This is a genomic window from Paenibacillus phytohabitans (genome assembly GCF_013141775.1).
In the GTDB taxonomy this organism is placed as follows: Bacteria; Bacillota; Bacilli; order Paenibacillales; family Paenibacillaceae; genus Paenibacillus_AQ; species Paenibacillus_AQ phytohabitans.
Genome location: NZ_WHOB01000017.1, coordinates 57,672 through 110,744 on the forward strand (window position 1 = coordinate 57,672; position 53,073 = coordinate 110,744).

General features: G+C 49.4%; 39 protein-coding genes and 1 tRNA gene (1 of these 40 cut by a window edge). 12 read left to right on the plus strand and 28 right to left on the minus strand.

Annotated elements, in window-relative coordinates; all coding sequences use genetic code 11:
• The 3 genes in view from GC101_RS04810 to GC101_RS04820 are tightly spaced (at most 29 nt apart) and all read left to right on the plus strand, a layout consistent with a single transcriptional unit that may run on beyond the window.
• Window positions 1–514, plus strand: partial view of an ABC transporter substrate-binding protein gene (locus GC101_RS04810; protein ID WP_171716340.1) — the 3' portion only. The gene continues 827 nt to the left of window position 1, outside the view; only the last 514 of its 1,341 coding nucleotides appear in the window; the start codon falls outside the window, past its left edge; it ends in the stop codon at window positions 512–514.
• A gap of 29 nt (window positions 515–543) precedes the next feature.
• Window positions 544–1,485 carry a carbohydrate ABC transporter permease gene (locus GC101_RS04815; protein WP_343049593.1) on the plus strand — a complete coding sequence of 314 codons (942 nt, stop codon included), beginning with the start codon at window positions 544–546 and terminating at the stop codon, window positions 1,483–1,485.
• Between the two features lie 2 nt (window positions 1,486–1,487).
• On the plus strand, window positions 1,488–2,336 hold the full coding sequence (locus tag GC101_RS04820) for a carbohydrate ABC transporter permease (RefSeq protein WP_171716341.1): 849 nt from the start codon (window positions 1,488–1,490) through the stop codon (window positions 2,334–2,336).
• Window positions 2,337–2,462: 126 nt separating this feature from the next.
• Here the strand turns inward: GC101_RS04820 and GC101_RS04825 are convergent, their stop codons facing one another.
• Together GC101_RS04825 and GC101_RS04830 are read right to left on the minus strand one after the other, a co-directional pair.
• Window positions 2,463–3,833: an MATE family efflux transporter gene (locus GC101_RS04825; RefSeq protein ID WP_042140638.1), complete on the minus strand. Its 1,371-nt coding sequence runs from the start codon at window positions 3,831–3,833 to the stop codon at window positions 2,463–2,465.
• Between the two features lie 127 nt (window positions 3,834–3,960).
• Window positions 3,961–4,044, minus strand: a tRNA-Leu gene (locus GC101_RS04830).
• Window positions 4,045–4,342: 298 nt separating this feature from the next.
• Between GC101_RS04830 and GC101_RS04835 the strand changes: the two genes are divergently transcribed.
• Entirely contained in the window at window positions 4,343–6,139 is a 1,797-nt protein-coding gene (locus tag GC101_RS04835; RefSeq protein WP_171716342.1) for a helix-turn-helix domain-containing protein, read from the plus strand.
• Between the two features lie 61 nt (window positions 6,140–6,200).
• Here GC101_RS04835 and GC101_RS04840 read toward each other — a convergent pair whose 3' ends face one another.
• Both GC101_RS04840 and GC101_RS04845 read right to left on the minus strand, forming a co-directional pair.
• Complete coding sequence (locus tag GC101_RS04840) at window positions 6,201–7,106, minus strand: AraC family transcriptional regulator (RefSeq protein WP_171716343.1); 906 nt, start codon at window positions 7,104–7,106, stop codon at window positions 6,201–6,203.
• Window positions 7,107–7,179: 73 nt separating this feature from the next.
• Window positions 7,180–8,076 (minus strand): GNAT family N-acetyltransferase, encoded by an 897-nt coding sequence (locus GC101_RS04845; protein ID WP_171716344.1) that lies wholly within the window; start codon window positions 8,074–8,076, stop codon window positions 7,180–7,182.
• Window positions 8,077–8,263: 187 nt separating this feature from the next.
• Here GC101_RS04845 and GC101_RS04850 point away from each other — a divergent pair, with 187 nt between their 5' ends.
• Window positions 8,264–8,647, plus strand: a complete 384-nt coding sequence (locus GC101_RS04850) for a hypothetical protein (protein WP_171716345.1) — start codon at window positions 8,264–8,266, stop codon at window positions 8,645–8,647.
• Between the two features lie 125 nt (window positions 8,648–8,772).
• Here the strand turns inward: GC101_RS04850 and GC101_RS04855 are convergent, their stop codons facing one another.
• The 3 genes from GC101_RS04855 to GC101_RS04865 form a co-directional block, all read right to left on the minus strand.
• A complete protein-coding gene (locus GC101_RS04855; protein WP_171716346.1) occupies window positions 8,773–10,059 on the minus strand; it encodes a glycoside hydrolase family 18 protein in 1,287 nt (428 codons plus the stop codon).
• Window positions 10,060–10,172: 113 nt separating this feature from the next.
• Window positions 10,173–12,959, minus strand: a complete 2,787-nt coding sequence (locus GC101_RS04860; RefSeq protein ID WP_171716347.1) for a glycoside hydrolase family 3 C-terminal domain-containing protein — start codon at window positions 12,957–12,959, stop codon at window positions 10,173–10,175.
• Between the two features lie 662 nt (window positions 12,960–13,621).
• Window positions 13,622–13,813 (minus strand): hypothetical protein, encoded by a 192-nt coding sequence (locus tag GC101_RS04865; RefSeq protein WP_039296893.1) that lies wholly within the window; start codon window positions 13,811–13,813, stop codon window positions 13,622–13,624.
• Window positions 13,814–14,008: 195 nt separating this feature from the next.
• Here GC101_RS04865 and GC101_RS04870 point away from each other — a divergent pair, with 195 nt between their 5' ends.
• Together GC101_RS04870 and GC101_RS04875 are read left to right on the plus strand one after the other, a co-directional pair.
• Window positions 14,009–15,322, plus strand: a complete 1,314-nt coding sequence (locus GC101_RS04870) for a putative DNA modification/repair radical SAM protein (protein WP_246354177.1) — start codon at window positions 14,009–14,011, stop codon at window positions 15,320–15,322.
• Window positions 15,322–16,185, plus strand: coding sequence for a TIGR03915 family putative DNA repair protein (locus GC101_RS04875; protein ID WP_171716349.1), 864 nt, complete (start codon window positions 15,322–15,324; stop codon window positions 16,183–16,185). The genes GC101_RS04870 and GC101_RS04875 overlap by 1 nt, the downstream gene beginning before the upstream one ends.
• Window positions 16,186–16,229: 44 nt before the next feature.
• Here GC101_RS04875 and GC101_RS04880 read toward each other — a convergent pair whose 3' ends face one another.
• From GC101_RS04880 to GC101_RS04890, 3 genes are all read right to left on the minus strand, one after another.
• Complete coding sequence (locus tag GC101_RS04880; RefSeq protein ID WP_171716350.1) at window positions 16,230–16,640, minus strand: hypothetical protein; 411 nt, start codon at window positions 16,638–16,640, stop codon at window positions 16,230–16,232.
• A 269-nt stretch (window positions 16,641–16,909) separates the two neighbouring features.
• Complete coding sequence (locus GC101_RS04885; RefSeq protein WP_171716351.1) at window positions 16,910–19,294, minus strand: phosphoketolase family protein; 2,385 nt, start codon at window positions 19,292–19,294, stop codon at window positions 16,910–16,912.
• 314 nt (window positions 19,295–19,608) lie between these two features.
• A complete protein-coding gene (locus tag GC101_RS04890) occupies window positions 19,609–20,331 on the minus strand; it encodes a GntR family transcriptional regulator (protein ID WP_042132808.1) in 723 nt (240 codons plus the stop codon).
• 160 nt (window positions 20,332–20,491) lie between these two features.
• Between GC101_RS04890 and GC101_RS04895 the strand changes: the two genes are divergently transcribed.
• On the plus strand, window positions 20,492–21,457 hold the full coding sequence (locus tag GC101_RS04895; protein ID WP_171716352.1) for a hypothetical protein: 966 nt from the start codon (window positions 20,492–20,494) through the stop codon (window positions 21,455–21,457).
• 237 nt (window positions 21,458–21,694) lie between these two features.
• On the plus strand, window positions 21,695–24,076 hold the full coding sequence (locus GC101_RS04900) for a glycoside hydrolase family 94 protein (RefSeq protein WP_171716353.1): 2,382 nt from the start codon (window positions 21,695–21,697) through the stop codon (window positions 24,074–24,076).
• Window positions 24,077–24,198: 122 nt separating this feature from the next.
• Here GC101_RS04900 and GC101_RS04905 read toward each other — a convergent pair whose 3' ends face one another.
• The 3 genes from GC101_RS04905 to GC101_RS04915 all read right to left on the minus strand — a co-directional run bounded on the left by GC101_RS04905 (window position 24,199) and on the right by GC101_RS04915 (window position 29,080).
• Window positions 24,199–26,802, minus strand: coding sequence for a metallophosphoesterase (locus tag GC101_RS04905; protein ID WP_171716354.1), 2,604 nt, complete (start codon window positions 26,800–26,802; stop codon window positions 24,199–24,201).
• Between the two features lie 3 nt (window positions 26,803–26,805).
• On the minus strand, window positions 26,806–28,071 hold the full coding sequence (locus tag GC101_RS04910; protein WP_171716355.1) for a methyltransferase domain-containing protein: 1,266 nt from the start codon (window positions 28,069–28,071) through the stop codon (window positions 26,806–26,808).
• Window positions 28,072–28,285: 214 nt separating this feature from the next.
• Window positions 28,286–29,080 carry a nucleotidyltransferase domain-containing protein gene (locus GC101_RS04915; RefSeq protein ID WP_171716356.1) on the minus strand — a complete coding sequence of 265 codons (795 nt, stop codon included), beginning with the start codon at window positions 29,078–29,080 and terminating at the stop codon, window positions 28,286–28,288.
• A 177-nt stretch (window positions 29,081–29,257) separates the two neighbouring features.
• Here GC101_RS04915 and GC101_RS04920 point away from each other — a divergent pair, with 177 nt between their 5' ends.
• Both GC101_RS04920 and GC101_RS04925 read left to right on the plus strand, forming a co-directional pair.
• Window positions 29,258–30,571: a helix-turn-helix transcriptional regulator gene (locus tag GC101_RS04920; RefSeq protein ID WP_171716357.1), complete on the plus strand. Its 1,314-nt coding sequence runs from the start codon at window positions 29,258–29,260 to the stop codon at window positions 30,569–30,571.
• A complete protein-coding gene (locus GC101_RS04925; RefSeq protein ID WP_171716358.1) occupies window positions 30,558–31,364 on the plus strand; it encodes a WYL domain-containing protein in 807 nt (268 codons plus the stop codon). The genes GC101_RS04920 and GC101_RS04925 overlap by 14 nt, the downstream gene beginning before the upstream one ends.
• A gap of 77 nt (window positions 31,365–31,441) precedes the next feature.
• Here GC101_RS04925 and GC101_RS04930 read toward each other — a convergent pair whose 3' ends face one another.
• From GC101_RS04930 to GC101_RS04965, 9 genes are all read right to left on the minus strand, one after another.
• A complete protein-coding gene (locus GC101_RS04930; protein WP_171716359.1) occupies window positions 31,442–32,578 on the minus strand; it encodes an outer membrane protein assembly factor BamB family protein in 1,137 nt (378 codons plus the stop codon).
• A 211-nt stretch (window positions 32,579–32,789) separates the two neighbouring features.
• Window positions 32,790–32,912, minus strand: a complete 123-nt coding sequence (locus GC101_RS36705; protein WP_343049596.1) for a DUF6809 family protein — start codon at window positions 32,910–32,912, stop codon at window positions 32,790–32,792.
• A gap of 184 nt (window positions 32,913–33,096) precedes the next feature.
• Entirely contained in the window at window positions 33,097–35,307 is a 2,211-nt protein-coding gene (locus GC101_RS04935; RefSeq protein ID WP_171716360.1) for a pectate lyase family protein, read from the minus strand.
• Between the two features lie 336 nt (window positions 35,308–35,643).
• Complete coding sequence (locus GC101_RS04940) at window positions 35,644–36,033, minus strand: DUF948 domain-containing protein (protein WP_171716361.1); 390 nt, start codon at window positions 36,031–36,033, stop codon at window positions 35,644–35,646.
• Between the two features lie 97 nt (window positions 36,034–36,130).
• Window positions 36,131–40,837, minus strand: a complete 4,707-nt coding sequence (locus GC101_RS04945; protein WP_171716362.1) for a polysaccharide lyase family 8 super-sandwich domain-containing protein — start codon at window positions 40,835–40,837, stop codon at window positions 36,131–36,133.
• A 246-nt stretch (window positions 40,838–41,083) separates the two neighbouring features.
• Complete coding sequence (locus GC101_RS04950; RefSeq protein WP_171716363.1) at window positions 41,084–42,130, minus strand: glycoside hydrolase family 130 protein; 1,047 nt, start codon at window positions 42,128–42,130, stop codon at window positions 41,084–41,086.
• Between the two features lie 32 nt (window positions 42,131–42,162).
• The gene (locus GC101_RS04955) at window positions 42,163–43,695 is read right to left on the minus strand and encodes an ABC transporter substrate-binding protein (RefSeq protein ID WP_171716364.1); all 1,533 of its coding nucleotides are present in this window, start codon (window positions 43,693–43,695) and stop codon (window positions 42,163–42,165) included.
• A gap of 76 nt (window positions 43,696–43,771) precedes the next feature.
• Window positions 43,772–44,656 (minus strand): carbohydrate ABC transporter permease, encoded by an 885-nt coding sequence (locus GC101_RS04960; protein ID WP_039296857.1) that lies wholly within the window; start codon window positions 44,654–44,656, stop codon window positions 43,772–43,774.
• A 10-nt stretch (window positions 44,657–44,666) separates the two neighbouring features.
• Complete coding sequence (locus tag GC101_RS04965) at window positions 44,667–45,605, minus strand: ABC transporter permease (protein WP_171716365.1); 939 nt, start codon at window positions 45,603–45,605, stop codon at window positions 44,667–44,669.
• Between the two features lie 253 nt (window positions 45,606–45,858).
• Between GC101_RS04965 and GC101_RS04970 the strand changes: the two genes are divergently transcribed.
• Entirely contained in the window at window positions 45,859–48,186 is a 2,328-nt protein-coding gene (locus GC101_RS04970) for a helix-turn-helix transcriptional regulator (RefSeq protein ID WP_171716366.1), read from the plus strand.
• 112 nt (window positions 48,187–48,298) lie between these two features.
• Here the strand turns inward: GC101_RS04970 and GC101_RS04975 are convergent, their stop codons facing one another.
• The 6 genes from GC101_RS04975 to GC101_RS05000 all read right to left on the minus strand — a co-directional run bounded on the left by GC101_RS04975 (window position 48,299) and on the right by GC101_RS05000 (window position 52,987).
• Window positions 48,299–49,216, minus strand: coding sequence for a VOC family protein (locus GC101_RS04975; protein WP_171716367.1), 918 nt, complete (start codon window positions 49,214–49,216; stop codon window positions 48,299–48,301).
• A 3-nt stretch (window positions 49,217–49,219) separates the two neighbouring features.
• The gene (locus GC101_RS04980) at window positions 49,220–49,648 is read right to left on the minus strand and encodes a VOC family protein (protein ID WP_171716375.1); all 429 of its coding nucleotides are present in this window, start codon (window positions 49,646–49,648) and stop codon (window positions 49,220–49,222) included.
• Between the two features lie 209 nt (window positions 49,649–49,857).
• Window positions 49,858–50,421, minus strand: a complete 564-nt coding sequence (locus tag GC101_RS04985; RefSeq protein ID WP_171716368.1) for an RBBP9/YdeN family alpha/beta hydrolase — start codon at window positions 50,419–50,421, stop codon at window positions 49,858–49,860.
• Between the two features lie 462 nt (window positions 50,422–50,883).
• A complete protein-coding gene (locus GC101_RS04990) occupies window positions 50,884–51,855 on the minus strand; it encodes a stalk domain-containing protein (protein WP_171716369.1) in 972 nt (323 codons plus the stop codon).
• Window positions 51,856–52,278: 423 nt separating this feature from the next.
• Window positions 52,279–52,533, minus strand: coding sequence for a hypothetical protein (locus GC101_RS04995; protein ID WP_171716370.1), 255 nt, complete (start codon window positions 52,531–52,533; stop codon window positions 52,279–52,281).
• Window positions 52,534–52,588: 55 nt separating this feature from the next.
• A complete protein-coding gene (locus tag GC101_RS05000; protein ID WP_171716371.1) occupies window positions 52,589–52,987 on the minus strand; it encodes a hypothetical protein in 399 nt (132 codons plus the stop codon).
• Window positions 52,988–53,073: the final 86 nt, after the last annotated feature.

The window sequence follows — 53,073 nt, forward strand, 5'->3', positions numbered from 1 at the left end:
CAATCAGGAGATTCCCATTGCTCCATCGATGAGCAGCATCCTGCCTTCCCTCAAGACTGTACTGCCGGAAGGCACCGAGGTCATTACCGCTCTTCCCGTAATTGCCAAGGATGCCAAGGACTCCGGCGTGCTGGTCAGACCTTCGCAGCTGTTCGCTGTCAGCAATGACAGCGCGCATAAGACCGAAGCTGTGAAGTTCCTGAGCTGGTTCATGAATGATCCCGGGGCAGCAGCCCTTCTCGGGGATGTCCGCTCTGTACCACCGGTTAAGGCTTCACAGGAAGCAGCCGTTACGGCCGGCAAGATTGACGCCGCCATCACCAATGCCGTTGAGCTGGGCCTTAGCCATGCAGGACTAGTCGATAATGCCGTTGCCAATAACTCTGAAGTACAGAAAATCATGGACGATATCGTCCAGAAGGTTAGCTACGGCAAATCGAATGCAGAGCAGGCGGCGGATGAGCTGATTGCCAGCCTGACCTCCAAGCTGAAAGACCTACAAGACAGAGAATAACCGCCCCATAGGAAGGGAGAGAACCTGCTGTGTCTGTAACGCAATCCATTCTAAACAAGATACCGAAGTCCGGCCGGCGTAAAATCAAAGTTAGAAGAAACTATCAGTATGCTGGTTACCTGTACATCCTGCCCTGGCTGATCGGCCTGCTGATCTTTCAGTTGTATCCGTTTATTTCGTCCCTGTATTACTCCTTCACCGATTACAACATGGTCAGCGCCCCCAAGTGGGTCGGACTGGACAATTATCATAAAATCTTTACAGAAGATCCCGATTTCTATCAATCCCTGAAGGTAACCGGCATTTATGTGCTGCTGGCTGTTCCGGTCAAGCTGGCCTTCGCCCTGTTCGTCGCCATGCTGCTCAGCGCCAAGCTGAAAGCGATCAACTTCTTCAGAACGGTCTATTACCTGCCCTCCATACTGGGAGGAAGTGTGGCAATCTCAGTCCTGTGGCGTTTCCTCTTCATGAAAGAGGGCGTCGTCAACAGCCTGTTGGCCCGGCTTCATCTTGGACCAGTCGACTGGCTCGGCAGTCCGGACATTGCCCTATACACACTGGGGCTGCTCACTGTATGGCAGTTCGGCTCGTCCATGGTACTGTTTCTGGCCGGTATCCAGCAGATTCCTAATGATCTGTATGAAGCCGGTTCGATCGACGGCGCTTCCCGGTTCAGCATGTTCTTCCGCATTACCGTACCTATGCTGACTCCGATTGTGCTGTTTAACCTGGTGATGCAGATGGTCAATGCCTTCCAGGAATTCACAGGCGCTTTCGTCATTACCCATGGCGGACCGATGAAATCCACCTATCTATATGCGCTGAAGCTCTATGAGGAGGCCTTCACTTTCTTCAAGATGGGTTACGCCTCAGCGCTTTCATGGATATTGTTCTTAATCATCATGGCCGTCACCGCAGTAATCTTCAAATCATCCGGCGGCTGGGTACACTACGAGGACGGAGGGAAATAACAATGAGAGAACTGCAGCATGATTCAAAGAACTCCTGGCTTAACTATATTTTTCTGATTGTCCTCGGCCTCGTTATGGTGTACCCGCTGATCTGGCTGTTCACTTCTTCCTTCAAGACCAATGCCGATATCTTCGGCTCTAGCCGGCTGCTGCCGACGACTTATGTCTGGGATGCCTATAAGCTGGGCTGGCAGGGGACCGGGCAATATGGGTTTGAGGATTTCTTCATCAATACGCTGAAGCTTGTCATTCCAACCGTCATCTTCACCATCGTGTCCAGCGTGCTGGTAGCCTACGGGTTCGCCCGGTTCAACTTCCCGCTGAAGACCCTGCTCTTCTCCGTCATGATCGCTACCCTGATGCTGCCGAACGCCTCCGTGATGATTCCGCGGTACATCCTGTTCAACAAGCTGGGCTGGCTGGATACGTATCTGCCGTTCATCATTCCCGCCGCATTCGCCACCAGCGCATTCTTCATCTATCTGATGATCCAGTTCATCCGCGGGCTGCCGCGCGACCTTGATGAGGCGGCGACAATTGACGGCTGCAATTCCTTCACCGTGCTCACCCGGGTGCTGCTTCCGCTCTGCAAGCCGGCTATTTTCTCCGTCGGGATCTTTCAGTTCATGTGGACCTGGAATGACTTCTTCAACTCGATTATCTATATCAGCAGCGTGAGCAAATTCACCATATCCCTGGGACTGCGTCTCTCGCTGGATGCCTCCTCTGCCGTGTCGTGGAATCAAGTTCTGGCAATGTCGGTTGTCAGCATCGTTCCTTGCGTACTGCTCTTCTTCTTCTGCCAAAAGTATTTCGTCGAGGGCATCTCGACTACCGGACTTAAGGGATAGGCTGCAGCCGCACATTATATTACCGGTAACGCAAGGCCTGTACTTATGCATAAGAACCCATCCTCCGCCTGAACGCGGAGAATGGGTTCTTGTTTATTTTCAGCGGATGCTCGGGACAGGTTTGGCTTAAATGACCTTGTGCTGCAGCCACTTCTCGCCGAGGAAACGCCGTATGAAGATGAAGCCGCGTATCCCCCATTCACAGTTCATTGCCAGCCATACCCCGATAATGCCCATGTTCAGCACAATCCCCAGAATATATCCGAGCACTACGCGGAACAGCCACATCGAGAGCATGGACACAATCGAGGTGAACTTGGAATCACCCGCCGCTCTAAGCGCCGAAGGGGTAATGAAGCTGATCGACCATAATGGAATCTGGGCCAGCGAGTTGATCAGGAAGACGATGAAGATATCCCGGACAATCTCCTGCGGCGGATGGAACATCGATACCAGCGGATTGAATAGCGGGAAGATCAGCAGTCCCATCAGTATAAAAGAGGCCGAAGACAGCCACAGGAAGGACTTCACGAATTTGCGTGCATCTTTGACATTGCGGCTTCCTATGCATTGACCGACCACCGTAATCAGCGTCAGGGACAGTGCATTCGCCGGAATCTGCATCACTCCCGCCAGCGTAGAACTGATCGCATTGGTAGCAATCGCATAGGTGCCCAGGCTGACGATGAAGATCTGCGTGAGAATCTTCCCGCCGTTGAAGAACATCTGCTCCGCCGCAAACGGCAGGCCGATCGACATAATTCTCCGAAGCATCGTCCAGTTCAGCACCAGCAGGTCACGGATCTTCACATGCAGGCTGCTGTCCAGCCGGAAGAGATAGATCAGCGAGCAGGCGGCCGCAAGATACCGCGATATATTAATGGCAATAGTCATTCCGAACACACCCATATGCAGCCCGTTAATGAAGACAAAGTTCAGCAGCACATAGGAGAAATTCATAATCAGTGACAGTACGAGCGATGCCCTCGTCCGCCCGATGCCGCGCAGCGCGCCGCATACCGCCTCCATCACAGCAATCCCCAGATAGGATAAGCTGCTGCCGATCAGATACGTCCGGGCGTTGGCCATTACCTCAGGCGAAGCCGCACCGAACAATAAATGCAGCAGCGGGCCATGGAACACAATTCCGAATAAGCCGATGCAAAAAGCCATCAAAGAAACGGAAGACACCGCTCCGGCGGTTGCCTTGGAGACCATTAGCTCATTGCCGCTCCCTTTGTACTGGGCTACAACGACCGTGCCCCCTGTGGATACGGCGATGAACACACTGATCAGAAAAATATTCAGCGAATCTATCATATTCACCGCACTGATTGCTGCTACTCCTGAGGAGCTGATCATCGCTGTATTGACGAGGTTCAGCCCGACCACGAAGGCCTGGTCCACCAGTACAGGGAGGAATAACGCTATGATCTGGCGATAGTCAATGGATTCTCCGGAGAAATGCTTCTCAAGGAATCGCTGGCTGGGCTTCATACTGCTGCTGGGCTCCATTACAAATTCACTTCTCTTATGTTTAGACTTGTTGCGGCAAACTTCCGCAGAAAATAAAAAAGGCTCTTCAGGAAGAAGAGCTTTCGCTTGCACTACGTATAAAGCTGTATGCGGTCAAGAGGACTCGAACCTCCACGATATTGCTATCACTGGCACCTGAAGCCAGCGCGTCTGCCAATTCCGCCATGACCGCAAAGAAAAGATTCAATGCAATGCAAGAATTAATATATCATGATTTTGTCGGAAGAACAAGAGTTTTTTTATTTTTTTCGTTTAAGATATTTATCATAGGAGGATATTCTGAATAAAGCGGAAATCAGGAACGGAGGACTATAACAGCGGCATCCGGTAGGCATCCGAAAAAACCGTGTGCATCAACCTGCAGTTGATTTTTCCATCTTCGGGCCTATACTCCAATAAATGGTCATATCAGGAGTTCAGATTATAATAGAGTTACGACGTCGAAATCCATTATAGGAGTTGTACTTTGTATGGTTAGTAGCGAAAAGGTTGGACAAAGGATTGCCACGCTCCGGAGAACAAAAGGCTTGTCACAGGAACAATTAGCGCAGCAGCTGCATGTTAGCACCCAGGCGGTGTCCAAATGGGAAACCGGTAAATCCCTGCCGGAGACGGCGACCCTCCCCCTGCTATCCGCTGCATTAAGTCACTCGATCGACAGCATTCTGCTGCCTCAAGAGCTTGTGGTGCTCTCAGCCATCTACACGGATGGCCGGCAGGAGCTGGATGTTACTCATTTCGTGAATCAATTTGTTACCTCGAACCGCCTAAGCTTAATTGCCGGGGATCAGGTCTTTCCCCAATCTTTAGCGGGTGACCGTCTAAAGCTGCTGCTCGTTACCTATGAGACCCCAGCGGGAATCTATTCAACTTATGTGCTGAAGGACCAGCTTTTGGTGATAGATGTTCATTCTACCGGCTATGTCTCCGGCGGCAATGAGCTGCAGATTCTTGAAGCCAATTACGGTAATGAACAGGCGAACCGCAGCGTCTTACAGAAAATGAAGCATTATGAGCACTTCCGGTGGAATTCTTTCACCGCCTCGCATGAGCTGTTTCCGAGTCTGATTGACAATGAAGACAATGACTACCTGCTGCTGGTGTACCTGAATGGTCATGGCATTCATGCTATTAGCTGTGCAGAAGGCGAACAGATTCATTACAGTCCGGACCGGGCCTCTCTCTGCCAAAGTGATCCTGCCGATCGGCAGTGCATTGTAGAGGGAATCAGCCGGCTGGGATTCGGCCGGGGGATGGACTGCTCCTGGGCAGGAGCAATGACGCTCTCACTTGCCGCCAGAGGGATAGAGACAACCTATGAGCGGGTTATGGGCTATTCAGGAGCATGCTGGAGGGCCGCCTTTGAACCGGTGTGGGATTACAGCTCTGCGGATGCGCTAGTCGTCTATGACTACTCCGTGCCAGCCTGCACAGCTTATGGAATACACGCCATCCAGGCCAACCGGCTTGAGCCGCAGCAGCGCGCAGCCGAGAAGCTGGCGATTCTCGAGGATATTCGTGCAGGCAGGCTGCCAATAGCCATTAATCTCAGGGTGGCACCTGAATGGGGAGTGATTACTGGATATTTGGAGGATGGACTGACCCTGCTGTGCCGGAGTTATTTTGACGATGAGACCTTTGAAGCGCTTGAAGCAGACTCCGAATTCCAGATGTATATGGAGGTAAGCAAGGGTTTCCTTCATGTCGATCATTGGCCCTATAAGATTATCCGTCTTGGCGAACAGACCATGCTCCCTTCTGCATTGGATAATCTGTATGCTTCCCTTCGGATTAAGCTGGATTCTATGCATATGGAGTCCGAAGGCAATAGCTGTTATACAGCCGGCTACAAGGCTCTGGAAGTATGGAGCGAGGGACTACTGGACCATCAGTGGTATGCTGCAGCGGAGGATGAAGCGTACAGCCGCAGGCTCTCAGTCAACCACTTCTGCATGATGGCGCTGGCCGATGCCAGAAGAAGTGCCGCCGCCTATTTGCAGGAATCTCTGCCTCTGGTGCAGGATCCGCGTGAGCTGACAGCCTTGTCGGAAATGGCCGGGGTATATGCTGAAATGGCTGCTCTGCTCGAAGACTTTTATAAGAATCTTGCCGATCCTGCTGTAGTCCGGAAGACAGGAGCCTCACCCCGACTTAGCTGGACGGCCCGGCAACGGGAAAAGCAGGCAGAGCTACTGACGCTGGTAGCGTCATTGGAGCGCCGGGGAGATACACTTGCAGAGACAGTGCTTGGCATAACAGAGGATTGAACTGAAATGGCTCAAGGAGAAGCGCTGGGCGCTTCTCCTTGTTTGGGCGGCAGCCCGCGGATTAAGCCAATTTACGGACCGGCCGCAGCACTGCATACCCGTACCCTTCGGGGAAATGGCGCTGATAGTCCTGCTTGACCTCTTCGTCCCATGCATAGCCCATGGCCGCCGGATCATAATTCCAGGCCACTTCCTCTACGATGCGCATCACCTGCCCATTGTCCTGCAAATAATCAAACGGCGGGTGAAAAAAGACCAGATACTCCGATTCCGGCACATCACGGCACTCCATGCCCTCCGGTATTTCACCATCATAGTCTGCTGCAACAGGAATGCCGTACAGGTAACCCTTGCGCCCATCCTGATAGAACCAGCCTGCAGTCTGGCCCAGCTGCCCTGGAAGTGTATGATGAGACATGCTCTCCAGCGTTCCGGAGACCTCATCGCAGTCATGTCCGTTCTCCCAGAACCCTCCGTAATTCTTCGAGTCGATATCCCGGATGCCGATGAATTTATGCGCCGGTATGAACTCAAGCTTGATCTCTGCTTCCTGCAAATGCACTTGTCTCATTCTATCCCGCTCCCTGATCAGATAATGATAAGGGGAGAACACCTCGGCCCGAATGGCGAGCGGAATCGGCCGCGGGGCTTTGCGGTAGGCATGGGGAGTGATCTTGAAGGCTCTAAGAAACGCCCGCGAGAATGCCTCCTGTGAAGAAAAGCCGAACTTCACGGCAATATCGAGTATCCGCGTATCCGTATCCCTCAGCTCCAGGGCCGCCCGGCCGATTCTGCGCTGCCAGATGTAATCCCGCAGCGTCATCCCGGTCAGAGCATGAAACTGCTTGGTGCAATAATACGGCGAATATCCCAGCTGTTCAGACATCTTCAGCAGCGTGGGCGAAGCCGCAAGGTCTTCTTCGATCCAGTCAATCATGAGCTGAACCATCTCGTTCCATTCGTACAATGATGTTCCCCTCCTTTCATTAAGAATCATAACAAAGAGCATTTCCCCATATTTGATCTGAATTGCACTGTCCTTACGCCAGCACCGCCGGCTCCATCTTCCCGCCGATAATGATATGCTTCATTACACTATCCCTGCTGAACCCGTTCTTGTCATAGAAGCGGACCGCTGCTTCATTCTCCTCGTTGACATCCAGCCCGATGCGCGTATAACCCAGACCTCTATAGGTCTCCGCCAGATAGGCAATCAACTTCCTGCCCGTTCCCCGGCTTCTCTCATCAGGGCGGATACAGATGTACTCCAGATGGAGGATACCGGTCAGAGCATTTCTTCTAACAATTATGTATCCTATGACAGAACCCTCGTTAAGAACGGCGTAGATATCATAATCACTGTTGCCGCTATCCTCTATTTCCGCTGTGATATCCTCTTGTGTCAAAGTCGCTCCCTGGAAGCCTTGATTATGCAGTTCAATAATCTGATCCAGCCACTCCGACTCAGGCTCTGTGACGGGCACAATGGACAGGTCCCCGTAACTGCTGCTATTAAGCGGTAAATCAGTATCCATCGAATAATGATAATGGGTTCTTACCTTTTCGGTACGATAGCGGGCGGCATATTTAATCAGGGGAACATTATCCTCACGGGTGAACAAGTGGATATACCGGATCGCCGCTGAGTCGGCGGCTTCGCTCAGATACCTGAATAACAGCTGGAGTTCATCCTCAGGGCGGGCGGAATAATAGGGTCCCCACACTTCTATATCCTCTTGTCCACCGCCTACGTCATAGGTGTCCAATATAATTGCGCCCGTGATTTCTTCTCCCTCATACAACACGAGGCTTGATTCTGCCATACCGTCACTCAGGTCATGAAGAATATCATCAAGTGTGCTGCCCACGTACCCGCATTGCTGGCTTTCCGAATTACGGGCACAGATAAATGCCGCCAGATTCCGGATGTTTGTCAAACGGCTCTCCTCCTTGGATTAGAATAAGAAATGGCAGATTATACCACTACATATTGATACTACGATATTTTCATGGAAAATACAGCACATGGTTGTTCAATTTATTCCGGAAAACTCCATACCCGCACAAGCCGCCTTCCAGGTTCTGAGTAAAATATAGTAAATAGAACAATGAGGTGAGTGACGAATGGCAAATTCAACAAAAATCCGCAAGCGGGCGCAGCAGTTGAAGGGCCGGCCGGTCTGCATTACTTTGCATGATGGACGTTCATATGTAGGATGGATAACAGACCTTAATAAAGAAGCAGTGATCCTTTCCAGAACAATCACACATCATAAGTCTAAACGGAAATCGTCTTCAGGTGCCCGGAAAGCAGATGTCTCCGGCTTCATGCCTTTACTCGGATCGTTCATGGGCGGGGCAGGCGGAGCTGCCGGTATCGGAGGTCTGGGGAAATTCATGGGGATGTTCGGAATGGTGCAGAAGGCGATGCCTGTCATGAAGATGGGCTACAATATGATTAAGTCGATCCGGCCCTTCCTGGGCGGTCTCAAGGGCTTGATGGGCTAACACTGTAACGGTATAAGCAGCGGCATAAGCAGCGGCATAAGCAGAAACGGCTGTGCACTCCTATTGAGGGCGCCAGCCGTTTCTTTTTCAGCTGCTTTTCTGCCAAAAAGGGGGACGTTGCCGGTTTATTTTTTGACCACATTGAAGTTATCTTCTATTAACAGCCAATTCTGCGGAAAAGGCAGCCCAAGCTTCCAATAGCTGATGCCCCGGAGATCCAGCTCCTTGATCAGATCGAACTTGGCCTGAATTGAGCGGGCATCTTCGAACCATACCTTATGCTGCCGGCCTGCGTCATCGGTGTAATCGAAATGCGGAGCCTGGGCTTTATAGTCGTACTGAATGGCGGCATTCCTGTTCCTCGCCAGATCAATTGCCGCCTGCGGGCTAAGCGCTTTGGCATACTCTCCGCCAGCCACATAAGGCAAAGTCCAATCGTAGCCGTACAGATTCTGGCCCATCATAATTTTGCCGGGGGGAATTTCACTGGACGCATACGTCAGCACTTGACGCACCGGTCCTATAGGCGAAACGGCCATCGGTGGACCTCCGCTGTATCCCCATTCGTAGGTCATAATAATGACAAAATCAGCAACCTGGCCATGCACTTTATAGTCATGCGCCGTATACCAGGCCCCGGTTTGGGAGGCACTGGTTTTGGGTGCAAGTGCGGTAGACATCAGGAAGCCCTCCTTGTGAATGATGTCCGCTGCCTTGCGCAAAAAGGCATTATACGCTTCGCGGTCCTCCGGCCGGAGGAATTCCAGATCAAAGTGGATATCTCTGAAATTCAGCCGCTTCGCCTCTGTCACAATGTTCTCCAGCAGCCGGTCCTGCACCGCAACATCATTCAGTATAATCCGTCCCAGCTCCGAGCTGAACTGGGCATCCTCCAGATTCGTGACGACCAGCATCAGCGTGACCCGGTTCTGCGCCGCGATTGAAGCCAGATTATCCAGCGGCGGCGCCTGCAGCGAGCCGTCCCGCTTAATCCGGAAACTAAACGGAGCCAGATACGTAAGCTCAGGGGCAGCTTCTGCGGCAGCATTCTGCAGCGCCTGGGAGACCGCTTCCCCTCTCGGCTCAATATAGGCATTCACTTCTGCCTGCCGCCTTGGCACAGGAGGTATGTACAGGCGGAACCCGGCCTGCAGCGGCTGGTTCAGCGTCAGCCCGTTCACTTCCGCCAGCTCGCTGGCCTTCAGGCCGAATCTCTTCGCGATACTATAGAAGCTATCCCCCTGTTGAACCCAATAATACTGGCCTACCATAGGAATCACCAGCGTTTGTCCAATGACCAGTCTCCCTGGCGCAGACAACTGATTCGCCTCAGTTATCGTATCCATGTTCACGCCATAAGCATCAGCGATCCCGTACAGCGTCTGTCCAGTCTGCACAACATGTATTTGCATCTTTCCATACTCACCCCTTAATAGTAGCAGTTATACCCCTATTTTATTCGGGAGTGCTGCAGGTATGCGGACGCAAAAAGACACCCCGGAGGGTGTCCTGAAATTAAAAGCTGTTACACCTGTTTGAATTCAATCCACTCAATTTCCAGACCCGGTTTGACGAAGTCCAGCTTCATTTCATACAGACCGGCTTCAAGTCCGATCTTGACCAGCTTCTGTCTGATCCATTTGCCTTCTGTCCCGTTCGTCTGAATGGTGGTCACTGGCTGTCCGTTCAGGGTCACGTTGCAGGCGCTTTGGGCAAGCTCAGGTTCCGGGGACATGATGCTGACGAAGATCCGGTACTCACCGGCTTCATCCGCCTGGATATAGGTTGGTCCAGACACACTAGGTGCAACCTGTGCGTTCTGGCCGAGCACCTGAACCTGCTCAACCGCCAGGGAAGAGTCTGCCTTAAAGGTCTCGACAGCTTCTACAATCTCATGCTTTCTGGAGAAGACCGGTGCCTGCATGATGAATTCGCAAATGTTGATGGCCGAGCGCTGAAGCTCGCCGCGGGTGAGCGTTCCATTCTCCAATGATTCGAGCGTATTGTCATCATAGGCGTTGACTTCCGCACCATAATTGGATACTACCATGTACAGATCGTTCTGTGCCCGGACCATCCAGTTCGTGTTCTTGCGGTCCGCAGTCCCTCCATTCACGACATCATTCATGATTGCCCACCAGTCGGTCATTACAATCCCCCGGAAGCCCCATTCACCGCGCAGCAGCGTGGTATTCAGGTCATAGTTAGAAGCTGCCCAGTGTCCGTTGACCGGATTATAGGAGGTCATGATCGAATTCGCACCGCCCTGCTTCACAGCGATTTCGAAGCCCTTCAGGTAAATCTCGCGCAGCGCGCGTTCGGATACGACAGCATCCACTTTGCTGCGGTGCTTCTCCTGATTGTTGCAGGCGAAATGCTTCAGCGTGGCATTGGAGCCGCCCTTCATAATACCGCGTGTGCACGCGGCAGCGAAGATCCCGGAGATCAGCGGGTCTTCAGAGAAATATTCGAAGTTACGCCCGTTCAGCGGACTGCGGCGGATATTAAGACCCGGTCCCAGCAAAGCATCCACCTGGTTGCGTAACAATTCCTGGCCTTCCATAACATACAGCTCTTCAACCAGCTCTGCATTCCATGTAGCGGCAAGCAGGGTTCCAATCGATACCTGGGTTGCCTTCTGTCCGCTGTCCATGCGGATACCGGACGGGCCGTCTGCTGTAGCGGCAACCGGAATACCGTAACTGAACAGGCTGTCGCTGACTCCGCCGAAAGCCGAAGCCGTACCCGGCGTAACCAGCGGGCTGCTCATTCCTTCGCCTCTGACAATCGCCGCCAGATCATGGTCACTGAGCTGGGCAATGAACGTATTCATGCTGACTTTGCCTTCATGAACATCTCTCAAGGTGTGGCCCTGATTGCCGGTCTGTACCAGTGTCTCCGGAAGATTGCTTTCAATCCGCGCTGCCATATCTACCTTGCGTACCGGCACCTCAGCAGAGATCAGTTCATAAGAGCCGTCTTCCTTCCGGGCCCCCGGCTTCATTCTCTTGAAGCTCTCAGTCGGTGCCATCGCCTCTTGCAGCTGCTCTACAACCTTAAGCTCATCCAGAACATAACCTGCTTGTCCATCTACGTTAACTTCCGTCACGGCTTTAACACTGGTTCCCACGTAGAAGCGGTAGGTTCCAGCTTCCAGTACATAAGCGGAAGGATGCCCGGTCACTCCGGCGTCATCATACGAAGCCAGGGAATGGAGCGGGAAGCTTACTGTAAGATGCTGGGATTCTCCCGGCTCAAGCAGCTTAGTCTTCCCGAATGCCGCCAGCGCTTTGGCTGGTTTACCCAGCTGTCCCTGCGGCGCTTCATAATATACCTGTACCACTTCTTTACCGGAGTAGGTATCTCCTGTGTTGGTTACAGTTACACCGATCTGAATCTGTGGTTCACCCGCCTGGTCCACCAGCTTCGCTTCCTCCGGCGCAAGCTCAAAGGTGGTGTAGGAGATGCCATAGCCGAATTCATACTGAACCTTATCCGGACAGAAGGTCTCGAAATAACGGTATCCTACATAGATATCTTCCTCATACAGGTTCTTGAACTCATTGCCGTAGTTGCTTGTGGACGGGTAATCCTCAATGGAATACGCGATCGTATCCGTCAGCTTGCCGCTTGGCGTCACCTCTCCGGCCAGTACATCGGCAATCGCATTGCCGCCTTCCATACCGCCATGCCAGGAATAGATTACAGCAGAGATGGGATGTACATATCCGGCATCGTTAACCCAGCTCATATCCATAATATTCGAGACATTAAGCACAACAACAGTCTGTTCAAAATGAGCCGTAACCTGCGTAAGCATAGCCTTCTCATCTTCCGTCAACCGGTAGCTTCCCGGTGCATCGGCATTGTCCTGATCCTCACCGGCGGTACGTCCAATCACTACGACAGCCTTGGCCGACTGGCTTCTTGCTTTCTTCACCAGCTCATCCGTAAGCGGCATTTCCTTCTGGTTCCACGGCTCAGCCGCCCATACTTTTCCGCCGTCGTCAAACGGGTTAAGTCCGATCCATTCCTCGTAAGCTGCTGCCAGTTCTTCATTAACACTGATGTTCTTCTTGCTGCGCAGACCGTCGAGCAGGTTAGTCGTATATGCAACATGAACACTTCCGCCTGATCCTGTACCGCTGCGGTAGTAATTCACTTGTATTCTGCCAAAAATGGCAACGCTCTCGCCGTTTCCAAGCGGAAGCACCTGCCCCTCATTCTTAAGCAACACCGTGCCCTCTGCGGCTACTACCCGGCTAAATTCTGCAAAACCCTCTAACGGCACTCCGATATTCTGTGTACTCAATTGGTTTCCTCCTGTTTGTTCGTTTCCCAACGTGTATTGATTCTATAGATAACACCCTCCCTTACGGGATTCACGATATCTTGAACCTTTGTTGTTATTTATATAGCATATCCTTCTAAGAATAAAAGCTACAGCCCTAATATACAAGCTCTGCAGCTTAAAAAGCAAAACCGGGCAGCCGCATTCTCTTCGCCCAGAGGGAGAATCAACACCTTACTACATTAGATTAGTTCATGATCACCGTTGCCGGCTAAATTCCCATTGAAATTAGTAGTGACATACAGTGGTGGTCATAGGGGTATCATGCATTCCGCATAATTAATTGGAAAAACGTATCCTAATTTAGATTTTTTCGAGAGTTAGACGTAATTAAATGGATAAACGTCATTTATTCTACTGCATTATCTCGACACTGATCTATTTGCAGCCTATTAAGTGCTGTTTTTCCAACTGTTGCTTGGCAAAGGCTCTTACGTTCATTAGCAAGTGGAGAAAATCCATCTATTTCTGGCCGCCGCAGCAGCCCACCTCCAATGCTGTTTCCATCTAAGGTTTGGAGAATGGTGTAATTCCCCAATCCATGAAAAAAGACACCTGTGCGGGTGTCTTCAAATGTTCTCGCATACGATTTGTTTCACCCGGGGAACTTACGGACCTTCTATTTATTTGCGGCGGCGGCTCTTCATCATACGGTTATACATTACAAGAGCGGCAACAACCATACCAAGCATGGCGACGCTGCTTGCCGATTCCTGCGACATCCCAAACATCAGACAAATACTTGAGACCAAGGTTCTCGTAAGCAACGCAACCGCAATCAGCATGATTGGCCGCCAAATGTTGTATCCTCTCATTCCCAGCAACACTCCTAACCCAATTTTCAGAAACAGTACAGTTCTAAATGCTATGAACCATTAAAAACTATTATAGCATAATAAGGAATGCGCATACATTCTGCACGGGTAACCGGAACATAGCGAAGTCCTTTGACAAGAACACATGTTCGGGTTATACTTTCGTCTATGAGGGGGCTTGTGACCGTGGATGTTATGGAGAAACTTGAGATTCTGACCGCTTCAGCGAAATATGATGTAGCCTGCACTTCAAGCGGTTCAGACCGCAAAGGCCAGGCCGGAAGTTTGGGCAGTACTACTGCAATGGGCATCTGCCACAGCTTCGCGGCGGACGGCCGCTGTATTTCACTGCTGAAGGTGCTTATGAGCAACGCCTGTGTCTATGATTGTGCCTACTGCGTCAACCGCAAATCCAATCCCGTCCGCCGGGCGGCTTTTACTCCCGAAGAGATCGCGGATCTTACCATGCAGTTCTACCGCCGCAATTACATAGAAGGGCTGTTCCTCAGCTCAGGGATTATGCGCAATCCGGATTATACAACCGAGCAACTGATAGCGGCACTGGAGCTGCTGCGGAATGTGTACCACTTCAACGGCTATATTCATGTAAAAGCGATTCCCGGAGCTGACGACGCCCTGCTGTCCAGACTCGGACTGCTCGCTGACCGTATGAGCGTCAATATCGAGCTGCCCTCGCAGGAGAGTCTCGGGATACTCGCTCCTGATAAGAGCAAGATTTCCATCCTGAAGCCGATGGGGCTGATCAAAGACCGAATTACGGAGAACAGCTCCGATATTGTTAAATATAATCACGCTCCCCGCTTCGCTCCCGCCGGCCAGAGCACGCAGATGATTGTGGGCGCTTCGCCCGATACGGATTATCAAATTCTGAATCTAACGGAGGGCTTGTACCGGAAGTACGCATTGAAGCGCGTGTTCTTCTCTGCCTATACCCCGGTGATCGAGGATTCGCTGCTGCCCTCTTTGGACACCAAACCGCCGCTGCTGCGGGAGCACCGGCTCTATCAGGCTGATTGGCTGCTGCGCTTCTACGGCTTTCAGGCAAGCGAATTATTGGACGAAGCCGTACCCAACTTCAATCCGCTGCTTGATCCGAAATGCAGCTGGGCCGTTAACCACCGGGAGCAGTTCCCGGTTGAGATCAACCGCGCTCCGTATGAAATGCTGCTGCGTGTACCCGGTATCGGCGTAAGGAGCGCACAGCGGATAGTCAAGGCAAGACGGGCAGGAACCCTGGATTTCCAGGCACTCAAAAAGCTGGGTGTCGTGCTCAAGCGTGCCCAATTCTTCATCACCTGCAAGGGCAAACCGCTGGAAGGGCTGAAGGTCAGTGAACACACGCTGCTTCGTTCACTAATGTCCGGACAGCAGCTGGCTCCCTATCAGCCGCACCAAGTTGAGCAGCTGACCTTGTTCGACGACCACTACGCAGCGGCCTTGCCGGCTGCAGGAGGATGGGCAGAGTTCAAGAAAGGAGCGGAAGCCTGATGTTCAAGCCGTCCGCTCTAGCTTATACCTACGATGGCAGCTTTGAAGGTTTACTGTGCTGTGTATTTGAGAGCTATACCTGGAAGGAGATTCCGCTTGCCGTTCATTCAGAGGGTGAGGAGCAAGGCCTTCTACTGGAATCGAAGTGGATAGAAACTGACAAGGAGAAGGCCGAGAGGGTCCTTAAATCCATTCCGCTCCGCATCTCTCCGGAAGCGGAAGAACTGGTCCGTCTGGGGTTCTGGTCAAACACACCGGGGAAGGAACTGCTGCTGCTGAACTTCCTGTATCTCGGCTTCAAGCATGGCCGCAAGGTAATGAACATGCTTGCCGATGATACGGTACACGCCTTACAGAAGGCGGTCCAGCAGCTTCGGCGGGAAGGTCATCTGTATCTGGGTTTTGTCCGTTTCTCCGTATACGGTCCGGTCATGGCTGCTGTCATTGAGCCTCAGGGATACATCCTTCCTGTGATTCAGGAGCATTTCTGCGACCGGTTTCAGAATGAGAGCTTCATGATCTACGACCAGACCCACGAGGCGGCGCTGATTCACGAACCCGGACGGGAGGCCATCATACCGCTTAGCGGTTGGATAGCACCCGAGCCGGATGAAGCAGAAGAAGCCTATCGCCGCTTATGGACAGGCTTCTATCATGCGATCGGGATCAAAGAACGCCGCAACGAACGCCTGCGCTCCTCGCTGATGCCCAAGCGGTACTGGAAGCATATGGTTGAGATGAACGGCAGCAATGGCGTCCCTGCACTCGCCGATACGCAGCGCAAGAAGGCGTTACAGCCGGAGCCGCCGAAGACAATCGGCCCGCTCCCGGCTTCACTCAGACAAACAAATACTCATACTTAAAGGATAATCCCATTTTCCACTTCATTTGATCGCCTTTACTGCTGCTAACGAAGGTTTGCCGGAACTCCTTGTTCACTTGCATAACGGGGATGGACATCCGTACATTTCAGCTCCTCACCAGAGAATCTAATCCATACATAATCATCATACAGAACGCCATGCGTCTTTTTCACAATATCGGTAGGAACATATTCTTGCAGTCCGAGGGATTGCAGTATTTTATCGATGTGATGCCGGGTACGCGGTACACAGCGGGACTCGAAATAGTCCAGCACATCGCCCACAAGGACCTTTGTTTTACCTGGAAAAGGCAAGAAAACAGGTTCAACCTTATCATCTTGCCAGACATCAACCGTTTGATTTATATAATCCAGTTTCACTTTGGCAATTACGCGGTCATGCTCTAACACCTCAAACTGAAGAGGAGGAGCTATGAACCTATTCATTTTCTTCATCTGCAGCCTCCTGATTATCCAAAATACTAGTAGTCTAACTTTACACTAGTATAGACTAAAAACCGCCGTAAATCCTTCATTCGTCAAAGGTTCCAATCGTTCGAGAGCCCAGCAGTTTTTTTGACAAAACGCTCATAAATAAGCTTACCCGTCAGCTTCATATTATCCAGCACAAAAAGAGTGCCCCGCAGTCATTATCATGACCACCCGGAGCACTCCCCTCTTGAGAGCTTACTATAATGAATTCAAATTACACGTGTGAACGTTAATTAGTTCAAAGCCTTCCATACCCAGTTCTCAACCTCTGGAAGATCGATGCCTTCTTCACGAATGTACTGGTTATGTTTCTTCACCATGGCATCCATTTCGTCAGCGATATTCTGATATTTGCCGGCATCCGGCAAGCTCAGCACAGCTTCCTTCGTGAGGTCGAAGCGGTCCATCTGGTTGAGTACGCGCATATCGAACGGTGTAGTGATGTCGCCATTCTCGCGGTAGCCATGTACATGCAGGTTATGGTTGTGGCGGTCGAAGAACAGGTCTTTGATCAGGCCTTCATAGCCGTGGAAGGCGAAGATGACCGGTTTATCCTTTGTGAAAAATTGATCAAACTCCTCGTCAGATAAGCCGCGCGGATCGAGCTTTTGGCTTCTCAGCTTCAGCAGATCTACCACGTTGATATAGCGGATTTTCAGCTCAGGCAGCTTCTCATGGAGAATCGAAATTGCAGCCAAGCTCTCCATAGTAGGTTCTGTACCCGACGAAGCAATAACCACATCCGGCTCTCCGCCCTTGTCGGTGCTTGCCCAGTCAATGATTTTGAGGCCTTTGTCCACCAGTTCCTGAGCTTCATCTGCCGAGAACCACTGCGGACGCGGGTGCTTAGACGATACAATTAGGTTGATCTTCTGACGGTCATTCAGGATGGTGTCGAAGACAGCCAGCAGGGAATTGGCATCCGCCGGCAGATACTCACGGATAAATTCCGGCTTCTTATCAGCCAGGTGACCCAGCAGACCCGGATCCTGGTGAGTGTAACCGTTATGATCCTGCTGGAACACGGTTGATGTGGCAATAACGTTCAAGGATGGAATATCTGCGCGCCAAGTTTGATCTGTAGCCTTGCGCAGCCATTTGAAGTGCTGGGTAATCATCGAATCAACAACGCGCAGGAACGCTTCATAGCTGGCAAAGAAGCCGTGGCGTCCGGTCAATACATATCCTTCCAGGAAGCCTTCCGCCTGATGCTCGGATAATTGGGAGTCAATGACACGGCCATAAGGAGCCAGGAATTCATCCTGCGGTTCCTTGATGGAATCCATCCACTGGCGTTTGGTTACTTCAAACACAGGTCCCAGACGGTTCGACATCGTTTCATCCGGTCCGAAGATCCGGAAGTTGCGGTTCTCTTCGTTGAGCGTTACAACCTCTTTCAGATACTTGCCCAGTACCGCCATATCCTGCGCGATCACTTGACCCGGTATGGAATTATCCAGTGCATAGTTGCGGAAATTCGGCTTGTGCAGATCTTTGATCAGGTTACCGGCGTTCGTTACAGGGTTCATCCCCATACGTCTGTTGCCTACAGGCAGAATCTCAGCCAGATCAGCGTTCAAACGGCCATTCTCATCAAATAATTCTTCAGGTCTGTAGCTGTTCAGCCATTCGAGCAATGCTGGTGCATGCTTCATGTTCTTCTGATCTACCGGAATCGGCACCTGATGGGCCCGGAAGGAGCCTTCATTCGGCACGCCGTCCCACGCTTTCGGACCGGTCCAGCCTTTAGGCGTACGGAAGACGAGCATCGGCCAAGCAGGGCGTGTGGTATCGTTATTTTCACGGGCATTCTTCTGAATCGCTTCGATCTTCTCAATAATGGTGTCCATAACCTTAGCCATTTCCAGGTGCATCAGATCAGGGTTCTCGCCTTCCACGAAGAACGGTTCCCAGCCGCTTCCTGCAAAATAAGCCGTTAACTCTTCTCTGGACATCCGGGACAGAATGGTCGGGTTGCTGATCTTGAAGCCGTTCAAATGCAGAATCGGCAGCACCGCACCATCTGTAATCGGGTTAATGAACCGGTTGGAGAACCAGGAAGCCGCCAGAGGTCCGGTCTCTGCTTCGCCGTCACCTACAACAACTGCCGAGATCAGGTTCGGATTATCCAGAACTGCGCCCACACTGTGAGACAAGGAGTAACCCAGCTCACCACCTTCATGAATCGATCCTGGTGTTTCTGGGGCAGCATGGGAAGCCACTCCGCCCGGGAAGGAGAACTGTTTGAACAATTTCTTCAGTCCAGGGATATCCTGAGTGATCTGCGGGTAGATTTCAGTGTAGCTTCCGTCCAGATAGGAGTTCGATACCATAACCTGACCGCCATGGCCCGGACCTTCAATATAGAACATATCCAAATCATATTTAGTAATTACGCGGTTCAGATGCGCATAGATAAAGTTCTGCCCAGGGATGGTGCCCCAGTGTCCGATCGGCTTCACTTTTACGTCTGCGTCCTTCAAAGGTTCTCTTAACAACGGGTTATCCTTCAAATAGAGCTGACCGACGGAGATGTAGTTAGTTGCGCGCCAGTAGGCGTCAAGCTTTGCCAAATAAGTTTTAGAAGAATAATCCACCTGTGCGATTGATAATCCCATTTCTTCCACTCCCTAATTTTTATCTTTGTATTTTGAATGTATCACTTCTACAGTTACATCATACTCCTGGCTTTAATAAATTCAATCTTTTTAGCAATTGATACGGTCCAATATTGTGAAATTTTGAACATAGTATGAAGTTCGCAGCAAATTAGTTATAAAATAAGGATAATTTTTATAACTATGTATGAGATTGTAATTTATTTCACAAGCCTTTTTTCAACCTCCATCCCCTTCTGGAACTTCCTGGGGCAAACCAAAAAGACCGGAACTATCTTCCCGGTCTTTCGTGATTACATTATTCTTATCTTTCCTTAATGAACAGACACGAATGTGTTGAATTTCAGGTACTGGTAATGGAAGCGCATATGCGAGAATTCAAACGGCGTCCCGTTATCCAGGAAGAAGATCCCTTCCATGATTCCAACAGGCTCATTCTCCTTCAAGTGGAGCAATTCCTGATCACTAGGCAGGGAAGGCTCGGCAAAAATAGATAAAAAGGATTTGGTAACCGCCAGATTGCGCGACTCCTCCAGATAATGAAAGATCGATCCTTCGATAATCGCCATATCGAGATCCTGTACGATTTTAATCGGAATATATCCGGTCTCAATCATAAAGGGCTCCTCATCAAACAGGCGCAGGCGGACAATTTTATATACAAAATCATGGGGCTGCAAGAACAAATCACGCTGAAGCTCTTCTGTTGGCCGGATAACCTCGAAGTTCAGTACTTTGATCTCCGGCTTCTTGCCATGCATCTGGAAGTTGTCAGAAACCCCGAGATTAGAGCCCTCGTAATTAAAAATCGAATCGTTTTTTATGTACAGCGGGTTAATAAAGGTTCCCGATCCGCGTTTCTTGAAAATAATGCCGTAGCTCTCCATCTTGGTCAGCGCACGCTTAATTGTACTGCGGCTAACCTGATACGTTTCACTGAGACTACGCTCATCCGGCAATCTCATATCAGCAAACCGTCCCGCAAAAATCTTCATTTTGAGGTCATCAATAATTTGCTTGTAGACAAATTGTGTCATGTGGTACTCCTTCGTCGGGTCGAGCCTAAACTTCAATATTAAATATATCATATTAGGATGAATGATAACGCTCCAATTTCAAATTTCAAACCTGAAACCCCGCCTGTCAAAGCGCGTACATAGAACTGGAAATAAATATATGACCAGGGGGAATTACAAAATGGAGAGAAAATTTGTTATCGGTTTGATCATTGCTTTTATGGTGCTATCGGGCTGCAGCTCGGATAAGAACAAGGCAGAGTCTCCGGCGTCTACAGCTGCTGCTTCGGCAGAAACACAGGCTTCTTCAGTGAGTCCTTCAGAGACACCCGCTCCTGAGCTTACTATCGCACCAACACCTGCACCAAAAAAATTGTCTGATACAGAAGCTGTGGCGCTTGACTACGTTAACATTTTCTTAAACGGATCGGATAGTGAAGCAAAAAAAACCTTCATTACAGACAACGTCTATCCGGATGCCCAGCCGCTGTTTCAAATGATTCAATCCGTAGAAACACCTGATGACCAGAAACTTAAGAGTCCCCAGGTTCTCGAATCTACACATTATTCTGATGAAGGCGGAATGAAAGTTGAGGCCGTGCTAATTCAAGGCCAAAAGGCCTCTAACCCCAAAAGCGAATTGATCGTTCTTATCAGTGACCTGAAAATTATCTGGGCAACAGATTCATCAGACCAGGAAACATTCGGCGAAGCAAGAAAGGTCTTCAAAGAGCCAGTCCCGGAAGCTTCGATATCAACCGTACCTGCTCCTAGCGAAATGTTAAGAGAGATCCGGAATTTCGTAATCTCCGACGTGTGGAACGAGGGATTTGTTGACATCCATTCGTATATTAATAGCGGGACCAGCAGTACAGGACAGAGTCTGGATATCAATTTCACCGTTGAGCAGCTGGCCAAGACCATGGATAAGAAAAAGGAATACGACAGCTATATCACCGGTCTTGATTCCAAGTATGATTCTCTTAAACAGGTCTGGACGAAGCTTTCCTCCGAAACTGATCGTCTATACAGCCTGGTTCAACAGAATCCGCCCAAAGCCAACGATACCACCGCGAATTTTGATACCGGAATCTTCAATCAGTATTTGGAGGCCTTTGAGAAGGAAGTAGACGCCGCAATCAAATAATTGCTAATTAAAAAAGCAGTCCATCTCCTTAGGGGGAAGGACTGCTTTTATCTATAGATGCTTATTCAATATAACAAACATCTATAAAAATATTATATTGTTTGCTTTTTACACTAAAAATTAGGGTTTCTTAGTAGGCTGGAACTGTCTTATAATGAGATTGGGCGGGAAATTCCAACCGTTTGTGAACGCGTGTTTACACTCCTGCCTGTCATCCACTTTGTAGGAGGAATGGTTATGCAATACGGTCATTTTGACGAAAAGAACAAAGAGTATCTCATCACGAAGCCTAATACACCTGCCCCTTGGGCCAACTATCTTGGCTCGCCGGAATACGGCGCGATTATCTCAGGAAATGCCGGCGGCTACAGCTTCGTGAAGTCCGGGGCCAATGGACGGCATCTCCGCTACCACTTCAACTCTAAGGACGAGCCGGGACGCTACATTTATGTAAGAGACCTGGAGAACGGGGATTATTGGTCCGGCTCCTGGCAGCCAGTGGGTAAAGATCTGGAACAATACCAATCGGTATGCCATCATGGAACCGGATACACGAACATCGTCTCGGATTACGATAACATCCATACGGAATCGTTATACTATGTGCCGCTGAACAAAACCTATGAGGTATGGCGGATGAAGGTGCGTAATGACGGCACCAAACCCCGGAAGCTGGCTCTCTTCGGATTTGCCGAACTAACCAACAATAACAACTACGAGCAGGATACCGTCAACCTGCAGTACACCCTGTTTATCTCACGCACCTACTATAAGAATAATATGATCCTTCAGGTCATCAACGAAAATATCCCCGAAGAGCAGAGCTGGAGATTCTTCGGCGCAGCCGGCGCGGAAGTTACCGGTTACGACGGCGACCGTGATACCTTCCTGGGCGATTACCGCAGCTACGGGAACCCGGCTTCCGTTGCGAACGGCGAATGTTCAAATTCACTCAACTACAATACCAATGCCTGCGGCGCCCTGCAGATCAATGTGGAGCTGCAGCCGGGAGAAGAGAAAGAAGTCGCCTTCCTGCTGGGACAGTATGATGAGCAGGGGGCGTCTGAGATTCTGAGTCACTACAAGGATTTGTCTGTGGTAGAGAAGGAGCTCGAAGAACTGAAGGCGTTCTGGCACAGCAAGCTTAACCGCTTCCAGGTTCAGACCCCGAGCGACAATCTGAACAATATGATCAACACCTGGAATGCTTACCAGTGCTTCATTACCTTCATCTGGTCGCGTGCTGCCTCCTTCCAGTACTCCGGTCTGCGTAACGGGCTCGGCTACCGGGATACCGTGCAGGATATTCAAGGCATTATCCATCTGGATCATGAGATGGCCCTTGAGCGCCTACGACTGATGATTTCGGCCCAGGTCTCCAATGGCGGCGGACTGCCACTCGTCAAATTTGATCATAATCCAGGCCATGAAGGCACACCGGACGACCCGGAATACGTGCGGGAAACCGGACATCCCCATTATCGTGCGGATGACGCCCTGTGGCTGTTCCCGACGGTTATCAAATACTTAAATGAAAGCGGTAACTGGGGCTTTACGGATGAAGTAGTTCCTTATTCGGATAAAGGCGAGGATACCGTATATGGACATCTGCGCCAGGCCCTGCAGTTCAGCCTGGACCGCATGGGTGCACACGGGATGCCGGTTGGGCTGCATGCCGACTGGAACGACTGTCTGCGGCTTGGAGCTAAAGGGGAGTCTTTGTTCGTTGCCTTCCAGCTCTACATGGGCTTCAAAGTATTCATGGAAATTGCCCAGAATAAAAACAAGCCGGAAGATGTAGAGTGGGCACAGGCGCTGCTCGAAGAGCTGGACGGTAATATTCAAAAACATGCCTGGGAGAATGACCAGTTCGTCCGCGGGTTCACCGAAGACAACTATACCATCGGCTCCTGGGAGAACGATGAGGGCAAAATCTGGCTGAATCCGCAAAGCTGGGCGGTACTCAGCGGCGCTGCCCGTCCGGAACAGGCCAAGCTCTCTATGGATAAAGTGTACGAGAATCTGCGGACCGATTACGGCTCTATGATTTTCTATCCGCCGTTCCGTAAATACGGTCTGCCTGTAGCGCTAATGGCCCTCTTCAACGCCTCCACCAAGGAGAACGGCGGGATCTTCAGCCAGCCGCAGGGTTGGCTGATTCTGGCCGAGACGATGATCGGCAACGGCGACCGCGCGTTCGAGTATTTCCTGAACTGCAGTCCGGCCAGCATGAACGATCAAGCCGAAGTCCGCAAGCTGGAGCCTTACGTACATGGCCAGTTCGTAGAGTCCAAAGACAGCCCGTACCAGGGCCGGGCACATGTCCACTGGCTCACCGGCACCGCCTCGACCGTTATGGTCTCTCTGGTAGAGGGCATTATGGGGGTTCAGCCGCAGAAGGATGGCCTCCGCCTGAATCCGTGCGTACCTTCCGACTGGACAGAATTCTCTATGGTACGGGAATTCCGCGGCAAGAAGCTGAACATCCGGGTTGAGAACAAGAACGGCGTGCAAAAGGGAGTATCGCATATCGTCATTAACGGCGAAGAAATTCAGGGCGACTTGATTCCGGTTACCCAATTGGCAGCAGAGAACGATGTGCTGGTTGTTATGGGATAAGAAGGTAAATATACGGAATAGAGAAGAGGGCGGACCGTTATGGTCTGCCCTCCTATTTTTTCTGCATAGTGTACTTCAATGCATTCTGCCGGGATCTTCCCGGCAGTCTGTGTAACCTCCCGCTACAACCGCGGATCCATCTCCTTCTCCTTCGTTACCTCAAACAAGAGGTTGGCCGCAATCTGCTTGTAGACCTCGTTATCGGCCGAAATTTCATCCAGCTTCACTTCCAGCAGTTGTCTGCCCAGCCGGTGCTCGGCTAAGGACGTGCGCAGCTTGGGAGTGATATTCTTCTGCTTCATTAGCTTGGCATATTTATGCGGGAACTTGTAGTCATACCCGTAGATGATCGACAGGTAGCCGGGATTACGGACCTTCAGGTAAGGGACTACCCCTTGCTGCTCCTGCTCAGGCTTAATCACAATACCCTCCATACCCTTTTCCACCGTTACTTTTGCAAAATACGCCTCTGCCTTACTGTAGGCATCCGACTCATTCAAGTCGAGCACCAGAATTTCGTCGTCATTTAGGAAACGGTATTGTTCCGAAGTCAGGCCGTCAGGTATCCGTTCATCTCCACTTTCCAGCACTTCCTTCAGGATGGCAAAAGGTTTATACTCCAGCTCCGCGTCACCCGCATACAGCTCCAGCTGCTGTTGATATACACGGTAAGCTTCATCCCGCTGGTCCAGGTCCACGTAGGAATCCCTTATGTCACGGATATGCTTATACGTCTGGTACACATGAGCTCCATAGCTGCTGTTAAGCGCCTCTTTGGTCAGATGATGCTGATCCTGCTCAAATCCGCTCGCCTCATAATCCTGAATCAGCTTACCCAGCGACTCTTCGAACCCGTGTTGTCTTAAGAATTCCAGCTCTGTCTCCAGCGCCTTCCCGATCGGCTTGAACTGGCGTTCAATCAGCCCGTCGCCAAGCGCCTTCCACGGCAGCAGCTCCCCGTCCAGCAGAAGCACACGAATGCCTTGCTCAGCCATATACGGTTCGAATTTCTGCAGCAGACCTTCGTAGATTGGAGCCAAATCAACCGCCTTGACCTTATAGCCGTTACGGCTGACCGCATAACACTGCTCTATCTCCCGGTAGAGATACACACTACAGCGTGATCCCATATATTTGGGCTGCAGGACAACTTCAGAAGCGCGACGGTCAGCGAAATAATTCAGACCCTTGCGCAGCGACTCCAGCTCACCGGCAGCCACATCCTTATCGGCAGGCGACATCGTCCCGGAGATAAAGTTGACCCGGTTCCGCGAGGAATATTGCAGTCTGCGCACAGCTTCGTAATCCAGCTCCTGCAGCGATACGGGCTGCTCTTCATGGAACAACGTCGGCAGCTCTTCCTGCAGCACAATCTGATGGGATTTATGGCTTTTGTAGAAAGGCTTGAACGACATGCGGACAGATGTCAGCCCGTTCCCCTGCACAGCCCCTGTGTCGAGGTGGAGCTTGTTCTTGATGCGGAACGTCTGCTTGGCGGCAATGTGACCAAAGAGATGGAACGGATGATTACTCACCGCCTCCTGCTTCAGGAAGTCAAGCTGCTGCTCATACGCAGCCTCACGGTCCAGCCGGAAGTTACGCTGATGGCGCAGCGAATTCGTATCCAGCTTCCCGATGTATTTATTGCGGCAAGGCGCGTGCGTAACATAGAAGGAAGGACCCTGCATGCCGATATAGCGGTAAAAGGGCTTGGAATCCTCCACCAGTACCGAGAATTTACTGAAGAGCTCAGCGTCCTCTTTTAAAACTTGGGTCGAATCGAAATACGTTCTTAGCAGCTCCGGATCGGTCCCTTGAATCTCACCCCGCAGGTATTTGTAGACAAAGTTCTCGTGGTTGCCCATTACCAATAGGAAATGCTCTCGATTCCCGTACAGGAACTCTATCGTCTCCCGGGTCTGCTTGCCTTTATCTATCCAGTCCCCTACAAGAATGATCTTTGTGTTACTCAGCTTATCTGTAGCGCTTAACTTACCTTCTTCTAGCTTATATCCATAGCTGCGCAGGAGCCCCTGAAGCTCTTGAACACACTCATGGACATCGCCGACCACAATATACTCTTGATCCTGCGGAAGTACCGAGGCTGCGTAAGTCTCCCAATCCTCAATATTCACCCGGTAATCCGGGTTTGGCAGACCTTGGCCTTGGCCTTCAGCCTCCCCTTCCAGAAGGAAATCCTTCGCGCGCACCTTATGGATCTTGTTGTAGCCTTCGCGGGACAATACGGGCAGCACTTCTTTTCTCAGCCGGTTCAGATGGCCCGAAATCAGCTTCTTCGAGCGCTCCGAGGCATAATAATCCTCCCGCTTACGGTAATCGAACAGAATAACCTCGAGATTGTAATTGTTCTCCTGGGCAATGGCGCGGACTTTACTGCGGTAATCTTCAGCCAGTCCAATGGTATCCATAATCACAAACTCCGCGTTAATCGGCCAGGAGGTCACCAGCTTCAGCCGCTCAAACAGCAATTGAAACGTATGCGAGCTCGCCTCCAGCATCACCTGATCATATTTGTCGTAATCGTAACCTAAGATATCCTGCCGGATGCTATCCGAGGACAGGTACTGCACATTCGTGCGCAGCCCTGTGGAGTTATCCGCAAGCTTCAGCTGCGGGATCAGGACTTCCTTGGCAAATGTCGTTTTTCCGCATTCCGTTGCTCCAACGAGCATGAATATCGTGTCTACCCGTGTTTGAATGTCCACTGTCTATTCCTCCTTTCTGCGCACAATCGCGCTTTGCGTTGTCCGGATCTCATCTACCCGGTCACCGACCATCCCGTACTCCGCCTCAACGGCCAGGCCTTGAATTGTATCTGTAAACCAATCACGGAACGCATCAATACCCATTTCCCACTTATGATCCTCATGCCGGAATCCGTCCAGCTCATAATAGCGGTTGAAGTCGGCATTCGGTGTCGTTACTATCAGCTGTCCGAAATCCACACTTCCGATAATTTGCCGGATCAGCGCAGCCGCTTCATCCTCGCTCATATGCTCTACCACTTCGGTCAGAATCACATCGACCTGCTCCCCGTTATACGACTCCAGAAAATGATCCAGCGAGCCGAAGGTGGCGATGTTATCGATTTGCTTGGCTTTTGCCTTCCGGTTCACAATCTCCAGCAGCTCTGCATTGATATCCACGGCGTAATAGGTACTCTCGATCTTCCCGGCAAACGGAATGGCATAGAAGCCCTCCCCGCAACCGATATCCAGAACCGGCTTATTAAATGGAAGCACACCTGAGATAAATGTTCGCCGCTGCATCGCCGTACCGCCATACTCCAGCCCGATGGAAACCTGCTCCGTTTGCTCAATAGAGGCTTTGTAGCGCTTGAACAGCTCCCGGGTAGTAAGAAAGCTCCGTGCAAACAGACTGCGGATATAAAAAGGAGCATCAATCACATTCAGGCTGCGGATATATTTATCCAGAATACGGTCTGAAATATCGATATACTCATCTCCAAATATGGATAAGAACAGGGACAGCACCTGAGTCACATGCAGGAGGTGATACAGGCTTTTATGCGTGGTAATGGTCAGTGAGTAGCTCTTATGCGCCTGATGCTGCAGGGAGAAGGTATAATCCTTCAGATGCTTGTTGAAAAATTCAATATAATGCAGCCGCTCCACCTGAACCATATTGATGAAAAAGGTATGCTCATAGCCTTCAATGTCCCGCTCATCCTGCGCCTTAACAGGCGTGGAGAAGAACTCATTAACCGCATTCAGCGGAAACAGCGGGGTGTTATACCGGGAGACATTGAGATACTCAAAGCTGTCACTGTCGTTCTGCTTATAGGAGAGTTCATTATCTGCATCCTTGAAAAAAACGTTATAGGTAGCATCATCCGAATACCAGCCGTAGGCTATTCCTTTGCGGACCGGGCGAAGCTGCATGCCGCTCTGCGGATTTTTTTTGATCAAAAAGGTGAACTGCGGATTTGTTGATTTCAGTTGTACAATAGCCACTACGATCTTCCTCCTGTCAGTCGTTCTATATAAGCTAAACTAAAAACCTAACTTAAAGCTTAGTCGTCACTACGGTGAATATTTGGACTTCCGGCCGCTGTTATGGTTGGATTTCCTTATTTAGACCGCTAATTGCGGTAGAAATCCAACCATAAAGGCGATCGCTAACGCTCCTACAGTTCCAAAATTCCCCTTCGATCCTTTTCACTTTTGGTTATAAATTTAAGCGCCATACTTCCTGCAGCGCCTCCCGGAAAAGGGCATCCAGCTGCTGGTCCCGGTTATCCTCTTTGATACTCAAGGCCGCCGCTGCGACCTTCTCCAGCACTTGAAGCTGCTCTTCCAAATAATCATTAATCGCGCTTAACCGCGGCTCAACATCCAGTTCCTCACCGGACTTCTTCCGTGCCAGCAATTGCTGCACTACCTGCCACAGCTCTCCATCCTGCGGGATCAGCCGCTCTACCAGCACATCGAACTCCATCGGCGGCATCTCTTCATAGCGGTTAATCCATTCACAGGCCAGAACCGGGCGCAGCACATAAAAGTACTTCTTGATCTTGACCTGCTCACCCTGCAGGTAATCGCGGTAATTGCCTTTAGCCATGTTCAAGTAATGGTACATACACGATTTCGGTGAAAAGGTATACGGCGATATCCCTCTAAGCTGTCCGGCTACACTGAATTTCTCTGCATACTGAATCGGCGATTGCAGCCACTCCAGCAGCGGCGGATTGGACTTGCGGAATAAATTAAGCGCCTTACGTAAATCCCATCCATTGATATCCAGCATATTGTTAATCGGACGCTCTATGACATCCCGTTTATCGTAGATAGATAAATACCATTCCGGCTTATGCAGATAAATGAACCGCACATCATAATCACTATCCTGCGAGGGGAAACCCCACGCCCGGCTGCCTGATTCACAGGCATAGAGGATGCTAACCTGCTCTTCCTCTTCAATCTGTTCCAACTGCTCCAGGATAAGCTTATTTATAGGGATCATTGTTATCACTCCAGTTCAACTCAGCTTCATGAACCTATCTTCCCTCATTTTCCCATTCACGAACAGGGCGGAAGTATGGCGGCAGGCAAAAAACCTTCCATTTTATTCAACTCTGGTGCTTAATATAAATAAGTACTATCACTTCTAATGGATGCGCTACAGGCTGGAGGAATACAAATGGCCAAGGAAAGTTTCGATAAAGAAATTCAGTTTCTTCGCATGCTGTCTTTAGCCGGGGGAGCCTACAGCAGACAACAATTCGCCGACCGGCTCGGCATTTCCGTACATACCTATGACAAAACGCTGCGCAACCTGAAGGAAATGGTTACTGTCCTGCAGCAGGATCTGCCTGCTGAGCAAGGAACCGAGCTCTCCGAGTGGCTCCGCTACAACTATTATGAGTCTGCCGACCCGCTGCTGCTGTTCCTGTTCCGGGCCAAGTCGCTTAAGGAAACGGAGAGCATCCGGCTTACTCTACTCTTAACAGCACTCCAGACTCAGGAGCGGACTGCCAAGGATCTGCAGGATCTGTGCAGTGAGCAAATGCCCGCCGATTCGCCGCTGCCTGATGAGAAGACCATCCGGGGCGATCTGAAATATCTGGAGGAAGTCGGCGTCATTCTCCGTGTCAATGAGCGGCGTCCTTACCGGTACAAGGCTGCCAACGACCTGATTGACCAGCTAACAGATGACCAGCTTTTGGACCTCTATGACTACGTGGATGTCATCGCTAATACACAGATTCCGTCTGTACAGGGCTACCTGCTGCGCGACACCCTGAAGAAGGTTCTGCGGAAGCGGGGATTTAACCCCGAAGCTACAGAAACCCATAGATATAAATACAATTACCATTCACGTATTCTTGATGAGGCTCATCTCTACACGATATTCGGTGCTATTCAGCAGCGCCGGAGAATCCGGTTTCTCTATCTGTCCCCGAAAAAAGGAATGAACTACACCTCCCAGAATACGAACCCTCTCTTTGAGCGGGAGTCTGCGGGTATTACAGATAGTATCCTTCCGCTACGCGTCGTCTACGACCATCAGTATGGGCGGTGGTATTTAATCGGGCATCATGCGCGGATGGGGATCAAGAAATTCCGGATGGAGGGCCTTACGCAGATTGAAGAGGGCGAACCCGTGGAAGAAGAAGAATATGCGGAGAAGCTTAAAGCTCTGGAAGCACAGCTGAAGAACAGCTGGGTTACAGATACTAACCGTGCGGTTAAGGTAGCTGTCAGATTCTATAACCCCAGCCGGTCTGGCGCTAATTTCATCCGGGAGCGGGTTGAGGCGCAGGGACAATGGGGCGTGATTACAGAGGAGTCCGATTCAACGTTCCTGTACGAGATTGAAGTGAACGAGATTTATGAAATCAAGCCCTGGTTACGGAGCTTCGGTTCGAGCTGTGAGATCTTAGAACCCCGCTGGCTTCGTAAGCAATTTATTGCAGAATGGAAGGAGCTCCGGAGCTACTATGAATCCATTTGAGAAAATATTCAATTTCCAGATCATCTCACGTCTTGATGAAGCAGGTTCCCTCGCGCTGACCTCCCAGGAACGTTCCTGGCTGAAAACAATGCTTAGGCATCCGGCTTCGGAGGCGGCTTTTACACCAGAAACTTTAAGTAAATTGAATACGCTGTTGGAACCCGAGGCTTCTATTGAAGTAGGGGAGATTATTATGGAGAAGGCCCGCAGTAAAGAGCGCCAGGTCTACCATCCGCTGCTCCGCACGCTCCGCCGCATGATTATGCAGAATCAAGGCATCCTGATTGCATATCAGATTAAGCATGGAGGCGAACGAACGGATCAGGCCGGGTTCCCGCACAAGCTGGAATACAACATGTATAAGCGGGAGTGGTATCTGCAATGGTACAGCACCCGGCAGCGTTCGCTCATGTCCACCAAACTGCGCAACATTGTGTCGGTCGAAGTATTCCCCATCCCTGCCAAACGGATTGACGACCTGAAGGCACGGATAGCGCGCTTATTAGACGGCCTGAAGGAATCCGCCTGCGTTCAAGTCATTCCCACCTTTAATGCGGAGCTATCGCGTATCCTGTCTGCCTTCTCCTGTTTCGATAAGTCCGTGTCTTTTGATGAAGCCTCCGGCATCTACCAGATCCATGTTAACTACATGAGAGACGACAGCGAGTTCCTGTTATCCCGAATCCGGTTCCTTGGGTTACGTGTGAAAATTACTCAGGGCGAGCAGCTTAAGCGGCGTATGCTGAAGACGGCTGATATGGCGATTGAGCGGTATGGGGGAATGTGTAATTAAAAATAGACGAGAGGACGGCCCGCAAGGGTCCGTCCTCCTTTTTTTCGGAACAGAAATTGCAATTCAATCTCAGACAATTATTTACTCTTTTTTTGCAGGCAGATGATGTTGTTATTCACACTAATAACCGTGAGATTATCATTTACGCTAAGGATGTCTGGATAAGAGAGTGAACGGCTGCCAACCGACAGCGTAAAGCGCGGCTTCCCGGTATAATCTAATGAATACACATTGCCGTTATTGGCGCCGAAGTATACATTGCCCTTAATGTCTGTCGCAAAGCTTCTTGAGAAGAAACCTATTCCGGCAGCCTTTTCATATTGATTCAATGAATAACTCCACTTCGGCTTACGTGTCTTGAAATCCAGATCCTGAAGAGTATTCGTTCTATCATTAAGTATGTAATAGCCGCCATGCCCGTCCTTATCGCCCACGTCTGAATAATTTACGGGCTTAGCTTTTATCTCGCTATAATCCTCAACCCGTATAATGTTCCCGCTCGTATCCAGAATAGCCTGGGCATCTGTGAAATCAACAATAACATGACCATTAGAATCCGCATTAAGCGCTCCTATGTCGTTGAAGTCCAATGTTCTATCCTTTAAGGAAATAGTAGTCAACAGCCAATTCGTTGATCCATCCTTACCGATGGACTGCAGGCCTTTATCCGTCAGAACAATATAATTCCCCTTGCTATCTCCTGCATGATAAAAATCGAATAAAGCGCCATCCTCAAAAAAGGTTTTTATCTGCAGCTTAATATTTTTCATGGTGGTTGCTTCTCCTGAACTTGAAAAACGCATGACATCTGCTTGATATACCGTAGAGGATAAATGCTTCACATCATCATAATTAAGGTTATAATAGGTTCCGTCCGCCCCTAACATGGATCCAAGATTGCCCTGCCAATCGCTCGGAAGTCTCCAGCTGAATTTACCAGAATTGGCATTAATTGCGATGATTTCTTCAAAACTCTGAGCATAGATCAACCCATCCGGTCCCCTATACAAATTGTATTGTTGAAAAGGACTCTTATCGGTTATGAACCATTTCATCTCATACTCCGTTGCATTTTTTAAGATGATATTGTTTCCCTGATCGTTCTTGACGTACAGCTTTTGGGTAACCTCCAGCGGATTCTTAACTACGGTAGCACCCATTGTACAAAGCAATATCAAACTTATTAATCCTAACCTAATAATCCCTTTTCTCATCCTGCACCCCTTATGGTTAAAAATTGAATTTCCTATGATTATAAAGGATTAATTTAACAATCGCGCTCATATTTATACTTGCAAAGCTTATGTAGAAAAATAAATATAGTTAATCCCACACAAATGCAGCTGTCATCTCCAGCCCCTGTACTTGCGAATACAGTTCTAATAAAGACTCCAGCTCCTCATACTCGCCTGCGGACAGCTTCTGCTACCAAGTCTCTAGAGATTCGGTAATTTGCCTGTTGAGCGGGCGGTAATTGGCGTCCTTGGAGATACTATCCTCGTTAGGAAATAAACTGCCATGATATAGAGATTCGAGAATGTTTGGCATAAGAGCCTCCTTTATCGGCTACATAATTATATTCGATAAAATCAGCGTAGCATATTTGCAGAGTGTACGTGGTACGCTTAGACGTAATATCACAAAAATAAACAAGGATCAATCTCCGTGATTCTTAGGATCAATTTAAAAAGACACCTCTAAGGGTGTCTTTTATTTATGATTTTAAAACTATCTACTCCACCTTCATATAATACAAATTCGCAGTACTATCCTTCGTAATCGTATGCGCACCCGCTGCAACAGAGACCGTAGCAATACCATTCGTGATAGTATAGCTGGTTCCATCTACTTTAACTTTGGTTCCTTCGGAGTTGAACACTAATGTTAAAGTCGAGGCTTTGGCTGCTGTGAATCCAATGCTGGTAGCGCTCTCGATTTTCAGACATTGCGTTAAGGTCAGACCGCCATATACTACAGTTCCTTTACTCGTGGAGAGATTCCCGGAAATAGAGAAGAAGCTGCTCGTTGTTCCGGATGTAGTGAAGTTATGAACAATTGCCCCAGCAGTGGGCGTTGGCGTTGCAGTCGGCACCGGAGTTGCCGTTGGTACAGGTGTTGCTGTTGGTACAGGCGTTGCAGTCGGTACTGGAGTCGCTGTCGGCACCGGAGTTGCCGTTGGCGCAGGTGTTGCTGTTGGCGCTGGTGTTGCTGTTGGCGCTGGTGTTGCTGTTGGAGTCGGAGTAGGCCCAACCGGACTGGAATTGCCTCCTACCGATACAAGCCCAGACGTGTAACCTCTGATTGCAGACATCAGCGCGGCATTCAGTGCATACGATGCATCATCCACAGAGTCATTGAAAGCCCATGTGAAGTCTCCACCGCCCTGGCGTCCAGCTTCTGCCGTAACGACCTGTTCCACAGTGCTCACGCTATCAACATCTGAGGCACTAACTCCCGTATCAACGCTCGTATCGAAGTTGTTATACGCCGTTCCGCCGACTAGAGCTTTGTATGAGCTTGGGACGGTCTCATTTCTCGAAGAAGCTAAGTAGGCATCAAACGAGGTAGCATTCGCCGGAGCGGTTCCGGTACTGGAGTTGGCATAGATCAGACTTGCCGCACCAACAACACTGTTGTTGTAGGCTTTAATCACACCCCCGTTTTCGCCGGAGAACGTTCCTTCTTCCCCTATAGCATCTGTGCCTTGCAGGGAACTAAGCATTGGATCTTTAGTATTTCTGAACACATTCGATTCTACAAAAGCCGAGGCTCCGGTTGTAACGCCGACACCATATTTGGAGACCCCATCATAGAAGTTATTATAGACATGAACAGAAGCCACTCTAATCCGCGGATGACGGGAATCCGAATGATCGAACCAGTTATGGTGGAAGGTAACAAAGAATTCTGCAGATTCACTAAGTCCGACCAGAGCCGCTTTTCCGGAATCAAAATAGTGGTTGTACGAGATAGTGATATACGTTGAGCCTTTCTTGAGGTCCGTTGAACCGTCACCCTTAGCCTGGTCCGCGTCACCTCCTGCAGAGCCGTAGAAAATATCGTTATTATGCACCCATACATTCGCATTGCCTGTATCCATGGAGATACCGTCGTCAGGGAATAACATCACGCCCAGATTTCTGACTTCGACATTCCCGGTATATCTAAGCAGCATTCCCCAGCCGTAGGCATACGCATCTTTCCCGATACCCTCGATGGTAATATTCATTTCCGTATAATTGTTTTTACCTTTGACTTCAAGATAACCGCTGCTGTTGAGCTGTCCGCTTAGGTCAGCCGCTGTAACTTTTCCGATAATCCGGATGGCCAGCGGTGTTGTGTCGTAGCCTTTTTGTCTCAGTGTCAGAATTCCGCCCAGACCAACACCGGTTTGTACTGTACCCGAGCTGCTGGTTTTCACACCGAGCGTTACGGTTTGTGCATTCTGGGAGGTGATATACAGCACCTGTGCCCCGCTTTTGAGCGTCCCATTATCATTGTAAGCACCTGAGCCTGTACCAAATTGCGAATTGGCTGAAAAAGCAAATCCGGACCGGTCATACGGCGCTACCGCCAGCGTTCCTGAGACAGTATTTGCCGTCACTGCGCCTGATGATACGGCCTCAACCTTCATCACATAACTTCCGGCTGCAAGCCCTACGGCATCAGCTCTCCAATAGGAAGAATACTTACGGATCAACTCGTTATTAATCTGCTGATACTGGGAGTCCGCTGCGCCCGCTGCTTTAACATATACATTATATCCCGATGCATTGCTTACTGGTGACCACTCCACATAAGCAGCTTCATTTCCGCCTCCACTGCCCGTTATCGTAAGACCCGCAGCGTGTGCTACCGTAGTTCCCCATCCGCCGGCGATCAGAGATAGTGCAAGAGAAAATAACAAAACTATACTGGTTACCTTTGCAACTGTCCTTTTCATTTCATTGCCTCCTAATTTTAATTTGTTGCAGATCCTTCTGTAACCGCTTGCAATAATCTGTGATGCTCCTCTTGCACCTCCTCTTGTACCGGCTAATCCGAACCGTTGAAGCAGGATGAGATGAACCCTCTCGGACAACCCGAGCATATCAAATGTGAAAAGGGTGCTTAAACAATCATTTGCTCATATTGGCAGTAATTCTGCGGTATTATGAGTTAATGATTATTTCGCAGTGAGATGATACCCGGCATAAGCTTTGTTGAGCTTACAAGGGGCCGTTAGAGCCAGATTCGCATAAACAAAAAAGACACCCCTTAAGGTGTCTTTTTCTGAAATTTATTGAAATTTTGTATTGACGCGAATGGGGATGCTTTGTTGCTTGACTGGAGGTTTTTCGGATTCTTGATTTAAATTTTGCCCTATTTCCGAAGCGTTTTTTTTGAATGTCTCTGTCACGGTCTGAATCACTTCACCCACATTGTGCGCAGATTCAAAAATCGGATCTATCGTTTTGATTTTACCTTTCACATCCCTGGTAACCTGATTAGCCGTATGAATGAGTTGGGTAGCCTCTCCTGTTAAGCCATGAATCGCATTTCTTACGTCAACCAGCGTCTTATTGGTCTCTGAGAGTGTAGTCATTCCTTTGCGCAGCGTAAGAATCAAGAAACCAACCAGACAGATAAAAGCAACTGCAGCCAAAGCAATACTAAGTTGGATAACCATGCAACACCTCCTGTAGTTCCACTGTATGTCCAACTTGTTGGGTTCATTCCTTCAATTGCCCTCAAGCAGGTTTTCCCGGCCGAATTTGTTCTACTTCCTATTCCTGATCCTTCACTGCAAGCGTTCTGAGCAGAACCGTGACCGTTTCCGCCCTCGTCGCGGCATCTTTCGGGAAGAAGCAGTTATTACCCTTACCCTGCATAATCCCCAGATTCTTCATCTCGGCTGCCGCTCCAACCGCCCAGACCGGGATGTCGCGGTCATCCGCGAATCCAGCGGAATGAGCTTTGGGTACAAGGTCTAATGCCCTCGCCAGCATTACGGCCATTTCCGATCTCGTCATAGGCGCATCGGGACGGAAGTTACTATTGTTATCTCCCTGGATAAGCCCCAAGCCTACAGCCCGTGCAACAGCTGCCTTGGCCCATTGCCCGATCCGGTCAGTGTCCTTGAAGGACAGGATTGCTTCTTCGTTCTGAAGCTTCAGCGAATTCGCCAGCATCACCGCGAATTCAGCGCGCGTTACCGTGCGATCGGGCCGGAACGAGCCGTCCCGATAACCTGTGATCATTCCCCTCTTCTCTGCTTCCAGGATATTGGCTTCGGCCCAATGACCGCCAATATCCGCGAAGGCATGACCGGGTACCGGAACGTCCGGCGTGTCCGAACCGCCGTTTGGATCATCGCTTGGATTAACGTTCGGATTATTGGGAGTTACCGGCGGACTCACGGGAGCTCCTCCTCCCGAATGTCCTCCGCTTCCGCCGTTTGAACGCTCGTTTACGGAAACGTTTATTTTCCCCGTAACGGACGGATTTGCGGTCAAGACGGCTGTAATCGTCACTTCTCCGGCTGCGGAAGGCGCTGTAAAGACCATGCTGAACCGGCCGTTCGCATCCGTGACTGTCTTTGAGCTTTGGAAGCTGCCCGACGAAGCTGCGACTTCGGCCTCCACGCCGGAGACCGGAAGATTGTCACTGTCGTAGACGATTCCCGCAACGGATACATCGTCTCCCACCGTCACGGCAGACGGCGTCGCCTGGAGTTCGATTAGAACGGGTACTTGTGCAGCCTTAATTACGGAGACGGTAATCTTATCCGTCACGGCCGGACTCGCCGTCAAGACGGCTGTAATCGTCACTTCTCCGGCTGCGGAAGGCGCCGTAAAGACCGTGCTGAACCGGCCGTTCGCGTCTGTTACTGCTTTGGCACTCTCAATGCTCCCTGACGAGGCCGCAATTTCGACCTCTACGCCCGGGACCGGAAGATCGCCGCCGTCGTAGACGACTCCCGTAACGGACACCTTGCCTCCAACCATCACGGAAGACGGTGCCTCCTGGAGTTCGATCCGGGAGGGCACTTGTACGACCCCTTCTACGTAAACGGTAGTCGTCCCGCTCACAGACGGATTCGCGGTCAAGGCTGCTGTAATCGTCACTTCTCCGGCAGCAGACGACGCTGTAAAGACTGTGCTGAACCGGCCGTTAACGTCCGTTACCACACTGGCATCATTGACACTGCCCGATGCAGCCGCGATCTCGACCTCTACGCCGGATACCGGAAGATCATCACTGTCGTAGACGGCTCCCGTAACGGATACGATGCCTCCGGATGTCACGGAAGACGGCGCTGCCTGAAGTTCGATTCGGGCGGGCACTTGTACGTCCTGGTTCACGGATACGGTAACCGTATCCGTCACGGTCGGACTTGCAGGCAGGACAACCGCGATCGTCACTTCTCCGGCTGCGGAAGGCGCGGTATAGACCGTGTTGAACCGGCCGTTAACGTCCGTTACTGCTTTAGCCGTTTCGATGCTGCCCGATGCAGACGCGATTTCGACCTCCACGCCGGGGACCGGAAGATCGGCGCCATCGTAGACTACACCTGTAACGGACACTTTGCCTCCAGCCGCCACGGAAGATGGCGTTGCTTCTAGTTCAACCCGGGCTGGAACCTTTTGTACGTTCTCTGGACCATACACTTTAAATTCCCAGAGCGAGTAGCCGTACGTGGTCGCTCTTTTCGTACCATACATCCGGACGTACCTTGCATTCACCGGTTCGAAGGAGATCTCATCGATTTCTCCGTCTCCGGTGGCGGTACTGTATACTGTCGTCCAGTCCGCCGTGTTGTCAGAAATCTGGATTTGGTACTCCTTCCCATACGCACTTTCCCAATGCAGCATGACCTTCGTGATGGGTTGGCTGGAGCCAAGATCGGCGTAAATCCACTGCGGATCAGCATAGTTAGATCCCCAGCGGGTCGTCAATGACCCGTCAACCGCATTTCCGGGAGACACATCGGCGGCTCTGGCCGAGCTTGCCGTTACTTTCATGCCTTCGGCGAGATTGGGTGCCACTGCCTCAAACACATTAAATTCAGCAAGCGAATAGCCGTCCCCGGTGCCCTGCTGAACGCCCAGCATCCGGACGAATCTGGCATTGACCTTACCAAAGGAAAGTTCGTCGATTCCGCCATCCCCCATCGAAGTTGTATAAACGTCCTTCCAGGTGACAGCATCCTCCGACACTTGAATTTTATAGCCTTTCCCGTACGCCTTTTCCCAATTTAGCCTAACTTTATGGATCATATATTGATCTTGCAGATCGACATAAATCCACTCGTTGTCCGAAGCACTTGAACTCCAATAGGAACTTCTGTATAGATCGGTTGCATTCGAGGCAAATTGCTTGCCTTGGCTGGAGGAAGCGGTCGCTCCTTTACTGTAAGCGAGATCGAACCCTCTGTCGTCGAGAGAGGTTCCCTCGTTTAGCGTCATGCTCCGGCCGGTAAACGTATCCTTGCCGAGTCTGAAGGTAGTCGTGGTTTTTTCTCCGTTACGGTTCAGCGTTACGTTCACTGTAATCCCCGGCGTTTCTGGATTAGCGACCGAGATGCGTACAGGTGAAGCGGATTCGTCAATGATTACCGTGGACGGATTATCCACGGTGACCGTCAAGCCGTCTCTTAGCGTCACCGTCCCGGGTTGATAGAACAGCAATTCCGCAATGCCAAGGGAATTGTGCCGGACTGCCTGAACCGACGGTGTATTCGCAAGAATACTGACCGGGCTCGGGCTCACGCTTGCGTAGCTGCTGACCTCTTCAGGGGTTTTATTCGGCAATACGATATATTCATAGGAAGCGTTAGTCGGTTTCACGCCATGATCGAGCCATATTGAAAAAACCGGCTTGGTGATCGGCTCCGTTGAGCTTCCCGTGATGACATCGCCCCATTTTCCCGTCTTCGTCTCCCGCTTCACTTGAAAGCCGGTAGGATTCGGGAAAACATAGCCGATCTTATCGTTATATGCCCAGCGCCCGTTAGCCTGCACCGTTCCGTCCGCTATTACTTTTCCGTCTACGAGCACATCCCCTGCCGCCAGACTTTGGTTCAATGTTGTATGGACCGGTGCAGCGTTAGTTGAAGCGATACCTGTGCCTAGCGCCACCATTTCATCATCGAAAAAGAAGTAGCCTTTTTTGCCGCTTGTACTCAGCTTGTTGAAATCAAACGCTGTGGCTCCATAACGCTCGTTGGTCACGCCGCCTACAAATGTTTTGGGATTGTTGAAATTCGCATCCTTCGTGAGTACATACGGTGCCGTCGTACCTGGAACATGGGCCCAGTCCATCAGCGGGTAAACCGTCCTGTATTCATCCCCGGTTCTCTGAATGGCAGTGGCTCCTTGCGGCGTCCAGTAGAGCAGGTTATATCCGCTAGGATTAATGGTTCTCCACTCCCCGCCTTTGACCGTGCTGGAAGACATCTTGACCGTAATCCCATAATCATCCCGCATATGCGAGGAGACTAGCGTCTGCCATTGCGTCATATTGCTAGCATCCAGTCCGTTGCTCGTGCTCGTACCAATACTGCGGATGTTCTCAAGAAAACCCGCAAACTCGGCTGCGCGCTTCGGATTGGCCGCCTGCATCCACTGCAGCGGATCTTCATAGAAGGTCAAAGCCGCGCTAGCATAATCCGGCCACTCCGGTCCATTCATCCCCATACCCAGATCGGCAACATCGCCTCTCACGAGGTACCTGGTGCCGTCCAGCAGGTAGGATGATAACGAATCAATCGCCGCCTTGCTGTACGAGAATGAGGTGTCCGAGGTTACATATGCCCAGAATGACATATCTCTGGCAAAGCTTCTTCCATAGCCCGTCGTATAATTCGTTTTGCCATGCATGAAGAATGACATGTCTGACTGGATTCCCGTCACAGTCGCCGTCACATTGGATAGCACATTAAACGCTTCCACAGCGTTCCGGACGATCTGGGCATCCTCCAGCAATAAGCCGCGGATCATATAATTCTGATTGTACCAGGATGAGTTGGCTCCATCGACAGTATGAGGGCTGCTGTCCAGCGTGCCGATTATATTGGAAGCTTGCGCTTCTGTTAAATAGCCTTCACATAAAAGCGCGATTTTCCCCAGCCTTAATTGCTTGCCGATTCCGGTCTCCCACCAGTTGGTGGATGTCGGCTTCACCGTAAACCAATAGTCCAGCCCCTTTTGAATGCCTCCTAACAGGGTTTCATTATGATAGTATGGACCCTTCGGATCAGCAAACGCCTGAGCCATTGACTGCAGCCGGTCTAAGGCGAGATAAGGCGACCAGGCCCTCCCATTGGCACTGGAGGCTGTACTCGCATAATCTACATCCCCCCAGCTTCCATTGGCGTTTTGATTGGATAAGTACGTACCGGCCTGAGATTTATAGGTCCATTCGACCCGGCCGTTCGTTCCATCGTTGATGATATCTTTGGAGACATAAAATTCCGCCGTCCGGTTTTTCATCAATTTTATTTCAGCGATCTCTGGAGAAACGTTGGCCGCCCCGGGCGTGCTCGCCGATACGGGCGAATATAACCCTATGGAGGATATCAACAAACAAACAATACCAAGACATGTCCATCTCTTTACAAACCTTTGTCTTTTGTCAGTCATGTACATGCGCTCCTTTGTCTATCTAAATTCAATCGTTTATGATAGCGCTTTCCTTTTTATGGATTGAAGAAGGCAGCTCGCACTGCCTTCAGCCTTCTACACTAGCGTATTAAATATATCCTCCAGCGGTATATCCGCCACTGCCATCACTTCGTCTGCAGCACCGTAATACATACGGACCGTCTGATCCAGCAGCAGGGCTCCGCACGAAAACACGACCTTACCGAAGAATCCATTCACCTCATAGGCAGCTTCCGGCTCCAATACAGGTACACGTGATCTCGCAATTACCTTGGCAGGGTTCTCCAGATCAAGCAGCACCGCGCCCATACAATAGCGGTGCTTGCTGTCCGCTCCGTGGTACAGCGCCAGCCAGCCGCGTTCGGTTCGAATCGGAACCGCCCCGCCGCCCATACGAGCCGAATCCCAGCCTTGTTCGCTTAGCCCCATCAGGAAGCGGTGATTCCCCCAATGGTCGAGATCGGGCGATTCGGCGATCCACATCTCGGGAGAGCCGAACGACTTGGGCACCGGACGGTGCAAAGCGTAATATTTGCCGTTAATTTTATCCGGGAAGATCATGACATCCTTATTCTCGGGAGCCAGCATAAGTCCACGGCGTTTGAATGTCCGGAAATCCCGGGTCTCTGCCAGGCCGGCGCCAACGCCGCGGGCAGAAGCAGAGCTGTAAGTAATATAATAGATATCCCCGATTTGGGTCACACGCGGATCTTCAATTCCCCACGCTTCCAGAGCGTGCTCCGGGAACAGAGCCGGCTGCGGCTCCACATCGAAATGAATGCCATCCTTGCTTCGCGCCACCCGCAGATGAGATAAGGAGGTGAGCATAACCGTTTGTCCATCCTTCGCAACGAAGCGCGAGTCGGAGAAATCATAGCCCGGATCGGTCTTGTCGTAACGTTCTACAAGTACCTCCGTACCCTCTTCATTCAGCCTGGGGACGAGCACTTCGTCCGCCCGGTCCGATAACGGCGCTTCTGCAATACGCAGTAAAAGAATCGTTTCATCCTTTAACTGCGCAACACCTGCATTAAACGCACCCAGCACCCGAAAGTCGGAACGGGAGGGGGCGACATCCCGGGCCCGTATAACAGGATTTTGCGCACTGCGCTGTATGTTCATATGAAGTACCTCTTTCAGTATTTTAAGTGCTTTTATTTACCGGCTGTGACCGCATCGATTTGCGCCTGAATTTCCTCGATTACTTTTTGTCCGCCGAGGCTCTCCATTTTTTTGTTCATCATCTTCTTACCTTCCTCGGCAGGCACCAAGCCCTGGCTAAACGGCAGGAAGGTCGAATCGTGAAGCGGAGTGATTTTGGCATATTCCGTCTTCACCTTTTCAGCGTTAAAGTTAAAGCCCGCCGTTGGACTAAGTGTGAAATTGGCCGGGTTGGTAGAGAAGTCGAACCACTTCTTGTCATCCTTCATCATCGTGTCCGGCGTGCGATTCAGTGTTGGCCGCCAGGTTAGCACGAACCCCGGGAATGAATAGCTGGACAGCACCTTATAGCTCGAATCGCCGACCGGTTCCCAGTCCTTCCCTTGAATGCCGTATTCCATCAGATCGTGGTTTTCCTTAATGGACAACCAATTGGCTACATCCATTGCCAAATCAGCGTGCTTGGAAGCAGCCGGGATACACAGGAAATTCCATTGCTGGAAAGCGGTATACGGCTTGGCTTTATCCCCGTTCGGAATGAAAATCTCAAGCTTGTCGCTGCCGTCTCGCAGCATTTCCGAATATTTCAATCCCTCCACACCATCCGCCGCATAATAAGTGGCCGCATATTTCCCCTGCTTGAACAGTGTCTCTGCATTCTGCTCCTGTGCGATATTTTTGGAAATGATACCGTCCTTGTAGTATTGGGTGACGCGTTCATAACCATCAGCAATCACCGGGCTGGTCCATTGGCCGATTACTTTCTTGTCCTTGATGGAATAGGCGAACATGTTGACACCGATTTCGAGCACTTCATCCAGCGCCAGATTAGCGGATTCGCTCAGGATAAACGGAAGTTTATCAGCTTTGATGCCGTTAATGACGAAGGGCTTGACATCCTTCTCTTGTTCCTTGACCATATACAGGAATTTCTCCAAATCCCCCAAGGTTTTCAACTCGGGAAGTCCATACTTCTCACGCAAATCTTTGCGGATCAGAAGGCCATATAGCTGGCCCTGGGTGGTACCGAGCGGAATCCCCATAATTTTTCCGCCGAATTTGTTATACTCCCACATTTCCTCGGGAATGGATGCTTTGAGCTCCGGACGTTCGGCCACCGCGGCATCCAGCTCCATTAAAGAATTGCCCTCGATCATCTGATTCATGGATATCCACGGGGCATCCAAATACATATCGAAATCTTCCCCGGCAGACATCTTCACGGATACAGCATTCCCATAATCGGTCCATGGCAAGAAATTGATGTTCAAGGCCGCTCCGACGTTATCCGCTTTTAATTTGTCATTGACCGCCTGCAGCACATCGTCAAAGCCCACCGGTTTATCCCCCGGAAAATAAGCTTTCAATGTCACCGTTTCCTTAGATGCGGGTGCAGCACTTTCCATATTCTTTGGAGAACTCCCTTCATTGCCGCCAGTCTTCGCATTGCCTCCGCAGCCTGCCAGGATCAGTGAAGATACCAATACCGTTGCCGTTGTCGTGCCAACCCATTTTTTTAATCTCATTCCGTTACCCTCCCATATCTATGAACAAAATTCTGAAATGAACTGGGTTAGTCCGGTTAATCCCGGACATCCCCGTTTATCCTTTTACGGCTCCCACCGTTAGACCTTTGACGAAATACTTCTGAAGCATGGGATACAGCAGGACAATCGGGCCGATCGTCAGCACAGTTGTCGCCATCCGCACACCATAGGTCGGTGGAGTCACTGCAATTGCTGCTCCGGAGGGAATGAGATTTTTGGCGGCTTCCATATTGGATACCATCCGGCGAAGAATTAACTGCAGCGGATATAACTTCTCATTATCCACGAACATCAATCCCATAAACCAGTCATTCCAGTAACTCAGAGCATAGAAGAGACCAACGGAAGCCAGAATCGGCTTGGAGATCGGGATCATAATTTGATAGAAAATTCTCATTTCATTCGCTCCGTCTATTCTTGCGGCTTCCTCTAGTTCCTCAGGAATGGTGCGGAAGAAGCTCACGAGTAAAAAGACGAGGAACGGCTGGCATAACATCGTTAAGATGAGTACCCAAATGGTATTCTGCAAATGCAGCCACTGACTGACCACAATATAAAATGGAATGATACCCCCGGAAAAAAGCATAGGCAGGTAGCAAAAGAACAGAAAAGGTGTTTGCAGAACATTCCGTTTGTTAGCCAGCGAATAGCCAAGCATTGCGGAAATACACAACGCGCTTAATGCACCTACGACGGTGATAAAAATCGTGACCGCATAACCGTTGAATAACACATCCGATTGCAAAACCGCCTTATACGCGTTCAGCGATAGTTTTTGCGGAATCAAAGTATAGCCGTGCGCAATCAGTTCCTGTTCATCCGTAATAGAGCCGATAATCATCAGCAGAAAAGGAAACACACAAAATAAGGTGAACAACAAAATGAACGTATGGGCAAATATTGTAAACGTTCGATCCGCAGCGCTCTGTTTCTGTCTCATAGTTATTCTCCTAGAATAAAGCAGATTCTTTAGACACCCTTCGGGTTACCCAGTTGGCAGCAATGACGAATACCAGACCCATCACCGATTGGAACAGGCCGACTGCCGAAGACATGCCGAAGTCATGCAGCTGTCTCATGGAGCGGAAGACGAAGGTATCAATGACATCGGTAGTCGGATAGAGCGATGAGTTGTCTCCAATGATGGCATAGATCATAGCAAAATCGCCATTGAAAATCTTGCCTACGGCCAATAAGGTCATGATCATGATGGTAGGAACGAGCAGCGGCAGCGTAATACGCATTACAATCTGCAGCTTGGATGCCCCGTCAATCCGGGCAGCCTCGTACAAATCCTCCGATATGCCGGTAATCGCGGCCAGAAAAATAATCGAAAGATAACCCGCACCTTGCCACACGCGGATAACGGTCAGAATATACGGCCAAAGCTTCGACTCAAACATCCAGTTGACCGGCTCCATACCGATATTTTGCAGCCAGTTATTGATCATCGGCTCTTCCCCGCCGAATAAGGATTGGACAATCATTCCTATCACAATCCAAGACATAAAATAAGGAAGAAAAATGAGAGACTGCGATATTCGTTTGAAATACTTATTGCGGATTTCGTTGAACATAAGCGCAATTAAAACGGCTGCGGCTGTAGTAAAGAAAATGAACAGTATGTTCAACACCAGCGTATTGCGCAGAATGGTCCAGAAATCACCTGAAGTAAAAAAGTAATCGAAATTTTTAAAACCGACCCAATCACTTCCTGTGATTCCCTTGGCAAAATTATAGTCTTTGAAGGCAATCATAATCCCGTATATGGGAAAATAACTGAACACTAGAAAAAACAACAACCCCGGCACGGCCATAATATAAAGAAATGGATTTCGGACAATATGGTTCAGTTTAGACTTTTTACTGGTGTTAATTGGGTATTGCATCTTTTTATATCCCCCCTTTCATCAAGACCGGCAATTGCATTAGCACGCCGTTATCTATGCCGTCACCTTATCAAGCCCTCACTGCTACGGCAATTCCGAAAAGCTCTAATCCTTCCTGCAAGCGCAGATTTACAAACTTCCCAAAAACAACACTATTGCGAAAACAAACGATTCTGAAGACGAAAATAATCGGTATGCTATAATAAATCTACAATTTATGAGCTCGGCAGTTATGATTACGGAGGTTCCAGCAATGAAATTCAGACGTCCACTCCTCGCATCGCTGAAGCAGCATCCTACTTATATGAAGCTTATTTTTTATTTCGTCAGTGCAAACGTACTGGTGCTGGGTATATCATTTGCGCTGCTCTATTGGCAGTCCTCCAAGACGCTTCTGGAAGAGATCGGCGATCATTCCGAATCCTTGCTGGTGAACAGCGCCCAGAACACCGCACGGCTGATGGAATGGGCCCTGGAATTTAGCTTCTCCTCCAGTGATGACAGCGCCCTCAAGGTATATGCCCTTTCAGATCAGTACAGCGATTTTGAGACTTTTGAGGTATGGAGCCGGCTTATGGACATCAAGAACGCCAATCCGTCTATCGATTCGGTATACCTCATTAACGATTACACGAATACAGTTGTTGATTCCAGACTTGGATTGAATGATGCGGAAACTTTCTACGATCAGGATATTATTAAGCGTTTACAGGATCCGGTTACGGCGAACCATAGCGTGCTCATTCCCAGAACCTTGTCCCTGCCTCTTACCGGGAGTACGCCCAAAGAGGTGATGACCATCATAAGATTTTACGAAAGAGGCAGTTCTATTTCCGCTTTCGTTATGAATGTAGATACAGATAATCTCATGACCCTGCTTCAGGACAATTCGAAGGATGGCGACAGGTCAGTTGCGGTTCTGAATGACCGGGAGGAGACGGTTTTTAGCAGCACTTCTTTGAATCAGGAACAAACTGCGGAGCTCAGAAGCCACGTGATTAAGGGCGAGAGCGGATGGAAGCTCTTTCATCCCCGGGATCAGGGAGAACAGCTAATGGTTTACGCAGGCATCTCCATCAAAGGAATCCAGGATTGGACCTTTATCGAAACAATACCGAAGTCTGTCATTTTGGATAAAATTACGGTTCTTCGCAACACCAGCCTGATCTTGTTCATTGCCCTGTTCGCAGCCTCCTGGACCGTTATCGTGCTGATCTCCAAACGGGTATACTCGCCCATTCAAGAACTGATTACCAGAGTAATGCGGCAGCATCAAGCGGAAAAGCCCGGTCTGGGATACAGCACATATGAACTTGACTACTTATCCAATGTGTTTATAGCCCAGCATAATCAGATTAACGAACTGACCGAGCAATGGCGGCTTAATAAATTTTTAGGCAGAGAGAGGTTTTTACGGGATTTTCTGGGGGAGACTTACCATTCAGCAGAGGAGATAGGTTCTCAATTTCTGGAGTGGGGCATTGACCTGCCGGTAGATCAGCTGTCGGTGGCCATCTTCCGGATTGACCACTTCTCGGAATTCTCGGAGACCTACCCGGAGAAGGACCGGCGTCTGCTCCGGTTCGCAATGTCCAATATTATTCAAGAGTCGCTGCAATCGTCCAAGCACAAGCTGCAAACGGTGGATATGGGTGACGATCACGTGGCCGTTGTCCTATCCGCCCCCTTGTCCGAAGAATATGCGAGGAAGCTGCAAGGCTCCCAACAGTTAATAGAGCAGTATTTGTCAGTTGGAACGACTGTCGCCTGGGGCAGGACGCTGCCCGGCCTGACCGACATGCATGAGATATATATGGAGACGTATGAACTGACGCAGGAACGGTTCAGGTTCGGACACAGATCGCTCATCGTGAAGGAATGGCTACCCGATGCGCCAGGAGAACTGTACCATCTGCCTGCGAACAAAGAGCGGCAGATCGCTCAGGCTCTTCCCAAGGGGAATGCAGATACGGTTCTGGAAGTCATACGCTCAGCCGTAGTCAAGCTGCGGGAAATGCCCTATTTTGAATGTAAGATGTCGTTAATTACCTTGTTTATGGATATACGCCGGCTCATGCAGGAGCATTCCGCTCAGCCTCTGCCCAGTTCATGGGGGCTGACTTCTATTGAGAAACAGATTATTCAGCAGGAGACGATGGACAAGGTGGTGCCATGGATGGAAGCCTTGGTCACCAAGACACTCGAAGACATTGTAGCTGCCCGCGGGCTGTCCAAGAATGTGACTCTGATCGAGCAGGCGGACCGGTTCATTGAAGAACAATTAACCGATCCGAACTTGTCCGCAAAAATGCTCGCTGATCATTTGGGATTATCCGTTAATTATTTCCGCAGTTTATATAAAGCGGAGACAAACCAGTCCATTACGGACAAAATCTCGGAGAAGCGCCTAAGCTTCATCTGTCAGGAGCTCATTGCCTCCGACTCGCCGATTGAGCCCATCGTCCAAAACTTCGGATTTTCGTCGCTCAACACATTTTATTCCAGCTTCAAAAAGGTGTACGCAATGACACCGGCCCAATACCGGAAGAAGTATAGAGGTGGTAATAGCATTGAGAAATAAGAATGCAGCTGCGACAAAAAAGCGATGGGGGTAACAACCCTCATCGCTTTTTTCATATTACTGAAGCAACACGTTACAGCAAATCCCCTGGCACAGAATAAGGGTTATGCAGTCATTCGCCCTTATAAGCCTTATGCAGTTCCGCAAGCTCAAATTTCTTCATCTTAAGAAACGCCGCTGTAACACGCGCAAGCTGCTCCGGCGTGCCCTTCTCCATCATCTCGTCCATTGCGGCCGGAACAATCTGCCAGGACACGCCATACTTATCTTTCAACCAGCCGCATTGCTCGGCTTCAGAAACCGCAGAAAGCTGCTCCCAATAGATATCAATCTCCTCTTGCGAGTCGCATTTCACCATGAAGGATATGGCTTCGTTGAAGCTGAATTTATGATCATGCGCACTATCCATTGCGGTGAACCACTGATTCTCCAGCATGAAGTCAGCGAACATAATCGTTCCTTCCTGGTCAGGCCCCGGGCCTTCAGGGTAGCGGGCAATCGTGCCCTGCTGTGAATCCTTAAAGACGGATAAATAGAAGGACATCGCCTCTTCTGCCTTGCCGCAGTTATCACCGACAAACATAAATGACGGTATTATAGCAGGCCGCTCTTCACCTTCCGGATTCGTAAGAATCAACTGCCATGAGACGCCATACTTGTCCTGAATCCAGCCATACCGCTCACTGAACGGATATTTATCGAGCGGCATCAAAGCCATGCCGCCATCGGATAATTTGTTCCACACCTCATCTAATTTCTCTGCTGCGTTCTTATCGCGTGAAGGATCAAAATTAACGAAAAAAGACACGGACGGATTCAGCTTAAAATACGGCCCTGCACTGATCGCCATAAACTTCTGCCCCCAAATTTCAAAAGAAACCTGATCGCAGTCGCCTGACGGAGTGTCATGAAGTGTTGTAACACTCGTAACTTTGGAGTCCGGGAACACAGAAGCGTAAAAATGGGCAGCTTCTACCGCCTCCTTGTCATACCATATATGCGGAACGATTCTCTGATTGATGTTTGCCACAAGTTATTCCTCCCCGGGGACATTCACTTGAAAAGTAACGCCGAACTTGTCCTTCACAATCCCATACAAAGGGCTCCAATCCGTCTTCTGCAGAGGCATGACCACTTGACCGCCGTCTTCCAGTGCAGCAAAAATCCCCCGTGCGTCTGCCTCTTCTGTAGGATGAATGGCAATCTGAACCGTATCCCCGTTCGCCTGATGCGACGTGCCCGGAAAAGTATCGGAGAACATGAGATCTGCATTACCGACCTTCAGATGCGCATGCATCACAAGCGTTTTCATCTCATCGGTCAGCGGATGCTCCGGATCTTCCGGCAGGTCTCCGAACGTCGTGATTGCGACTACGCTGCCATGCAGCGCTTTTTCATAGAAATAAAGCGCTTCTCTTGTGTTTCCGTTAAAAACAAAATACGGGTTCAAACGGATTGACATCATTCTTCATCCCCTTTGGAATAAGCTTAACAGTCAGCCTTATTATACACCAAATTTGAGGAAAATATACGATTTTCACGAACGTATGGTCTTATTTTTTATTTTGCTGAAAACATGAAAAAAGAGTTCCCTAAGGAACTCTCTGAGCCGAACCGTGATCTACTCGAACTATAATTTAGATGGGCGACGCAACTAGTTCATCTACATTTTCAAAACGAAATTTGCTGGTTCAAGCATACATCAAGAATCCAAGGCCACGGACCGTAGCCCGCTTCTACGTTGATATGTCCCATTTTAGGCAACACCACGCAAGGAACTCCTAAACCTAAGTAATGATAGGCCTCCTCTACCGGACAATACGGATCTGTCGAGGATAAAACTAACAGCGTCTTGTCCGCCATAGTTGCAATCTCAGCCAAGTTACCCGGCACAGGAAAAAATGTCATCACAGGCTCATAGTTCAACAATGGCGATGGCGGCGCTACCAGAATAGCCCTCTGAATCTTTCGATTCGGCTGCGAAGCCGCATAGTGAAACCACATGATGCACGCTAAGCTGTGGGCCACAACGATGACTTCTTCATCCTGCGGAATTTCTTCAAATACAGAAGATAAATAATCAAGCCAAATCCCCTTGTCCGGTTGATCCTTGTCTGGAAACTCAGGAAAATAAACCTTTTCACCTTGCTTCTCCAGTTCTTGCTGTAACCATCTCTGCCAATGATCCGGTCCACTGCCGCCGACTCCATACAAAATGAGAAAACTTCTACTCATGATATCAATCCCTCCACATTGGCCGTTTAATTTATGATTGCATCAATCTTGATTCTGCAACCTTCATATTCATCTTGTTTAGATAAATGTCATTATACAGTAAAGTAAAAAGGGTTAATTCATATTAGTTGAGGCGATGCTCATAATATATGTACAAGTGAAAGCTCTCACACTTCGCTTCGTCCAGTCAGGGGCATAAACGAAAAAAGACACCTTAAAAGGTGTCTTTTTAATATTTGAAAGAAATGTTACTTTTAATAAAGTATATTTCTGCATAGTAAATCCCTACAAATTTCGCTAGAAGCATATAACTAGATTATAACCATCCGTTCGTGAAATGACCTACCGCAATCTGATGTCTCTCGTGCTCAAGAAACAAAGGGTACCCCTAAGCCATACTATGACTTTAAGGATACCCCTAATATCTAAACAAAAAATCAACTTTGAGTATAGACTCCTTAATTACTCAAGATTGAAGTAAAAGAATGAATTGTCATATTTGTCACCAGAATGATCTCTCAGCTGAATGATCATATAGTTAGTCAACCCCTTATGTACAGGTACGAGTACAAGACCTTCTGCAGTGTAGCTGTAACTTTCACCCGCCTTAAGCTTTTTTAAATCAGTTGCGTCATCAATAGCCTCATCCAAGGATCCAGTAAAACCAGAATATGTTACACCGATGATACTGTTTTCGTCTGAAGTTTTAGAACCCCACAGTTCTGGTACAAAATCAACATTAACAAAAGTACCTTCGTTTTTATCATCAGAGATAAGCTTTCCGTTATTCAAAACGAACTTCACCTTAGCCAATTTGTACTCAATTAAGCCATTTGCTTCTGGTTCTCTGAAACCAAGAGCTGCAATTTCACTTCTTGAGATTGACTTTACTGAGCTTACGGAGACAGTATAGTTTCCTGTAAACGTAAGACCATCATAACTGTAAGGGTCATTAAATGTAACCGACTTACCAATTGGAATTGCAGAACTAGAGGTTTTACCACTATTATTCGAAGCAGTCGTCGTTGCTGGAGGTGGCGTGATTGTCGGGGTCGGGTTAGCAGGTTGCTTAGCAGGTTCTTGTGGGGTCGATGCCGTACTGGCATCCTTATAAGGAATACCACTACCACTTGAACCATCAATGGAAATAGTTAAAGAGGCTGCATCAAAATCAACTTCTGCTCCAAGAGCTTCTGAAACAGATCTCAAGGGAACATATGTAGAACCGTTATATACCAAAGCGGATAAGTTATTACCCGATTGATCTTTTGGAGTCCATTTGGAACCGTTAAGAACAAACTTGATATCGTGGTTCAATTTGGCCTTGATCGCTTCAACACCATTTCCTGCAAATACCCCCACTGTGCCAAACAGTAGACTTGAAACCACAATAGTTGAAACAAACACAGATTTTCTCATTTTAACTAACTTCATTCTTAAATCCTCCTACAATTTATTTGATACTGCCTGTACTACCATACCCCTATAATACTTTACTCTTTACTGCTCTCTTGGACATGCCTGACAGCCGTCTGGCAACATAAGATTAGATTCCTGCCCTAACAGGCAGAACTCATTGGATTAGCTATGTATGTTTCTTTGCCTTAATTCTTTTACCTACACTATCTTTAAACGAACCGACAATAATCATAATGAGATCAATTAGTAGTACTTCATTTTGGGTTTTTTCCCACAATACTATCCCTAAGTTAAAATATGTATCTCTTTATCTATCGGAAGAATAGGGAACAATTGTTAATCCTCATCTTAGAACGAAAAAAGACACCCTTAAGGTGTCTTCGCTGGTACTTCATATCCATGTTTCCGATTTCCACTTGAAAATCTCTGTTATACTCATCAGGACCCTCTAATCCCGACATATCGTTCTCGCGCTACAACCTCAGGGCGGGAGGTGTGAAAGAAACAATACTCTCTGTGAGGGTCACCCTGGTGCAGTTCACTATACCGCTTCAATGCTTTGGTAGAATCCTCATAGGAGTCGATCACGGACATTTCTTTAATAAATCGCTGGCCTTCCTTGGAATGGGCCTTAGTCGCCTCAAGAATGACCCATTCATTAGGGAAACGCTCCTGAACTTCATCCCATCGCATCTTGGACCCTCCGGTTAAAAAATTACTATTATTATAGCATATCAGGTGGTATCTTCTAAACCAGAGTCAGACCTCCACCCGATCTTTGAAGCTCTTTTATAAAGCGGTATCCCTCCAGAAATCCGATCACAAAAGCTTCTTCTTCGAGACCCTGTTCTGTGTTCATAGCCTCCTCCATGAATCCGTACAATTCACGTTGAGTCTCGTTTAAACTACTGTGCAGGCGATTGATTGCATAAGAAGACTCTTCGTTAACCTTCCGGATATGAGGATTGTTAGATCGCATTCCCCATATCTCAAGATGTCTTCTGGCAGCCACCTCGCTCAGTATTTCTCTCATTCCATCAAGATAGGCATTTTCTAGTGCTTCAAATTCAGACAACATTTCTCTTTTCTTCGGAAAATGCTTTCTCACTGTGTCAATCCTTACCATTGATATACGACAAGCTTCCATTCCTTATTCCCCCTTTCAAATCTACAATACTAGTGTTTCCTATTTACTAGATTTAAAACAACAAACAGTGACAGGTAGCTGATTAT

What these genes read in the sequence shown, in the direction of transcription:
- GC101_RS04935 (WP_171716360.1), bottom strand. Translation starts at nt 35,307, where the DNA reads ATGAAAAGGACAGTTGCAAAGGTAACCAGTATAGTTTTGTTATTTTCT.
- GC101_RS04885 (WP_171716351.1), bottom strand. Translation starts at nt 19,294, where the DNA reads ATGGGATTATCAATCGCACAGGTGGATTATTCTTCTAAAACTTATTTG.
- GC101_RS04940 (WP_171716361.1), bottom strand. Translation starts at nt 36,033, where the DNA reads ATGGTTATCCAACTTAGTATTGCTTTGGCTGCAGTTGCTTTTATCTGT.
- GC101_RS04870 (WP_246354177.1), top strand. Translation starts at nt 14,009, where the DNA reads ATGGAGAAACTTGAGATTCTGACCGCTTCAGCGAAATATGATGTAGCC.
- GC101_RS04965 (WP_171716365.1), bottom strand. Translation starts at nt 45,605, where the DNA reads ATGCAATACCCAATTAACACCAGTAAAAAGTCTAAACTGAACCATATT.
- GC101_RS04960 (WP_039296857.1), bottom strand. Translation starts at nt 44,656, where the DNA reads ATGAGACAGAAACAGAGCGCTGCGGATCGAACGTTTACAATATTTGCC.
- GC101_RS04895 (WP_171716352.1), top strand. Translation starts at nt 20,492, where the DNA reads ATGGAGAGAAAATTTGTTATCGGTTTGATCATTGCTTTTATGGTGCTA.
- GC101_RS04825 (WP_042140638.1), bottom strand. Translation starts at nt 3,833, where the DNA reads ATGAAGCCCAGCCAGCGATTCCTTGAGAAGCATTTCTCCGGAGAATCC.
- GC101_RS04955 (WP_171716364.1), bottom strand. Translation starts at nt 43,695, where the DNA reads ATGAGATTAAAAAAATGGGTTGGCACGACAACGGCAACGGTATTGGTA.
- GC101_RS04995 (WP_171716370.1), bottom strand. Translation starts at nt 52,533, where the DNA reads ATGCGATGGGATGAAGTTCAGGAGCGTTTCCCTAATGAATGGGTCATT.
- GC101_RS04890 (WP_042132808.1), bottom strand. Translation starts at nt 20,331, where the DNA reads ATGACACAATTTGTCTACAAGCAAATTATTGATGACCTCAAAATGAAG.
- GC101_RS05000 (WP_171716371.1), bottom strand. Translation starts at nt 52,987, where the DNA reads ATGGAAGCTTGTCGTATATCAATGGTAAGGATTGACACAGTGAGAAAG.
- GC101_RS04945 (WP_171716362.1), bottom strand. Translation starts at nt 40,837, where the DNA reads ATGAAAAACCGGACGGCGGAATTTTATGTCTCCAAAGATATCATCAAC.
- GC101_RS04930 (WP_171716359.1), bottom strand. Translation starts at nt 32,578, where the DNA reads ATGAGAAAAGGGATTATTAGGTTAGGATTAATAAGTTTGATATTGCTT.
- GC101_RS04980 (WP_171716375.1), bottom strand. Translation starts at nt 49,648, where the DNA reads ATGTCAATCCGTTTGAACCCGTATTTTGTTTTTAACGGAAACACAAGA.
- GC101_RS04985 (WP_171716368.1), bottom strand. Translation starts at nt 50,421, where the DNA reads ATGAGTAGAAGTTTTCTCATTTTGTATGGAGTCGGCGGCAGTGGACCG.
- GC101_RS04850 (WP_171716345.1), top strand. Translation starts at nt 8,264, where the DNA reads ATGGCAAATTCAACAAAAATCCGCAAGCGGGCGCAGCAGTTGAAGGGC.
- GC101_RS04875 (WP_171716349.1), top strand. Translation starts at nt 15,322, where the DNA reads ATGTTCAAGCCGTCCGCTCTAGCTTATACCTACGATGGCAGCTTTGAA.
- GC101_RS04915 (WP_171716356.1), bottom strand. Translation starts at nt 29,080, where the DNA reads ATGATCCCTATAAATAAGCTTATCCTGGAGCAGTTGGAACAGATTGAA.
- GC101_RS04880 (WP_171716350.1), bottom strand. Translation starts at nt 16,640, where the DNA reads ATGAAGAAAATGAATAGGTTCATAGCTCCTCCTCTTCAGTTTGAGGTG.
- GC101_RS04820 (WP_171716341.1), top strand. Translation starts at nt 1,488, where the DNA reads ATGAGAGAACTGCAGCATGATTCAAAGAACTCCTGGCTTAACTATATT.
- GC101_RS04835 (WP_171716342.1), top strand. Translation starts at nt 4,343, where the DNA reads ATGGTTAGTAGCGAAAAGGTTGGACAAAGGATTGCCACGCTCCGGAGA.
- GC101_RS04970 (WP_171716366.1), top strand. Translation starts at nt 45,859, where the DNA reads ATGAAATTCAGACGTCCACTCCTCGCATCGCTGAAGCAGCATCCTACT.
- GC101_RS04855 (WP_171716346.1), bottom strand. Translation starts at nt 10,059, where the DNA reads ATGCAAATACATGTTGTGCAGACTGGACAGACGCTGTACGGGATCGCT.
- GC101_RS04925 (WP_171716358.1), top strand. Translation starts at nt 30,558, where the DNA reads ATGAATCCATTTGAGAAAATATTCAATTTCCAGATCATCTCACGTCTT.
- GC101_RS36705 (WP_343049596.1), bottom strand. Translation starts at nt 32,912, where the DNA reads ATGCCAAACATTCTCGAATCTCTATATCATGGCAGTTTATTTCCTAAC.
- GC101_RS04900 (WP_171716353.1), top strand. Translation starts at nt 21,695, where the DNA reads ATGCAATACGGTCATTTTGACGAAAAGAACAAAGAGTATCTCATCACG.
- GC101_RS04920 (WP_171716357.1), top strand. Translation starts at nt 29,258, where the DNA reads ATGGCCAAGGAAAGTTTCGATAAAGAAATTCAGTTTCTTCGCATGCTG.
- GC101_RS04865 (WP_039296893.1), bottom strand. Translation starts at nt 13,813, where the DNA reads ATGAGAGGATACAACATTTGGCGGCCAATCATGCTGATTGCGGTTGCG.
- GC101_RS04950 (WP_171716363.1), bottom strand. Translation starts at nt 42,130, where the DNA reads ATGAACATACAGCGCAGTGCGCAAAATCCTGTTATACGGGCCCGGGAT.
- GC101_RS04990 (WP_171716369.1), bottom strand. Translation starts at nt 51,855, where the DNA reads ATGAAGTTAGTTAAAATGAGAAAATCTGTGTTTGTTTCAACTATTGTG.